The sequence below is a fragment of the Streptomyces sp. UF-297 genome (assembly GCF_058245575.1).
The window spans coordinates 1-56202 of the sequence record NZ_JBSIBZ010000012.1 but is presented as its reverse complement, the minus strand read 5'-3'; the positions used below and the strand labels follow the sequence as shown (position 1 = coordinate 56202).

Here is a 56202-nt window from a genome sequence, read left to right as displayed (position 1 = left end):
TGCCCGAATCCCTGTTCACCACATACAACATCGGTCCCGAGAAGGCGCAGGGGATGCGCGACGACTTGAAGAAAGCAGCCCCGGTCGTGGCCGCACGCCTCGACGAACTCCTCCCCAAAGCCCCCACAGCGAGCCAGAGTTCCCGCCCGAAGCCCAACCAAGGCGGCCGTGGCCTCCGCAACACAGTGAAGGACTTCCTCCGCAAATTGACCGGCCGCCGCACCTGACCCGGCTGCCATGCCGGATCGCCGGCCCGTGGAGCGGTCACCGCCCCCTGACACCCCACCCGGCACCCACCAGACAGCAAGACCCAGCGGCCAGACGTCGGCAGCCGGCTCGTAGCACCAGGTCGCCTCGAATCCGACGTCCGTCATGCGCCACTTGAGTCAGGCCTTGCCCCCGCGCTCTCTCGCGATCACTCTGCGCCGCGTGCGCCTGCGGTTGACTGATTCATGCGCCTCGTCCGCGTTCCGCGCGACGAACGAGGAGATACGTACTGGGCCAAAGGGTGTGGTCCGTCGGATGTCCGCAGAACGGGCGGCAGACCCCACAGTGGGCCTGCGGCGCTGTCTGCGCACGCGCGATGCCGGGATGAGCCGGACCCTGTTGATGCGTGCCCCGGCAGGTGCGGGGCACGCTGCGCAGCACGGATACGGTCAGCACCAGGCGGGGGCCGGGCCGATGTTGGCGATGGCGGAGGCGGGGGCCCAGCCGAACTGGAGGTTGTCCTCGGCCTCCTCGTCCAGGCCGACGAGGAGATACCAGCGGGCGTTGCCGTGGACCGGCTGAGACGAGGCCTTGCAGACGATGGCGAGCCGCTCGCCGTATGGCACGCGGTCGAGCACGGCTGCGCTGGTCGTGGGTTCCGTGCGGATGGTCAGGCCGCCCTTGGCCACCACCCGCCCGAGATAGATGGCGTCACCGCCGCCGTGGGGCTGCGCGACAGCGGAGGGCACTGCGCCGAAGGCGATGATGCCCGCAGCGGCGGACAGGGTGAGAGACATGCGTATGGAGCGCTTGCTCATGGAAGTCCTCTCGCGTGCGGTGGGCCCACAGCACACAACATCACTCTGGGTGGCGCATGCGGTGCATGGGGTAATGACGTTATGTGCCTCGCCGAGCGTGCGCAAAAGATCTCTCTGGCGGCGGAGGCGCGTCCGCCCGGGGAGCAGGCGCGCCCTTGGCGGTCCACCGCTGCGACCTGCATGACTCCACATTTCCGCCGAGCCGCCCGATACGATCGCACATCGTCCCGGCCAGGGCTCCACTATCCCGGTCAACTCGGTGCGCCACTCGGTCCCGCACGGGCTCGGCAAGGAGAGCGTCTGCGCCCGCTTCCATGGCGACAGCCTGCCGAACTGCCCACGCGCCCACGCAAGACCGACAAGCCAGTCCGCGGCTACCGCACGACCCACCCCCGGCCCCCCTGGCCCGAGCAGACGCTATCGCCATCGACTTGCCCTCAACTCCCCGCTGCGACCGACAGGACGTACCGGAGTTGAAGGTACTGGTCGACGGCGACCTCGCGGTGTCCTGGGGGATGGACCGGATGACCGCGCAGATGCCGGACGGCGAGGACGTCGAACTCTGGGGGCGGGGCACGCGAGTGTTCCAGCGGCGGGGCGGCGCGTGGCTGATGGTCCACCAGCACGCCTCGTGCCCGTACGACACGGAGACCGAGAAGCGCACCACGGCAACGAACAGTCGCAGGACGGTCTTTGGCTTCACGCTCGCTCTGGGCGAGAAGAGTTTGAAGACAGGCCCTCGTTCTGAGACAGGTTGGGCAGGGACTCGCGTAGGCGGTCGAGGAGTGCTCTGGATGCAGGGCTCGCGGGGCCGGTGGTGCGCCAGGCGAGTGCGACCCGGCCGCGCATCTGGGGGCGGACGATCTGCAGCGTGCGCAGTTGTCCGTCCGGGGCGGGGCCGTCGCCGGTCGGCAGTACGGCGATTCCCAGGCCCCGGGCGGCCAGTTGCGCGAGGACATGTGGGGCTGCCGCTTCGAAGGCGATCTGGGGGCGGAACCCGGCTTGTGCACAGGCGCGTTCGAGCACCGCGCGCACTCCTGTGCCGCGCGGCAGGCAGATCAGCGGCCGGTCGCGCAGTTCGGCCAGCGGAACGCTGGTGCGGTCGGCGTGGGTGAGGAGTGGGTGATCGGGGGCGACGGCGGCGGCCAGTGGAGCGTCGATCACCATCTGGAAGGAGATGCCGGGCGGGGGTGCTTCCTCGGTGGGTCCGAGGAGGGCGATGTCGAGTTCGCCGGCCACGAGTGCGGCCTGCATCCGCTCGGAGGTGTCCTCGGTGAGTGCGACCTCCACCGAGGGATAGCTGCTGTGGAAGTCTGCGAGGAACGCGGCCACGTCGAAGGCGTGGCCGGTGGCGCCGGAGACCAGGCCGAGCGTGACCCGGCCGCGCAGCAGCCCGGTGTACTCGTCCACCGTCTGTCGCACTGCGTCTGCGGCGGCCAGCGCGGCTCGCGCGTACGGCAGGACGGCCCGGCCCACTTCGGTCGGCGCCACCGAGCGGCCGGAGCGGTCGAGCAACGGTTGCCCCAGCTCCTTTTCGAGTTGACGGATCTGCGTACTCAGGCCCGGTTGGGCCAGGTGCAGCCGGGCCGCGGCGCGGGTGAAGCCGCCTTCCTCGACGACGGCGAGGAAGTAGCGGAGCTGGCGGAGTTCCATACGCAACGATTATAGATGCCAGCATTTCCATCTATTGGACGTATGGACTGGCCGACCACATGCTGGATCTCATGGAGAACGCGACAGCCCGTTCGGGAAAAGAGGCCGACGTCAGAGCCGCAATCGCAGCAGAGCGCCAGGAGTTGGCCGATCTGCTCGACGGCTTGCAGGCATTCCAGTGGAATGAGCCGAGTCTGTGCGCGGGATGGCGGGTGCGAGAAGTCGCGGCTCATATGTCGATGGGGTTTCGGCTCTCGCTGCCCGCGACGATCGGCGAGCTGGTGAAGGCGCGCGGCAGTCTGCACCGTATGACCGACATAGTCGCCCGCAGGGACGCGGCTGCCCACTCGACCACCGAACTGGCCGCGCTCCTGCGGGACAACGCTCATCATCCCTGGACGCCACCGGTCGGCGGGTACGCATCGGCTCTCGGCCACGACGTGGTGCACGGCTTGGACATCAGCGTCGCCCTCGGCCTCGACCGGCGCGTCCCCGAGGACCGGCTGCGCATCCTGCTCGACGAGATCCGCCCGCGCAGCTTGAAGTTCTTCGGTGCCGATGTCGAGGGAGTGCGACTGTGCGCCGACGATCTGGACTGGTCGTACGGCTCCGGCTCCCCGATGTACGGCACCGCCCAGGACCTCCTGCTGGTCGCGTTCGGCCGCAGGCTTCCGGCCGGCCGACTGCGGGGCGAGCCAAGTGGTCGCTTCACCAGGGCGTGAATCCAGGAACCATCACGAGCATCCCGGAGCCGCCAGCCCGTGGGCAGGGACCCGACGGGCTGGGGCGGCCGGTCAGGCCGTCGCTCGGTACGCCATCAGGCCCTCAGCCGGGCGCCCCGCGACGCAGTTCGCGCACACCAGGCATCGAGCCCGTACCGCCGCACCTCCGGTGTGAGCTGATCACGGCAAGCGAGCGGTGGGAACGAGGAGCCGCTGACACCGGTTGTGTGCGGATCCGTGCGGATCCGTGCGGATCTATGCGGATCGCCCGCTGCACGCCGAGCCAGGCGGCCGGGAGGCGTCCCAGGAGCGGGCCGATGTTCGCACCGAGGTTGTCCCGTCATCCGCTCGACATCGTCCCGCCCGCTGTACGGGAGGCCGGGACGGTGGCCGCATCTTTGTGGCTTCTGCCAGTACGGCGGTCTGCCGGGGCGCGGGGAGACTGCCCGCCAGAGGCCGTGGCGTGTCCCGGTGACGGGGCCGCGGCCAAGGACATGACGGCGTACAGGGGAGAACAGCACGGTGAGCGCGCAGCAGTACGACGAGATCGGTGAGGCGTTCGAGGGCTTCAAGAGCCTGCCGTTGGCGCAGTACGGGGAGGTGCCCAGCTTCCTGGCCATGGTCGGGGACGTACGCGGGAAGTCGGTCCTCGACCTGGCCTCCGGCACCGGCTTCTACAGCAGGGAGTTCAAGCGGCGCGGCGCCGCGGAGGTGTTCGGCGTCGACATCTCGGGGGAAATGGTCGCCGTGGCGCGGGCGTTCGAGGAGCGTGATCCGCTGGGTGTGCGCTACGAGATAGGCGATGTCTCCGAACTGCGGCCCCTTGGGCGACAGTTCGACGTTGCCACAGCGGTTCAGCTGCTCAACTACGCGGAGAACGTCGCCGCTATGGAGCGGATGTGCCGCAACGTGCACCGGAGCCTGAAGCCCGGTGCCGGGTTCTTCGTACTCGCCCAGAGGCCCGACTACCGCTTCGACGGACCGTCCTTGGCCAAGTACGGCTTTCTCTGCGAGCCGACCGGCGAGGAGATCGAGACCGGACCGCGAGTGCGGGTCACGGCGCTGCTCGACCCGCCGGTCTCGTTCGTCGGCGCTTGTCCGCGTCGCGAGGTCTACGAGAAGTGTCTGCAGGCGGCCGGATTCAGCGAGCTGACCTGGGTCCCGCTGGAGATCTCCGATGCCGGCGTGCGCGAGTTCGGTGCGGACTTCTGGACGGACTTCCACGCCAATCCCCCGCTGGAGATGCTGCGCTGCCGCGCCTGAGGGCCGGTCGGACATGACGGTGGTCCGGTCTCTGGAATGCGCCTGAGCGGGGACGGCCGCCGGCTGCCACTGCATCCCCTGCGTGCGGAAACTCAGGGCCGCCGGGCGCGTTACCAAGCAGCTCAGCAGCAGCAGCTCAGCGCCGGTTGATCGCTCCCGCTGCTGGTTGTTTCGATCCACCAGCGCCAGGGGCTGTGCGGCGCTCGTGCCCCTCTCTCGAGAGTCGTCAGTCGCCTCAAGGGGGGCGGGCGCGACCAGCCGTCCTCCGTCCTCTGCGGTGGCCGCAAGGGGGGGCGGAGGACGTGGTGAGTTAGGGCGCGTATTGAGTTGTGATCAAAGGGTGGTTCTCGTGAGGTCTCTGAGCCAGATCATCGAGGCGCGCAGGTGAAGGCCCGAGAGGTAGCTGTCCGGGATCTTGTCGTACCGGGTGGCGATGCCTCGCCAGGCTTTCAGCTTGTTGATCAGGCGCTCGACGGTGTGCCTCATCTTGTAGAGCTCGGCGTCGTGGCTGACCGGCCGGCCGCCTCTGCGGCCCTTCCTCTTCCGGTGCGCGGTCTGGTCTCTCTTCTTCGGGATGACGGCCTTAATCTGACGTTTGCGCAGGTAGGCGCGGTTGCCACGAGAGGAGTACGCCTTGTCACCGGCGACTGCGTCCGGCCTGGTGCGGGGACGGCCGACCGGACCAGGGACGCGAACCTTGCTCAGGACGGGGATGAACTGAGGGCTTGTCCGCGGCTTGACCCGCGGTCAGGACGATCGTCAGCGGGCGGCACTTACGGTCGGCGGCAAGGTGGATCTTGCTGGTCTGCCCGCCTCGCGAGCGCCCGGGCAGGGCGGCCTTCAGCCGGAACCTGTGTCGGCGCCGGATGCGCCTTCGCTCTTCTCACTCGGGGGCGTCCTCGGCGTATTGCCCGTTCCGTCCTTCCGAAGTGACCCTTTTGGGCGGACCTTCTCCTCCTCGGCGGCGACGTCTCCAAAGCGGCCAGGACATCGTCAGTGAGTTGCATTCCGGCGGCGTCACGGTGGGCCCGGACGGTGGTGGAGTCCACGCTGACCAGCGACAGGTCCACCTCGTCCCTTTTGGCGGCCTCGGCGATCAGGCCCTGCAGCAGGGCTTCGAAGACGCCGGCGTCCCGCCACTGGCTGAAGCGATTGTGGACGGTAGGCCAGGGGCCGGACTCCCGTGGCATCTCCCGCCGCTGTCCGCCGGTCTTGAACCGCCAGATCACGCCCTCGAACTGCTGCCGCAGCCGCTTGGGATACGGGCCGTACTCGCCAACCGGCAGGTACGGCCCGATGAACTTCCATTCCCCATCTGTCAGTTGCGCTTGCGTCACGCAAGAAGATCTAGCGGCACAGGGACCGCGGTGTGAACGATTCCCATAGATTGATCACGACTCGGTACGCGCTAGTCCTCGTCGCTGGGCGGCGTACCACAGGACGGGCCGCCCGGTCCGTCGAACTGTACCGAGCTGAAGAAGTCCCGATACGTCGGGGAGAAGTCGCCCTTACCCGTCGGACCGGCGGACGTGACAGACGTGCACCCGGTGTAGTTCGCATCGGACCACAGGTAGATGGTCGAAGAGGTTCGGTTCCAGTCGGATTTGGCCCGGTCGTTCATTCCGACTGCCTGCAGGTCCGGCGTGCTCGTCCGCAGCATGATCATGTCTCCGGTGCCATCGAGACCCGAGAACATGCAGTAGTAGCCGACAGGGCATCGGTCGTACCCGTCAGCCGCGTGGGCGGGAGAGACCGACGCCAGGCTCAGGACTGCCACTGTGCCGACCAGCCCGGCAAGGGCGCGCTTGAAGTGATTCATGCCCTGCCCAACGATCACTCGCTCTTCAGGTCATTGCCTGGACCGTCCATGGCGCGAACTTCCTCTTGATCACAACCGCATACGTTCCCTAGAGATCGGAGGAGCGGTGGACGAAGGCCAGGTCAGTGGTGCCGCGGGCGGCGATTGGGGGAAGGAGCGGGTCGTCGCGGCTGAGGCGATCGGCACGAGTTGATTCCAGCTGGCGGCCGTGCCGGTGAGGGATCAGCGGAGTGTCGAGTTTCCGCTGCGGACCTGCGCCGCTCGGCTCGGGCTTGTCCGTTCCCTACCGTGCGTACGCCGTGGTGAGTGGCTGTGCAGCGGCCCGCCTCCGCGAACGCCCAGCTCGCAGGCTTCGCCAGGGCGCGGCATGAGCGTACGTGAGCGAGGGCCTCCGAATTCGATCCAGGCTGTTGACTCTTATTCAAACGTGTCAGTAACTTCACCGGAGCGCCGCTGAAATACCCGACACAGCAACGCCGTTGATGCCCTCCACCTCACCCGGCACTGCTCTCACCCTGCGCACCTGCGATACGTACCGCCTTCCGGCGGGGTCCGAGCCGCACCCCGCCGGAGGTCGCGCGGCTCCTGTACGACCCAGCGCACCACGCCTGCGAAGGAGAACCGAATGCAGCACCGTGCCCGTACGCGCCGCCTGCCCGCCCTCGCCGCGGCGGCAGCCACCGCGGCCACCCTCGGTCTCGCGGCCCCCGCCCCGGCCACCGCCGCCTCGTCCCTGCCCTACGTCGCCCTCGGCGACAGCTACAGCGCGGCTTCCGGCAACCTCCCCCTCGACCCGACCGCACCCCTGCTGTGCGCCCGCTCGACAGTGAACTACCCCCACGTCATCGCCCGGCGCACCGGCGCCCAGCTCACCGACGTCACCTGCGGAGCAGCCCAGACCAAGGACCTCACCGCCACCCAATACCCCGGCGTCGCCCCGCAGTTGGACGCCGTCAAACACGGCACCAAGCTCGTCACGATGACCATCGGCGGGAACGACAGCAACACCTTCATCAGCGCGGTCATCGCCTGCGGCGCAGCCGGCGTGCTCAGCGGCGGCCAGGGCAGCCCGTGCAAGGACCTCTTCAAGAACGCCTTCGACGAAAGAATCGACACGAACACCCGCCCGGCCGTCACCGCCGCGCTGCGGGCGGTCAAGGCGAAGGCACCCGACGCCCGAATCGCCATCCTCGGCTATCCCTGGATCCTCCCGGCCAAGGCGGACCCCTCCTGCTTCGCGAAGATGCCCATCGCCTCCGGCGACGTCCCCTACCTGCGCAACCTGCAGGCCCACCTCAACCGCGTCATCCAGCGGGCCGCGGCCGAGACCGGCGCCACCTTCGTCGACATGGCCGCCGCCTCCGACGGGCACGACGCCTGCCGGCCCATCGGCACCCGCTGGATCGAACCTGTACTCCCCAGCGGCAGCCTCGCCCTTATCCACCCCAACTCCCTCGGCGAGTCCAAGATGGCCGAACGCACCATCGCTGCCCTGCGTCTCAGTTAGGGCGTGTTGAACGTCGGGGTAGCCGTTAGTCAGTGGTGGGTGACGGCGATGCGGTACGTGGGCGATGGGCTCGAACGTCCACAGGGCGTCCATCGGGATCGCGAGCTGTCATCGTCCACTGCGTGGGCAGTGTCTCGATCTGTCCGACCGGCCACCCGGCGCCCAGGATGTGTTCGCGAACCTCACACAGCTGCGCGTGTGTTCCCACGCGCAGCCCCCATCCCGCCCTGCTGAGGGGATCGAGATCAGTGGTGGGTGCCGTAGCGGTTTCGACGATCATCAGGTGGTCGTCGCCGCCGACATCGATGACTGCGATCCGAGGATCAGAAGGGGTTGCAGCGCGCTCGAACGCGAGCGCTGCTCCGAGCAACTCCGTGTAGTACGTCACGAGCCGGTCGAGGTCGGTCGTGGACAGAGTCAGATGGTTGATTCCGAAGAGATCGGGCATGGTGGGCCAACTGTAGTGCAGCCGCGGGAGGGCGCCCGGGGCGCGATGGAGATGCGGTCACACCGCCTGGCGTATCAAGACGAGTTGGATGGTGGCTTCATAGCGGACGGCGAGTTGCTCGTAGCGTGTCGCCACGCCTCGGGCCTGCCTGAGGAGGCTGATCCGGCGCTCGACTTTGTGTCGGGCCTAGTTGTACTGCCCTGTGAGGTCGTGTCCGTGGGGCGCGTGACTTCTGAGTGCCCTGAGAGCTCCGGTCACTGTGGGGCGGGGCGCCTGTGGCTGTGACCGGGGTCTGTCGGATGCTCCTGGTTCCGGCAAGCGGCTGCGTGTTCCCCGACCAGGCGGCTGCGGACTGGTTCTGCGGGTCCTCCTTGGCGTCCTTCCCCCTGATCACGCCCGTGTTAGCCGGATGTTAGTGGAGCGGCAGCCGTGCGATAGGGGTCCCGATCAGAGTAGGTGTCGTAGCGAAGAGCGACCGACACCGACCGTCCCGGGGGGACCCGAAATGAGCTCCAGCACCACTGTCCGCGCTGCCCGTCGCCGCACCCTGCGCGTCGCCGCCGCGGCCCTGACCGCAGCCGCCGCGTTGGCCATGACCGCCTGCTCCGGCTCGGACGCCGCCGGTGTGAAGCCCGCGGGACAGACGGACAGGAGCGCGGCCGCCGCCGAGCCCAACAGCGCGGGCCCCTCCTCCGAAGCGCAGGGCGCCGATGGTCAGGATGACCCCGGTGCCAAGGGCGACGCCAAGGCGGGCCCCGGCGCCAAGGGGGGCACCAAGCCGGGCGCCGTGGGCAAGCAGTCGGGCAGCTCGCCCGCGGCTCCGGGCAAGGCGGGATCGTCGGCGCGCACCCAGACCCTGGTGGACGGCAGCAAGGCCGAGATACAGAAGCTCGGTGAGCTGCACTACCGTGTCAAGATCGTCAATCGCGGTTCCGTCCTGGCCACGTTCGAGGCCAACCAGCGCGACGCCGGGCTCGACGCCAACGGCATGTACGTCGTGCTGACCACGGGCGGCCAGATCCATTCCTGGATGGGCGGCGAGCACCAGGGACCGGGCACCTTCAAGCTCGCGGGCGGCTGGACGGCAAAGGTGACGAAGGTCGGCGAACTCCGCTACCGCGCGCAGATCCTCGGCCACGACGGCGTGGCCGCCACGCTGGAGACCAACCAGCACGACGTCGGGCTCGACGCCAACGGCATCTACATCGTGCTCAGCGCCGGCGGCGTGATCAGCGCTCACGAGTAGGAGGATTCCCCAACTCCACGGTGAGTGACGCGAGTTCGGGACGATCCGAAGTCAGGCACATGGGCGCTGCGCGGCATCCTCATCGGCCAGGTGGGTTTCCCGTGCGGTGCCTGGCGCTCCGGACGGTGCGCGGAGCGCCAGGTGGGCACGCCGGAAGCGCCCGCTTCAGTACGGCAGGGCGGGCGGTTCGAAGCGTCAAGGCATGGAGTGTCAGCTGCCGAAGGGGATGTCCCGCGGGGTGGCCATGCGGCGGGTGTCCGGGTGGGCCTTTACGTAGTCCGTGATGTACGCGAGGGACTCCCGTACTGCGCTGTCGTCCGTGCCGCAGCCCTTCAGGCCGCTGACGCCGTCCGGGTAGCACGACATCCGATTGCCGTAGATCAGGCTGTCCACGGCGGCGCCCTTGCCGGAGGAGTCGAGCAGGGTGGCGGCGCGCTTCTTGTCGCCCTTGCCCACCGTCCAGCCGACGGTCTGCGCGAGCTCTCCGGCGTCCCGAGCCTTCCCCCCGGCCCTCAACCCCTCCCGGATGCCGCCGAACTTCAACGCCATGCTGAACAGGCCGTTGTCCATCACACGCTGGTTGCCGGGGATGTTCGGCCCGTGCTCGGCGAAGCCGTCCCGGACCTGCGTGTAGGAGCCGCTGAAGCTGACCGCTTCCTTGGAGTTGAGGTCGCTGAGGGCGTTCTTCCAGCCGCTGCCGCCCTCCTTGCCGTAGAAGCCGTAGAGCACCCGGATGCCCCTGCTCTCCAGCTTCTGGCGCGCCATGTCCCGCAGGGCGGCCACCGAGCAGTGGCGCCACTTGGGGTCGCTGCTGTCGCACCAGTCGGGGTTCTTCATGTCCAGCCAGACGAAGGAGACTTGACGCCCACCGTCATGGTCCTTTGCCACCTGGTCGAACATGTCCGACATGGTGTCGCCGGAGCTGGTGAGGGTGCCGTCGTGGTCCGCCCACCAGCCCTTGCGCCAGGCCGTGGCGTCGATCTCCAGCGCGTTGGCCCCGTTCTTGAGCGCCGTGGTCACCCCGCCCGTGGTCAGCACCCGGTGGGCGATGGCCCAGGTGGGGCGCTGCTTGGCGGTGTTCGGCGTGGCCTCGGAGGGCTTGTCCTCCGAGGCGGCCATAGCGGCTCCGGTGCCCAAGGTGGCTGTGGAGACGACCACAGCCAGCGGGAACAATATGGTGCGAAGCCGACGTGAGGCGACCATGTGGACGGGTCCTTTCCCTTGCCCGGGCCACGCGTACCGGCAGCCCGTCTGTCGTGCGGTGGCTGCCTGCCGTACAGCCGACGGTCCGGCTACCCGAGACTTCAACGCGCACACTAAGTTACTTTCCGGTAATGGTCAGCTGCGCTCTGTGTGCGTGCCGCAGAGGCTTCGCACCGGGCCGCGTTCTCGGTGCGTGTGCTGTGCGGTTCAGCGGTTGTCGAAGCGCTGGAGGCTGTCGGTTCGGTTCGAGGGCTGCGCCGCCGGCTGGGAAGGCAGTGCGCTGTGAGCGCCGGCTGGGAAGCCGGATTCGACACCGCCGCCCGTGACCACCGCGTGGCCCTGGTCGGCCCGCTCAAGGGCGGCGGGCCCTGGCAGCGCAAGGAGCGGACCGGCTTCGCCCGCGAGGAATTCCGCATCGACTTCGACCACCGCCAAGTCACCCGCCCCAACGGCAATACCAGCGGAAACTGGGCGGAGCCGCCCGCCATGGCGCCCTACACGGTCGTGACGTTCGATGCCCGGCACTGCACCCCGTGCCCCCAGCGCGCTTTGTGCACCCGGTCCAACGATCCCCGCAAGGGACGCACCATCAACTTCCTTCCCCGCCACCTGCACGAGATCCAGGCCCGCAACCGCGCTGACCAGCAGAACCTGCAGTGGAAGCGGTTGTATGCCTCCCGTTCCGGCGTCGAGGGAACGGTGAACGAACTCGCCAACGGACATCGGGCCCGCCGCTGCCGCTACCACGGCAGGGCCAAGACGCATGTCCAGCACGTCCTGACCGCGATCGCCATCAACATCGAGCGCCTCAGCGAGCAGGAACCCGAAGGCTCCGCCTACCGCCCGCGCCGGCCCACGGCCTTCCAGCAATACCTCGACGCCCGCGGGCTACCGCGACCCCTGTGGTGGCGCCAGGGCAAATGACCTTGGAACCTCAAGATCCCCGACGGAGTCACTCAGTGAGTTCTACAGGCCGACCGTAGAGAACGAGAGCGATGTCCCGGGCGTTGGCCGGACGCCATGACCACGCCGTTCGCGCCGAGCCCAGGGAGCGGACGAGGTCCTTGTGGCTCAGAGAGTGATAGGCCGGTATGCCCACCGACGGGTGTCGGTGTGGCGCGGCTGTTCCTCGAGGCATGTCGCTCCCCGTACTCAGCAGGGGCCCTTCCGACTCCTTCGAGGCTGAGCCGACGGTCTGCGTCTGAGGTGGTTGGTGCAGGCCAGGACCGCGAACAGGAAGGACAGGGCGAGGAGGGGCACGAAGGGGCCCCACCAGTCGGCCATGGCCCCGGATGCCATGACGAACAGCCAGTTCAGGCTGCGGGCACCCGTCATCATCGTCATGGACACACGTCCGGTCAGCGCCTCCGGGACGGTCTGGACCATGTGGTTCATGAAGGAGACGTTCACGGCGGGAGTGAGGAAGAGAGAGCTGCCATACGCAAGGCCGGTGAGCGGGGCGGAGGAGGTAGGGACGGTCATGGCGGCGGCTCCGAAAACCAGTACCCATGAAGCGAGCTTGAGAAGCTGATGATGAGTCAGGCGCGCGGTCAGCCAAGGCGATACCAAGGCCCCCAAGACCGCTCCGATGGAGCCGACCGCTTGGGCCATGCCCACTGCGGCGGGTGAAGCTCCACGGTCATGGCAGAGTACGACGAGGAGCAGGCCAAGGCCCGCGAAAGCTCCGTTGACCAGCGCAAACCACAGCAGCATATGGCTCATGAACGAACTGCGGCGGACGTAGCGCAATCCGTCGACGGCACCGGAAAGCAGAGGAGTTAGGGACGATCGGGGCTCACCCTCCGGGCCCAGTGAGGACCGCATCGTCAGCGCGGCCGCGGTCACACCGAGGAAGGAAAGCGCGGTGGCAAGGAATGGCGCCCAGGGGTGCCATGAGAAGAGCATGCCCCCCAACGGCGGGCCGGCCAACTGCGCTGCCGCTTTGCGCCCTTGCTCGCGGCCGAGCGCGGTGCGGCGCTGCGACGGGGGCACGATCCTGCGCAGCAGCGGTAACTCGGTGGCTGTGTGGAGGGCGTAGCCCGCGCCTTCCACGAGCGCAGCGGCCGCCAGGTGGGCGAGCCGAACGTTGTGCACGGCCACCGCAGCCAAGACCGAGGCAACGGCGGCCAGTTGCATGAAGGAGGAGAGGAGGAGTAGGCGGCGGCGGGAGTAGCGATCCGCCAGCGTGCCCGCGGGCACCGAGCAGACCAACTTGGCCACGGTCGCGGCACCGGCGACGAGGCCGGCCCCGGTGGCCGAACCGCTGTCCGTCAGGATGAGCATGGGCACGGCCACCGTCATCATGAAACTGCCGGTCTGGGACGCTGCCGCACCTGCCCACCACAGGTTGTAGTCACGGTTGCGCCGCAGCGGCACGACCGATATTGCGTGCCGGGTGTCGGACATCGGGGCACCTGCCCAGGTTCGGTCAACGACGGGGCGGAAGCGCTGCCGCGATACGGCGGGCGCGCTCCTTCGGGTCGAGTTCGGCGGAGTCGATGACGAGGTCGAAGGCTTCCGGGGCGCACACGTCGAGGTGGCCTCTGCTGAGTCCGCGAAACCTCTCGGGGAATCGCTCGGCTTCCCTTGCCTCCAGCACCGCCAGGGGGGCCGTGAGGTATACCCACATCACCTCACGGTCCCGGAGATCCCGCTGCCAGGCTGGAATGACCCCGGCGTCGATCGGCATCTCGTCGACGATGACGTTGTTGCCTTCCTGCAGGAGCCCGTCGACCGCCCGGCGCATGCCGGCCAGCAGGTTCGCGCCGACCGCGCCGTGGCCGATCCGCAGACGTGTGGCACCGTCCTGCGGATCGGTGTCCCGGAGGTAGGAGAACCCCTCGGCACTCGCCGTTCCTTCACTGGTCCACCGGAACGGCAACATGCCGAAGAAGGTGTCCAGGCCCAGGACGAGGAAGGGCTCGGGGAGGATTTCCTGGAGTACTGCGGCCGTTGAGCTCTTGCCCGCGCCCGATGTTCCCGCGAGTACGATCGCCCGCCCCGGTGCCCTCATGGTCGGCGCTTCCCTTCTTCCCCGTTTGCGTTCACTGCGCAGCCGGCAGAGGGTATCGCGGGCAGGTCAGGAGGCGAGGCCGAGCGAGGCGAGGATGCGGCGGCCGATGGGGTCGTCCCTGTTCGTGTACGAGGTCCTGTCCTCGGCTATTTGGGGCCGGTAGCGCAGGACGGGTGGCAGGCCTGCCAGCCGCTGCGCCCACAGTACCGATTCGTAGGTATCGGCCAGTGCTCGCATCTGTTCGGGATTCTCGTGCGGCTTGCGCTGGCGTTCCCGTTTCTCCAGATTGGCCAGGGCGGTGGCCGACGGCACGTCCACGTGGACGATCACATCGGGCAGAAGCACCGCATGCCGCCGGTAGAGAGCGAAGGTCTCTTCGGCGGGTATGCCGTCCAGAGCTTCCAGGTAGACGATGTCGCTGACCAACGAGCGGTCCCCGATGACCGGCACTTCCTGCAGGACCCGGGAGAGGATGTTCTCGCCCTGTGCTTTGCGGTCGTCCAGGTAGGCGAGTTGGATGCGCTCCGGTGGGTGAGCGCGGCGGCGTTCCTTGATGTCCAGGATGACGCGGGCGGCTCCCGGTGACTGCCAGGAATGCTGGCCGATGGTGTACACGTTCATGCCTAAGGCCCAGAAGGATTCTTCCAGGCTGTTCCTGAGGGTCGACTTTCCCGCACCGTTGAGGCCCTCCAGTGCAACGAAGGGAAATCGGGCGGGGTGCCTGCCGTGCTCGTCCCCCCTCTCCGGCTCGGTGAGTGTCCCTGTCGGAATCGCGGTGTGACTCATGCCCCCTGCCTTCCCTCGCAGCAATCTGCGGCCGTTGGACTGTCCTGGAGCGATCTGAGACCGTCGAAGGGAGAATCGAGGCAGAATCGCACCCGGTCCCACAAGGGGTAGGACAGGGACAGCAGTTCATTTATCGCAGAGCCCTGGACGCCACCGGGCAGGCTGTCCCTGAAGGTCCCGGGACCGGGTAGTGCGTCGCCGGCCTCCTGGAGGAGGGCTACGGCCTGCTGACGTTCCTCGGACGTGAACCCCGGTTCATCCCGTATCCGGCGGCAGAACTCGAAGCGTACGGACAGCGCAAATACGCCTTGCGCCCAGCGCAACGGTGGCAGGGAGGCGCCGTCCGTGGTGCCGCGCGCCTGATCGAAGGCGTCGTACCACTGGGCCAGCAGCTCGTGGGCACTCGACTCCAGGAGCCCTACGGCCCGGCCCATGGTGTCCCGCCCACGAGGGACTGCGGCGGTGAAGGGGGTGCGCTCGCGGGGATCCGGTCCTTGCGGCGGGACGCCGTGCAGCGAGGCACCGGGCTGGACGATGCCAATGGCCAGTTCGCACAGGTAGCCGCTGTGCGTGCGGCGTACGAGGTCGAAGGCTTCGTCGGCCGGATCGAGACCGATGGTGCTGGTGTGCCGGCTCATGAAGGGACCGGAAACCGAGACGAGGGAGTCAAGAGGCCGCATGGCGAGCGGGTCCAGGCGGCCTCCCGACAGAAGCGCCGCGCGTTCGCGGTTGACGTCGGGCGCATGGCGGTCACCTCCGTAGCGCCTTTCCAGCTCCGGGTCTACCCACAGGGAGTGCGCCCATACGATGCGGCCGGCCACACCTCGCGAGCGGCGGGCGTTGCGCTCGGCCACCGGGGCTGTCAGCCTGTCGCCACGCCGGTCCTGCGAGGGGTAATAGGGAAAGTCGGTTTTCACTGGTGTCCGTACCTCCGGGAAGTGGTGGTGAGGGGCGGCGCTTTTTGGGCGCGACACGGCATGCCAGGAATCGCGGTGCCGACGGCGTCGGGTGCGGCGGGCCAGGGCCTTATGAGCCGAGGAACCCGATGAATTTTCCTGCCCTTCCTGCGGTCACCGGCTCGGTGCCGTGCACAAGTTGGGTGCCCCAGCACACGGCATCACCAGGTCGGCCGGTGACGTGCCACCGGGTGCGTTGCATCGCGGTGAACCACGCATTGTGATCGTTGGCGCCTTCTTTGATTTCTCCCTGGTCGTCCCAGAGCGCATGGCCGCCGCCGGTCTCCACGAAGAATGCGCCGCCTGACTGGGGCTCATGCAGGACGATGCCCACGGCGGCGACCTTCGGCCGGTCCGGAGCGATTTCGTTGAACGGATAGTCGACGTGCGGTGTGACGTACTGGCCGGCTCCGTATTCCACGTAGAGCCAGTCCATGGACCGCCGGGCACTGGGGAAGACTCTGCGCAGCTCATCGAGGCGGCGCGCCACCGCGTCGTCCAGAACCTCGGTGACATCGGCCGGGAGCTCGTCGTACTCCACCCTGCCACGCGGCTCGTAGACCTCTTTGACCCGCGCCAGACTCTCGCCCGACAGCGAGTGCACCGAACGCTGCCGCGCGGACACGGTGAACTGGGAGCCGGCGCCCAGGCCGTCGGCGACACGGCCCGTCAGATAGGTGATCTCGTCGGGAGACAGCAGACCTTCGACGCTTCCGATCTTCAATGAATCGTGCAGCACAATCCATCCTTAGCGCTTCGGGAGATGGGTGACCGGCGTGCTGCCGGAAGTGAGTTCAGGATCAGCCCGGCCCCGGAACGTCGGCGCCGGGAGGAGCAGCGTCAGGCTTGGGTCTTGCGGAACTCTGCGAACGCGAGATCTCCTGCGCCAACAAGGACGCGTGCGCTCACGGGGGTGTCGGCGAAGAATTCGTCGCAGGCCTTTTTCACTCCGGGCAGCCCATCCCAGGCCCGTGGGCTCGCTTCCCGGTCGCAGTAATCGTCCACGAGCACGGAGCCGCCGACGGACAGCCGTGGCCAGACACAGGTCAGGCTCGTGAAAATGGAATCGTAGAAGTCCCCGTCGAGATAGGCGAATGACACGTGCTCGGGAAGCTCTCGCGGCAGCGTCGTATCGAACCAGCCCGGGTGAACCTTCGGCCGACGCAGATTCCAGCGCTCGAATGCGGCGTACACCTCGTCCGCCGTTGCCTTGCAGTCCCCTTCCCGCAAATATCGGTCGGATTCCGAGGGGGCGGGTAGACCGTCGAAGGAGTCGTACAGGTGGAGTGTGCGGCTCGGTGACTCCGCCTCCAGCACCATTTCCAGCATCACGCTGGTAAGCCCGGCATTGCAGCCCAGCTCTACCACATCGCCGGGTACCTCGGCACGCAGCACGGAGCTCAATGCCCAGTAAAGGTTCGTGAGCCGGTCCAGATCCGTCATGTTCGGGTTCTGTGATGCGAGTTCATACATAACCGAGTTCGACGTCGTCAATCGCGGCATGTTCTTTCGCTCCCTCGTGTGTGGGGATCGTCCGGACTCTGACGGCAATACAGGCTAAGGCTTCGACCAGGTGGCTGGGAAGAGGGCAAAGGAGATTGCTGCAAGGGTTCATTGGTGGCGTGTCGACGAATTCCGCGCACTCATCTTGCACGAGTGGATGCCCCCTACAGGAAGGTCTTAATCCTGTCAGAACAAGCCACCGAATCAAGGCTGCGACCTGCGCAAATACCCCTGCGCAGACATCACTTGTGGCTGAAACAGGTCCCTAGCGGCATACGCCAACGGTGCGTACAGTGATCTCCCAATACCGAAAGGCGGCGTCTCGCTCCCGCCATTTTCCGGCACGTTGGCCCTGGTACGCGAAAGGCCGGCAAGCGGCCGGCCCTCCCGTCGCCAGAACTGCCCACCAAACGGCAAGAAGTGCCATTCACGTCATCCGACCATGCCGCCTCCGATGTGTCTGCGAGCACGACTTTACAAGGCCTACGCAGGGAAGGAGTTCGATGCATCGCTCGGCCGCACACCATGCACAGACGGAACGAATCTATCGTGGCCTCGACGCCCAGGACACCGCCAATGCCGTATCTGTGATCATGAAATTGCGTGGCGAAACCTGCGACATCGATTGCCTCTACTGCTATGAGAAGCGGAAGGAAGCGCCGGGCGGGGCTCGAATAGAACCAGGGCAGGTGCGCCAACTCGCCGAGCTCTTCCGTGGCCGCCCACTTGCCGTGGAACTCCACGGTGGGGAACCGCTCACCGCCGGCAAGGACCAGCTCGCGTTAATTCTGGCCGAGCTGGCCCGACAGCCCTCGGTGATCCGGGTCAATCTGCAGACCAACGGTGTACTGCTGGACAACGAATGGCTCGACCTTTTTGACGAGCACTACCCGAATCTGCAGATCGGCATCTCCATGGACGGCGATGCTCGCGGCAACGCCTGGCGCGTGGGCTATGACGGGCAACCGGTCTACCCGCGCGTGGCCGCCGCACTACGGCTGCTGGCTGAGCGGGGCCGCTCCGCCGGAGTCATCGCCGCGGTCACACCGGCCGTACTTGGCCGGGCCGAAGCCGTCCTCGACCACATCGCCGGATTCGGCTCCGTGAACGCGGTCAGCTTTGTGCCCTGCTTCGACTCCTCGGTGCGCCGCAGCACCGCGGCCACCGGCCGCCGCACCACTGCCAGCCGCGCTCTGCAACAGCTTCACATCAACGGTGCCGGAGCTCCGGATTGGGCCATCCACCCCGCCGACTACGCCGATTTCGTCCTGGCGGCCACCGCGCACTGGATCGGCGAGGGCCACTTCTCCCGCCTCAAACTGGAACCGGCCGTCTCGGCCATTCGCCGGCTGCGTGGCCTGGAGACCGGGTTCTGCCACTTCACCGACCTCAAGTGCGACCACGTCTTCACGCTCTACCCGGACGGAAGGTTCGGCAGCTGCGACGAACTTCCCTGGCCCCAGGCACGATTGACGTCCTTGCCCAACGCCGGGGACGAGGACGCGGTACGCGAAGCGCAGTGTTCCTCCCGCCTTCTTGAGCAGGGCAAGTCCTTGATGCAGCGCTGCGTCAGCTGCGACTACCAGGCCACCTGCGGCGGAGGCTGCGTGGCCACCCGGTGGCGCTACGACCTGGCCGGGGATCAGGACGCCTACTGCGACTATCGGATGCGCATGATCGACGGCATCGCCGCACTGCTCGCCCAGCCCGCCGATCGTTCCGGAGCATGGTGCCACACCACGCGCTGGCACCCACGGAACCCCAACTCCATGGCGGATGTCGAGGGATTCCTGGCCCGCTGGGACGACCCCGCTGCACCGCGCCCCGCCGTGCGCCTGCGTACCAGCGCGCACGGCAATATCAACACTGTCGGTCTGCCCGGTATCCACGAAGCGGACGACCTCGACCCGGCGCACCCGCAGTGGCGACAGGCCATCGAACCCGGAGTCCGGTCCTTGGTCGACGTCTGCACCCAGAGCTGGCAATGCGTGACCTACGACAGCTGCCAGGGGCACGCCTACCGCGGCGCCGACGTGGAAGCCGCCCCCCGGCGCGTTGGGCTGCTGCCCCGTGACCGCGGCGAGTACGCGGCCGTCGCCGCCGCACTGTGCCGTGCAGTTGCCGCGGCCACCCCCCAACTGCCGGAGGCCGTCGAGGCGATGGTCGGCCGGGCCGACCTCAACTGCGAGAACAGCGGTCGGACCGTTCCCGTCCTCGACCTGGTCCTGCGGCCCGCCACAGGCCACACCTGGTCGGACTTCTTCGCTCACCTCGATGCCGCCGCCGCGACAACAGTCCGGGCGCTGGAGGCCGAACGCCCTGTGCCGGGCCTGGGCTGCGCTTGTCCGTGCCCCGCACCCGGCACCGAACCGGCCACTGCCGTCGACGGACCGGCACCGACGTGACGCCCCGCTGCCCTGCACGTCGTCGCGGTGGCACCCCGGGGGACGACGCACCACACCGCTCCCTTGCCCGCACCCGGATCCGCACCGGCCTCGGGCCCAGAGCTCCTCCCAGCCGCGGGTCGCGCACGAACAGTTCCCTGCACCATCCGACCGAAAGGACATGGACATGGACACCAACGACCGGATCACGGACTTCCTGACCGCCGTCGACGAACTGCGCGGCGACGACGAGTCCGTACGCAGCACTGCGCACACCTCGAGCGTCTCGGCCGAGGGCTGGCCGACCACCGAAGAGGCGTAGCCCGCCGCCTGACCGAGACTTGATGGACACCCCCGGGGCCGGGTCGCACGGCCCGGCCCCGGGCTCTCATGGAGGCCACGCCATGGACCTGCCCCAGCGCATCTTCGCCTTCGGCCCCGTACGCGACCTGCACCGGGACCGCAACCGCCGACTGCGTGAGGTCGTCAGCCCCGACGGGCCGCCGTCCCGGTTCGGCGTCGCCCAGCAGTACAGCCTGTCCCACCACGCTTTCGAAGGTGCCGAGGCCGCCGCGCGGACCAGAGACGCCGTGCTGTTCGACTGGTACCGCACCCACCCCGACGTAGGTGTGGAACCAACGGCTCCCGCCGCCCCCGGTCCGCCGCCCGCTGACGCCTGCGGTCCGCCGCCCGCCACTGCGCTCGGGCCGTGTGCAGTCCTGGCACCCGGCGTGGACCGGCTCGTCCGGTCACCGGCCTCCGAGACCCCCTACTACGTCCTGGGCCCCCGCACCCCCAAGGCCCCGTCCGCACTGCTGGACCTGACCGCCGAAGCGGCCGAATGCGCCCACGCGACTGGTTTCGGTGAACTCCTCGCCGACCATGCGGTGGTGCTCTGCCTTCTGAGGCACAAACGGCTCGGCGAAACCCTGGACAGCTGGTCCATCACCAGGCTCCCCGGCACCATCTTCTGCGACTACACCGATGAGCCCGCGGTTCTCGCCCGCGATCTCATCCACGAGGCAGGCCACAGCTGGCTCAACGACGCGCTCACTGCGGTCCACGCAAAGATCAGCGACGAGGTGGGCTTCTACTCGCCCTGGAAGGGGACCGTACGGCCCGCCTTCGGCTTCCTGCACGCCTGCTGGTCCTTTCCCCTGATGATGCTCCACACCGCCACCGTGCTGGACGGACCTGCCTGCTCCGGGAAACTGCGCCGGTTTCTGAGCACCTATCTCGACGAGCAACGCCGCTTGCTCGCACCTACCGCAGGCGATCATGCCAAGGCACTGAGTCTCGTACGTGACCCCGAACTGCGCCAGCGCCTGCACGCCGTCCATCAGGAGGCCCTCAAACTGTGAGCCCGTCCCGAACCCGTATTCGCCCCGGCGTCCGCCTCCAGCCGGCCGGAGGCGACAGCGCGTCCTTGGCCCGACCGGGTTGCACCGTCCTCGTGCGGCGTCCCGACGAAACCGAACTACGGTGGCACACCGGAGCGGCGAACCTGGAACTGTCCGTACCCATCGGCCCGGACACCACCTTCAACGCTGGCTCCATCGCCAAACAGATCACCGCCCACCTGGCGCTGCTCTCCGCCCGCCGCGGGCTGCTGGATCTCCACCGGCCGGTGGCCGCCTACCTGCCACGCTTCGCCCTGCTGGACGTCACCCTCGCAGACCTCGTCCGGCACCAGGGCGGCGTCCGTGATGCCGAGTCGCTGTTGTCCCTGGCAGGACTGCGCGATCTCGACCACTACACAGCCGAGGACTTGCTGGAACTGGCGTACCGGCAGACCCGCCGCTGCACGGCCCCCGGCACCTTCCTCTACAGCAACACCGGATACCTCCTCCTCTCGGCCGTCCTGCAGACCATCCATGGCACCGGCCTGGCCGAGCTCGCCGCCCATTGGGTGTTCGCCCCGCTGGGCATGACAGCTTCTCGCTTTATGACCGACCCCTGTGAAGTGCTGCCGGGCGCAGCCAGCAGCTATGCGCCCACGGCAACCGGCTGGACGCGCCGCCAGCGTCCGGTCACTCTGCCCGGACCCGGCTCACTGTGGTGCTCGGCCCCCGACCTGACACGCTGGCTGACCTACGTGAAGGACAACTGGGCAGCCACACAGACTCTCGTCTTCGACGCTGAACTCGCCTACCGGTCCAGCGATCACGCTCCGTATGTGTACGGTGCGGGGCTGTACGCCGATGTACGCCCGGCCGACGACGCGAGCGTCTTCCACTACGGGCACGAGCACGGCTTCTCCGCGGCCGCCCACCTCTCGCGCCGTGGACTGCGGGTGGTCTGTCAGAGCAACAGCGCGGACGTGCACGCCGATCACGTGGCCGCGGACGTGCTTGCCGCGCTGGGCGGCGACGCGTCCGCAGGAAGCAGCGGGGCAGAGGCATCCGTGGAGATGCTCGCCGATGTGGTGTCCCGGCACATGGCTGCCGCCGTGCCGGAGCCCACCGCAGAGCCCACGGACAGCCCGCCACCGGCCACGTCCGAGGCCCGGCACACGGAACTGGGCACGTACGTCTGTGACGACGTGCCCGGGGTGCTACGGCTCACCCGCGTCCGGGACACGCTCTTTCTGTGGCGCCGCGGCACGCGAGATCGGCTCCTGAAGGTCAGCTCCACGACGTTCTCCGGGACCGGACTGCGGCTCGTGCTCCCGGACCCAGCCAGGCGGAAGCCGCTTCTCGGTATGGACGCCGGTACTGCCGAAACGGTGGACGCGACTGGCATCGACCGGTTCATCCTTCATCTCGACCGTGCCCCCGACCTGCGCTACCGGCGTATCACCGGCGGGCGGTGAAGAGCCGATGAAGGCAACTGTGCTGCATGGCACCCGCGACGTCCGCCTCGAGGACGTGCCCGATCCGGTCATCGTCGAACCGACCGACGCCGTCGTACGGGTGGTGGCCGCCGCCGTGTGCGGTTCGGATCTGTGGACGTATCGCGGGACCGCGCCGCTGGCAGGCCCTACGCGGTTCGGGCACGAGTTCATCGGCGTGGTCGAGGACATCGGTCGGTCCGTACGCACACTGCGTGTGGGCGACTTCGTCGTCGCACCGTTCAACGCCAGTGACAACACCTGCCCGAACTGCCGCAACGGCCTGCACACGGCCTGCGACCGCATCGCCCACTGGGGCGTGCCCAGCGCCGACGGCCGCGCGATGGACGCCGGTCAAGGAGAAGCCGTCCGCGTCCCGTTGGCCGACGGAACTCTCGTCGCGACCCCCGGGCAACCGGCCGCGGAACAGATCCCCTCACTGCTCGCCCTGTGCGATGTGATGTCGACGGGACGACACGCGGTACGGATCGCCCGGGTCGCCCCGGGGGAGACCGTCGTGGTGGTAGGCGATGGAGCAGTGGGACTGTGCGCGACGCTGGCTGCCCTCCACGCGGGCGCCGAACGGATCGTGATGATGGGCGGGCACCCCGCGCGGCAGGCGCTGGCCAGGGAGTTCGGCGCCACCGACATCGTCACCTCCCGAGGGGAGGAGGGCATTGCGGATGTCCGAGATCTGCTGGGCGGACGCCTCGCCGATGCCTCGGTGGAGTGCGTGGGAACCGATCAGTCCCTGTGGCAGGCAACCGGCACGGTACGCCCCGGCGGACGCGTCGGCTGTGTCGGCCTGCCTCTGGGAGTGACGACATTCCCTTACCGCCGCACGTTCTCCGAAAGCCTCACCGTCACCGCGGGCAGCGCCCCCGCACGTGCCTACATCCCCGGGCTCCTCGCCGACGTATGGTCGGGAAGCCTCACTCCTGGCCGAGTGTTCGACCGGGTGTATCCGCTGGAGCGGGTGGCAGATGCCTATGCCGACATGGACGACCGGACGGCGATCAAGGCACTGCTGCGCTCTTGACCCGTTCCGCTGTTGGGCATCCACCATCCGCTTGGGGCACTGAACGGTGTCGGCGGTGGGGCCTTCGGGGCCCCTTGCGGCGTGCTGGTGGGCGCGGATCGAGGTGGAATCGGCGTTGATGTCCCAGCCGGTCCCGCGCGCAGCATCGGCTGCGGCTCGGACGCGCTGGAGGAGCCGATCCCATTCCACCTCGACCCCGCCTCGTCGGAAGTCGGCCGAGACGCGCACTGCGTTCGGAAGTCGGCCGGCCTTCGCGTACGCCCTGCTGACCAGCGAGGCGAGTTTCACGGCGAGACCCGGCGAGCGCGTCGGCGAACGAAGTTGCTCTCGCTCGATGAGTGCATCGCTGCCCCTCCCGCGTATTCGTTTCGGTGGCCGCTTGATGCGGGCCTGGGAAGCGGGGGATACCGAGGTCCCCCGCGAGGCGGCAGCCGATCCGTACATTCCGCTCATCACGACCGTGCCCAGCGAGTGGAACATCGAGGCGGCGCGCGCTCACATCGGGCGTCAGAACCAGCGGGCCGCCGGTCGTGCCGGTTACCAGCGTGCTGATCCAGCTGGTGAGAGGCCCTTGCCGACCACGGTGACGCCGCGGGTGCTGAGCGTGGACGACTTCTCTGTGTACGGAGACGTGTACGGCAACCTGGTTCTGTAGGCGGGAGTGAGCAACGTTTGTCGACGGTTTCGGGCAACACCTCGCGATCATTGGGCCCAGAAATGTTGATGAGAACTGGCAACGCTTCGCCAGGAGGGATCAGTCTGTGGCGGTGTCCTGCCGGTCGGCTCGGGCCCTGGTGCTGGCGAGGCGGTAGGACTCTGTGCCGGTCTGGATGATGTTCCCGCCGAAGGTGAGGCGGTCAGGTACGCAGGTACGGCGAGTACGATCAGCACCCACGTCGCGGCACTCGGACCGCGTAATGCTCCCTGCCTGAACGCCTGTTGAGCCCCCGCGCCCCGTCCGGATGGAGAAGGTGGATCAGCGGCCGGTCGAGCCGTCGAGCAGTTCGCGGAGGATGTCCGCGTGGCCGGCGTGGCGGCCGGTCTCCTCGATCATGTGGGTCAGGGCCCAGCGGACGCTGGGAGCGGGGCGCCCCGGCCGCGGTCGAGGGAGGGGTGCGCCGGGATCGGTGCACCCGTCGAGCACGTCGTTCGCGCGCTCGACCGTCTCGCGGTAGCGGGCCACGACATCGGCCACGCTGTCCCCTGGCGCGGCCTGGAACGTCGCCTGCCAGTCGGTGACGTCGTCCCCGAGAAACATTGAACGCTCGACGAAGGTCAGGTGGTTGAGCAGGCCGAGCAGGTTCGTACCCGACGGCACAGCGGCTGTCCGTACCTGCGGCTCGGGGGCACCGTCGGCCTTCGCGGCGATCGAGGTGCGGAGGTAGTCGAGAAATCCGCGCAGGACTTCGATCTCGCTGCTTGCGGTCCGGGGCGGCGGGGTGTCGCCGCGGCGGTGGTGGCGCGTGGTGCTGGGCAACGTGGTCGCCTTCCTTCGTCGGGGGGCGGCTCCGGCCGCCGCGTCAGGCGGTGCGGCGGATGAGGAGGACATGGTCGGTGACCTCGGCGGTGCGCCCGTCCGGTCCCGTCGCGATCCGGAGGGGCGCGTCGGCGCGCTCGACCGTCCACGTCTCCGGGGCCAGTTCGATACCGGCGGCGACCTCCTGCGGACTCGGGTACTGCGTATCGGGGTCCTGATTCCACGACCACGGCGCGGCCGAGCCGTGGTCGACGACCAGCAGTCGCCCGCCCGGGCGCAGTGCGTGCGCGGCCGAGCGCAGGACGGCTGCCCGGTCCAGGTCATGAGGGGTGTGCAGGTAGTGGGCGCTGATGAGGTCGAATGCGCCGGGCGGAAAGGACTCGTGCAAGTCGTGCCGTACGGCGGTGACCCGGTCGCCCACGCCGTGCGAGCGGGCGAGGGTGGCGAGCCGCTCGACGGCCACGGCCGAGATGTCGGTGGCGGTGACCTGCCACCCCTGGCCGGCGAGCCACAGCGCGTCGCCGCCGTCGCCGCATCCGAGGTCCAATACGTCACCGGTCGGCAGGCCCGTCACCGTCTCGGTGAGGCGAGCGTTCGGCCGCGGGTTGTCGGCTGCCGGCCGGGCCGCGTAGACGCCGTCCCAGAACGCGACCGCATCGTTGGTACTCATCAAGTCTCCTTGTATCGATGGGCGTTCAGTCTTGCCGGGCACACCGCGACCTGGCACGAAATCTTGCGGTAACGGCAAGATGGGCTCATGGACCCCACGACGGATGACGACGTGCTCGATGCGGTGGGGCCGCGGCTGCGTGCGCTGCGCCGTGACCGCGGCATCACCCTCGCCGGCCTCACGGCGATGACCGGGGTGTCGGAGAGCACCCTGTCCCGGCTGGAGAGCGGTCAGCGCCGGCCGAGCCTGGAGTTGCTGCTGCCGCTGGCGCGCATCTACGACGTTCCGCTGGACGACCTCGTCGGCGCTCCGCGCACCGGCGACCCCCGGATTCATCTCAAGCCGATCAGACGGCACGGAATGACCTTTGTGCCCCTGTCCCGGCGACCGGGCGGGGTACACGCCTTCAAGATGATCATCCCCGCCCGACCGGAACCGCTCGAACCGACCCCGCAGACCCACGAAGGCTTCGAATGGCTCTACGTGCTCAACGGTCACCTGCGGCTCATCACCGGCGAGCGCGATCTGACGTTGCCGCCCGGTGAGGCAGCCGAGTTCGACACGTCCCTGCCGCACTGGCTGGGCAGCGCCGACGGCGGCGCGGTCGAGTTGCTCATCCTGTTCGGCCTGCAGGGGCTGCAGGCGCACGTACGCACCGACCCCGATCGGTCGTCTCGGGTCACGTCCCGGTGATGAGCTCAGCGAGCGAATCTGGGGTCGCGTCAGCAGCGCGCCCTGCTGCGCCGAAGCCGCGGGGATGCCGGGGTGCTCAGTCGGCGGCGAGATGCGGGAGGCCCTCGCACCGCCGCCGGTAAACCGGCGCCCCAAGTCCACGGTCACGCGAGCGGCGTTGCCAGATATCTGGAACCCGTACGCAGTTGCCCGGCCGGAGACTGGCCGAGGCCAGGGGTGGCCACGGGAGCCACGCGATTTTCTGAACTCGCCTCCTCTGGGCGGACTTACCGGGTCTGGGTGCTGAAGTGACCTGCGTCCGCCTCACCGCGTGTACGGAAATCACCGCGGCGGCGACCTCAGACTCGCCCCCTGTCTCTTCCCGGTCGCATGCCTGAACGGACCATGCACGCCTACCCCCTCGCCATCCGCCTCCGCGAGATCGGGATCCCCGCGGGCCCGGCAAGCCCCTCCCCCGTTCTCGCCAACTTGCCCGCCAGCAGACCCAAAACCGCACTGCGCCATTCCGAACATGCCTGAACCGACGAGCCCCTTCAGGCCGCACGGGTCGAGAACTTGGCCCACATCGGCCGTTCCGCCGCTCGCTGCTGCTCACTCCGCTCAACCCGAAGGCCATCCTGTTCTTCCTCTCCTTCTTCGTGCGGTTCGTGGACCCGTCCTCTCCCCACCCGGCGCTGTCCTTCGGACTGTGCGCGCTCACCTACCAGGTGATCAGCGCGAGTTACGTGACCCTGCTCATCCTCGGAGGTGCGTACCTCGCGGCCCAGTTCCGCCATCGCCGACGGCTGTCGGCCGGACTGACACCTACAGCGACAGCCGTCCTCGCCCGCCGCAGCCGTCTGACGATCCACGGGCGCCTGCTGGTCAGAGCCTGTCGCAGGTGTGAAAAGCGTTGGCGGTCCCACGGCCGTGCCGACATCCTGTGCGCATGCTGATCAGGGAAGCCAACGCCGAGGACTGGCCCGCCATCTGGCCTTTCTTCCACAAGATCGTTGCTGCGGGTGAGACCTTCACGTATCCGACCGATCTCAGCGAGGTGCAGGGCCGCGACTGGTGGCTCCTCTCGCCCCCGAACCGCACGGTCGTCGCAGTAGACGAGGCCGGAACCGTCCTTGGTACGGCAAAGATGAACAACAATCACATGGGCAACGGCTCGCACATCGCGAGCGCCAGCTACATGGTCGACCCGACACACTCCGGGCAGGGCGTGGGCCGGGCGCTGTGCCAGTACACATTGGACTGGGCCCGCGCGGCCGGCTTCCGGGCCATGCAATTCAACGCGGTCGTCGAAACGAACGTCCACGCGGTGGAGCTCTATCGGTCCCTCGGATTCGAGGTCCTGGGCACACTGCCGGAGGGCTTCCGACACCCGGCGCAGGGCTACGTCGGACTGCATATCATGCATCGCAGGCTCTGAGCCGCACCAGAAACACAGACAGCGACAATCCAGGCGTCCCAAGTCCCGCGTCCCGAGTCCCGCGTGCCGGGGTCTGTCCAATCAACGGCTGATCTTGGTTGTTGAGGTTCAGTGGCTGGTGGTGGGGGTGAGGCGGCCCTCGAAGGCGATCTGGAAGGCGTTCAGCGGGGCCTTCCAGCGCATCGTCCAGCGGCGTCGGCCCTTGCCGGTCGGGTCCAGGCTCATCAGCGCCATGTAGACGCACTTCAACGCGGCGGCCTCCGACGGGAAGTGTCCACGGGCCCTCACGGCCTTGCGGATCCGGGCGTTCACGCTCTCAATCGCATTGGTCGAACAGATCACCTTGCGGATCTCGACGTCGAAGGAGAGGAAAGGCACCATCTCGGCCCAGGCGTCGGACCACAGCTTGACCACGGCCGGATACTTAGCGCCCCACTTCTCGGAGAACTCCAGGAACCGCTCGGTCGCAGCGGCTTCACTGGGGGCTGTGTAGACAGGCTTGAGGTCCTTGGCGACCTTGTCCCAGTCCTGCCGGGCGACGTAACGGATGCTGTTCCGGATCAGATGAACTATGCAGGTTTGCACGACAGTTCGAGGCCAGACCGTCTCCACCGCGTCGGGCAGACCCTTCAACCCGTCGCAGACCAGCATGAGGACATCCTCGACGCCGCGGTTGCGGAGCTCGGTGAACACGCTGAGCCAGTGCTTGGCGCCCTCGCCGCCGTCGCCGGCCCAGATGCCGAGAATTTCGCGGGTGCCCTCGACGGTCACGGCCATGGCCATATAGACCGGGCGGTTGGCGACCTGGCCGTCGCGGATCTTCACGTTGATGGCGTCCACGAAGACGACCGGGTAGACGCGGTCGAGCGGACGCGACTGCCATTCCGCCATCCCCTCCATCACCTTGTCCGTGATCGTGGTGATGGTCTGCCTGGACACCTCCGCGCCGTAGACCTAGTGCGTTGACCGCGAACGTTGGCCGGGTGAGGTGTGGTGATCTCGGTTTCCGGTGAGGCGCTGGTCTCTGCCTTATGCCTTGGGAGGGGCCTGCGATGGCCGAGCCGGTACGCGCCCGTCGGCTGACGGACGAGGAGGGACGCACGCTGCAGCACATCGTGCGAAGGGGGCGGCACAGCACGGTCAAGGTCCGCCGTGCGCTGATCATCATGGCGTCGGCGTCGGGGAACACCAACGAGGCGATCGCCGCGCTGGTCGCGGCCGATCCTGACACCGTCCGCGACGTGATCCACGCGTTCAACGAGCGCGGCCTTCAGTGCCTGGACCCGAGGTGGGCCGGGGGCCGTCCGCGCCGGATCACCGCGGACGACGAGGCCTACATCGTCGACGTTGCCCACAAGCGGCCCAAGGCATTGGGCAGGCCCTTCACCCACTGGAGCCTGCGCAAGCTCGCCGACTACCTCAGCCATCCGCCGGCCGGGGTGCGCCAGGTGGCCATCGGCCGCGAGCGGCTGCGGGTGCTGCTGCACCGCCACCGCATCTCCTTCCAGCGCACCCGCACCTGGAAGGAGACGAAAGATCTGGACGCCGACACGAAGCTGGACCGCATCCAGGAGGTGACCCGCCGCTTCGCCGACCGGTGCTTTCGCCTTCGACCAGTTCGGACCGCTCTCGGTCAGGCCCTGCCACGGCACCTGCTGGGCCAGGCGCAAGCACCCCGACCGGCTGCCCGCCACCTACCACCGCACCCACGGCATCCGCTACTTCCACGGCTGCTACAGCCTCGGTGACGACCGCTTGTGGGGTGTGGTGCGCACCCGCAAGGCGCTGACCACACCCTGGCCGCGCTGAAGAGCATCCGTGCCGCCCGCCCCGACGGCGCCCCCATCTACGTCATCCTCGACAACTGGTCCGGCAACAAGACGGCGACGATCCGATCCTGGGCCGCCCGGCACAAGACCGAGCTGTGCCTCACCCCGACCCAGGCATCCTGGGCCAACCCCATCGAGCCGCACTTCGGGCCGCTGCGCGGCTTCGTCCTCGGCAACAGCGACCCACCCAACCACCCCGCCCTCGCCCGCGACCTGCACGCCTACCTGCGCTGGCGCAACCAGCACCGCCGACACCCCCGCGTGCTGGAAGCCCAGCACCGCGAACGCACCCGCATCCGATCCGAACGCCACCACCGATGGGGCCGACCCCACCGCACCACCACCTGATCAACCCACCCGGCACACGTTCGCGGTCAACGCACTAGCGCGACCGCCCGCACGGACCGCAGTCGGAAGAACCGGCGTTCCAAATCCGCTGGGTCCGTGTCCGGGCCGAGCTGCGCGAACAGCCACGACCGCTGAAACTCATCCACCAGACGTTCCCTGCACAAAAACAGGGCGCGGCCCGAAGCCACACGGGGGAATGACTTCGGGCCGCACGCATGACCGTATGGCGAGCCGGCAGACCGGGTCTACGGCGGCGCCGGAGACGACACCCTCAACGTAGGAGCCGGGGACGACACCGCCGACGGAGGCAACAGCAACGACATCTGCCCCGGCACCGAACACCCCACCAGCTGCACCGCATAGACCCACCCGCACCACAGCAACATCACCACTGCAGCCGACCGGCCACCCCGGCTACCGGTAGTCGGCTGCAGCCACGCAATACGCAGACCCTATCCCGTCGTAACCGACGCATAAGCGCGGTCAGCGCCCTGAACTTCCCCACTCCACCAAGGATTTGATCATGTGAGGCGAAGAGCAACCATGGTCGTCTTCAGGAGTTCCCATCAGCGCACGCATGGCGGTTCTTCGGCAACCACTGACAGCGTGTCGGTCAGATCAACGCCCCCGGCGGTCAGGTCCGAGGGCACCCGCTACGCCGTACGACGAGGGCGGGCATCAGCCCACGCCGCGCATCAGACGATCGGCAGGGGGCGCTCACGCCAGAACGCAACCGTTCGATCTGCGTTCGGGCGCCTTGACCTATAGATACGCCGCACAGGCAGCACGACGCTGGTAGGCGTCCAGTTACAGCGACGGTGGTAGGTGTGATGGCTCCAGTCACGACGACAGCGGGTTCGGCACTGGCGGCAGCGACGGCCACCGCGCATGGCAACAGGTCCGCCCCAAGCAGGTCAGTGAAATCTTCGAAAACCGCCGCAACCAGAAATCCAGCACCGAGCGGCGCCGGAGACACATCAAGCTCACCCATCGCCTCGAACTCGACGAGGCCCCCTCGCCGTCCGCGACGGTGACTGTTCGGACGGAAGGCCGGATACCGGGAACAACATGGCATCTTGACAGCGGCCCGGGCCGCAGGGCAGGGGGCATAGGTGGGAGCGTTCGAAGCACTGGAGCCAGAAGACCCCCGGCGTGTTGGCCGCTACCGGATCGTGGCACGACTCGGCTCCGGCGGCATGGGCCAGGTGTACTTGGCGCGCTCCCCCGGCGGGCGCCTGGTCGCGGTAAAGGTCGTACGCCCGGACCTGGCCAGGGACAGCGCATTCCGGCGCCGCTTCGCGCGTGAGGTAGCTGCGGCCCGGCGGGTCAACGGAGCGTTCACCGCGGGCGTGGTCGACGCCGACCCCGACGGAGCCCCGGCGTGGCTGGCCATCGTCTACGTACCCGGCGTCTCCCTGGGCGAGGCGATCGCCAGCCACGGCCCCTGGCCGGCACAGTCAGTCCTCGACCTGGGCGCAGGTCTGACCGAGGCGCTGGAGGCGATCCATGCAGCCGGGGTCGTCCACCGGGACCTCAAACCGTCCAACGTGCTCCTCGCCGCCGATGGCCCAAGAGTGATCGACTTCGGTATCTCGGTAGCCGGGGAGGCCAGCATGCTGACCCACACCGGCATGTCGATCGGCACTCCCGGCTTCATGTCCCCCGAGCAGCTCACCGGCCAGCCGGTCGGACCGGCCAGCGATGTCTTCGCCCTCGGCGCGCTGCTGACCTACACCGCCACCGGAGTCGGCCCGTTCGGCACCGGCACCCCGCACGCCCTGCACTTCCGCGCCGTGTACGAACCGCCCAGCCTGGTCTCGCTCCCATCAGAACTGCGCCCCGTGGTGACCGCCTGCCTGGCCAAACAGCCCGACCAGCGCCCCACCGTGGCCACTCTGCTGGACCAGCTGACCACCGCAGGCGGCAAAGACCACGAGGAGGGGGCACCCGCCATCACGCTGCCGCTCACCGAGCCCGGCTGGATGCCCGACCAGATCGTCCAACTCGTGCGAGAGCGCACCTCCGCCTCCCTCCCCCAAACTCCACCCCCCACTCCGCCGGACAAGCCCCCCGCACCACACGAAGCACCCCTTCCGCCGCCAGCCGAACCACCCCACCCCGCGCCCGCTCCCCCTCCTGCGCCCGAGCTGCATCACGCCCCCACCCAGACCGGAGACCAGCCCGCCCCGGCCCCGGCCCCGCCTGCTCCTGCTCCTGCTCCTGCTCCTGCTCCTGCTCCTGCTCCTGCTCCCAGCGAAAACGACCCGGTGGAGCAGTCGGCGGAAGCGGCCAACCAGGCGCAAAGCCCTACACCGGCCGATCCACTCGATACGTCGGAGCCGAAATCGGAACCTGAGCCCGCACCACGCCGTCGCCAAAAGACGTCACTGGGAGCCGCACTGTCGGTTGCCCTGGCAGCCACAGCAATCGTGGTGCTCGCGATCGTCCTGGACAGACCTGATTCCGACGCTATTGACCCTCCCTCCCCCGACACCGAGCAGACAACACCGTCTCTCGTCTCACCGCCGAGCGAGACAGAGACCGCACAGCTCGAAACCGCAGAGTTCGCCACGCTGCCCCATCCATGCAAAACGCTCTCCGAACAAACGCTTGAACAGCGGGTGCCCAGCATGACGGATGACGGCACAGCCGACGAGGAAACCAATACGACCAGCTACGGCAGTTGCCGGTGGAGCGTTTTGGACAGCGGCCAATTCCGCTTCCTCTCCGTTTCCCTCTGGCGCTATGGCTCCGACACCACCAGCGGCGAGAAGCGCGCTGAGGACGCCTACACGGAGACAATCGCCGATGTCCGGGCAACCGAAAACGCCTGGAACTTCAAGACCGAGCCCGTGTCCGGCATCGGTGATCAGGTAACCGCTATCAGTAGCGACTCGAGGACGACAGGCGAGAGTCACTTCAAAGACGCGACGCTCGTGGTACGTACCGCCAACGTCGTGGTCATGGTCTACGACAGCGGTAGGGGAGCCGAGGGCGAACGCCCTCCAGACTCCGCGGGCGTACTGAGAGACGCCACGACGGCGGCGCAGGAGGTTGTCGAGTCGGTCGCTGATGCGAACCGATAGCCCTCACGAGAGGGGACCGCTGGCAGGAGAGCAGCGATCTGCCGAGCGCGGTCTTCTCGCGGGCACCGTAACGCTGTTGGGAGAGCGCGGTCTGGCCCGGAGAAAGTTGGGGCCGGCGCCCGCCGGCCCGGCCGCGGGCCCGCGCGGCGGCGCTTTCAGGCCTGAGGGCGAGGACTTCATGGTCTTCGACGGCTCCCCGGACTCCGGTCCCTTCGCCTGCCGCCACGGAGACTGACAGCGCGAATGTCCCCGGGCGGCGCGCGCCCCCCGGCCAGCGCCATCGGCCTGCCTGAACGGGCCACGCCAGGCCGCCGATTGCTCCAAGGCGCCAGCCCGTACACAAGGGCGCCATCCATGCCCGGCTTTCCCGGCCGCGCCGCGGCGGGAGGGCCAGGCCGCCTCTGTACCCCATGCGACCGCATCCATGCGAGGCTGCCCATGGATCCGCGCATGCCGTGACCGGCTTCCAGCCCTGGCTCATCCCCCGGGGCCGCGCCCCGTTCCGCCCGGGCGTGCGGCGTCGTTCACCCGGCGCTACGAGCGTGGCGCATGCGTTGCCCAGGTACGCGCTCGGGCCGTGCCCCAGTCGCCGCTGCGATCAACTCCAGCTGCCGTTTCGTCTCCTTGAGCTGCTGGCGCAGCAGGTGCACATCCTGCTCGGCCGCCGCCAACCGCTTTCGCATCAGCCCATCGCGTGCTTCCCAGGACAGCTGCCGATGGTGGATGTCGACCAGGAAGCGCACCTTGGCCCGAAGCGCCCAGGGGTCAACTGGCTTGACCAGATAGTCGACGATCCCCAGCCCATAGCCGCGTGCGGCCCAGTCGATGTTATGGCCCGCGCCACTGATCAAGATGACGGGTACGCGCCGGGTCTGCTCCAGGTGCCTGAGGTAGCGGACCACCTCCAGCCCGTCCATGACCGGCATCACCATGTCCAGGAGTATCGCGGCCACGTCCCCGCGGAGGGCCTCCTTCAGTGCCGCTTCACCGCTGCGGACCAGGACGAGACGCTGCCCCAGGGGCGTCAGGGCCCCCTCCAGGGCCTGCAGAGAGGTTTCCCGGTCGTCCACCAGGATGATCCTTGCCGGGTCCGTCATGACTGTCCCTCACATCGCATTGCGGACCGAACGACCAGCTTAGAGGCAGCCATCGCGCCCAGGCAGCCAAGCGGTCCATCCGCAAAGCACAGAACCGATTCCTCTCCGGATCACCCCTCGGGCCGGCACTCCAGTGCGTCGGGGAAAACCACACGGCCCGGGGCGGATCCGGTGGCGGCCCGCCCCGCATCGGCCAGTACGCCGGCTGGGGACCGGATCGACGCGCAGGCGCTCCCGGCAGCGGGGCCGGTCATCACGAAGGCTCCGGCGGCTGGCGCCGCCCTGATGACGGCGGTTGACGGGATGCGCAGCTAAAGGTGAGGCCGTGTGCCGACCGGCCACGAATTGGCCTTCCTATGCATGGAATTGAAGTTATTCACTTGCCCCGGGAGCATGATTGCGCGATATCGACCACCTTTGGATTTGATATTCCTTTATGAACAATACGGGAATATCCTCGGGCGCGAGCTGATGCCCCGGCCGTGGGGCGGACTGCGGGTGAGGGGGCTGGCGTGAGAGCACGGTTTACCTACGGGGGCGCGGTAGCAGTTCTGTCGGCGGTCCTTGTCGCCGGCTGCGGGGGAAGCGCCCCGCCCGACCCGCCCGAGCCGGATGACTCGCCGAGCGCCTCGGCCAGCACCGAAGACGACTTCTCGCTCCCCCCTGATCCACCGACCGTCCCACCGACCAGCGAACTGCCGCCCCCGCCGGAGCCCTCGCCGCCTGCCCCCTCCGAGCCCGCGCCGCCGGATCCGCCAGCGCCTGCCCCCGGGAGGGTCCCGGAGGAACTGGTCGGGGAATGGGACGGCGACGGAGAGGGCTCAGCACGGGCCACGAAGATCATATTTCTGGCTGAGGGATACGTGGAACTGCACTACAACAACGGAAGGGTTCTGCGCGGGCCGGCAGAGGTGGAAGGTTCAACCATGACGCTCCACATTCCCGGCGGCCCGATGCCCGTCAACAACTGGTCGATCGAACCGTTCGATGCGGGCTATGGATACACATTCGAGAACTTGATGCTCGATGGAGTGAGCTACGTCCGGCAGATCAGCGGGGGATGACGGCCGGATGCTCGCTCCCAGCCCAGCTGAGTGCGAACACCGGCAGGCAGGGGGATGCAGGATGCTCCGGACGCCGTGGACGGTTCTCCGCAGGCTCCTGATAGCCGTACTCGCGTTGGGGGCCGTCGGCGCTGTGGCGGCATGCTCCGCACCGGAGCGTCGGCCCAACACCACGCCCAGTCCCGTCACCAGCACACCCCCCACCCCCACCGCTGACTCCGGGCCGACCGGCACAGGAGCGGTTCCCGGTGAGCTCGTAGGGGCCTGGGAGAGTGCCCAGCCGAATTCGAACACCACACTGGCCTACCGCTTCACCGGCGACGGCCGGTACAAGTACGCGGGGCTGCTGTCCTATCCCTCACCGGAGGGCATCTACAAACTGACGCACATCGCCGAGGGGCACGTGCAGTTCGACGGGCACGAACTCACTCTCCGACCCCGCTCCTCGACCACGACACGAGAAGACCCTGCCTTTCCGGGGGACAACTACACCAACCGGCCGGAGTCACTTGCGCCGCAGACCTACACCTGGAACGTGACGAACGCGGTCCTCACCCTCACCGACACCCGCGGCGGCCGGTTCGTCTTCCAGCGGGCCATGCCGTGACCGGCCCGGTACCGTCCCCTGCCCCTGACTCCGGTCCGGCCCCGGCTCCTCGTCTGCGGTTCAGCGTGCGCCTCCGGGTCCAGATCACTCTGCTAGCCGTCGTCACCCTGGCGACGCTGGCAGCCACGGTGCAGTTCACCCAGGCCGGTGGCGCCTACCAGGAGGCGGTCAGCGAAGACGTCAAACGCCAGGCGGCCGTGCAGGAGGACGTCCGCCATGTCTACGCCGACGAAGCCCCGTCGGCCTTCCGGGTGGCTGCTGCTCAAGCGCGGGCCGACGCCCTGCGGTCCTTGCGGCACGACGGACGGCTGGCCGCCTCCGAGTACGCACTGGCATCCCAGACCGCGTTCGGGCTACGCAGCGCGGCCCGGCCGGACTCCCTCACCGGCAACCATGCCTACTTCACCGCGAACTTGGGGTACGACGTGCCCCGTGCACTGGCAGACCGGCCCACGCGGGCGCCCGAGGCGTACGGGCTTGATCCCGACGCAGGCATGCGGGACGGCGACGCCTGGGTGAACTGGGGGCTGGCCTCGTCCGCCCTCGCAGGCCTGGCTGTTCTGGTGGCCGTCGGTGCCGCGAACGTACTCAGACCGCCCTCGTGGAGACGCCCCGCACCGGCTGGCTACCGCATCGTGCGACAGCCGCAGATCATGCCGCAGCCAGTCTCGGTCCCCGACGATACGCGGCGCCTAGCACGGTTCCACCTCGCAGTGGCAACACTCCTGTTACTGCTTCCGCTCGGGCAGCTGGTTCTTGCCGGCAGCGAGCAGCGGGCCCAGGCAGAAGCAGCCCGCCGGGCGGTGCAGCTCACCACGAGCATCGTGGCCAGCGGCCAGCGGACGGCCTTTCTCGCCAGCAGTCTCCAGGACGCCGAGATCGCCGGCCTCCAGGCGGCTGCACGACTGCGGGCAGCGATCGACTCCACGGGCCCGCGAGATAACATCGGGAGCGAATTCAAGCTGGCCGCCGTCGAAAAGGCGATTGCCGCGCAACTACAGCGTATGGCGCAGTACATGGGCCGCGCCCCGACGTCCGCCGATCGTGTGGATGCGGACACCATAACCGCACTGCGTGCACAGCCGCAGGACTGGCCGGCCATGCGCGATGAGCAGAATCGTCAGGCGGACCGCGCCGAAGACGCAGGGGATAGCGCGCTGTGGCTCGCCACCGCCACCGCGGTCGCCGTCATCGCCGAGTTCCTGATGGCAGCCGTCATCGAGGCAGGCCATCTGGCCTGGCTGCGCTGGCCCTTGGGGATAGCCGCCCTCTCGGTCATCCTGACCGTCATCGCCCTACTCTGATCACTTCAACGGGCCGCCGCGTCCACGTCTGGCTCAGCCGCGCACGCCTCAGCCGAGCCACTCGAGAGTCCGCGGCTCATCGCCGAGACGGCCGCCACAGCAAAGCTGCCCCGCCCCACACCGTCGGCACACTAGGCACAACGCCGCGTGCTGATGACATGGGCTCTCCCTCCTTCGACGCCGCCAAAGCCACGCTCGTCTCCGCCGACGTGAACAACACCGGCGACGCGAAGATCACCATCGCGTGGGGACATCACGTGTTCCCCTCGTGAACTCAAAAGAAGCGGCCCGGCGTTGCCCTACGCCGGGCCGCGGGGCCATCGATGGCGCACAAGCCGCTGCCCGAGTAAAGGCAGTGCTCCCTGGACGGCGGCCCGTAAGCCAGGAGAACCTGCTCGCAGCTGCCTAAAACCTACTTGGCCTGGACGGCATTGAGAAAGGCCTGCCACTGGGCCGATGGGAAAACGAAAGAACCCAGGGCTCGGCCCTTTCCGTCTCCGTCGCCAACGGCTACGCGACCGTTCGCAGTCATCTGCATTTCGACGCACTGCCCCCGTTGTCACTGCTGCAGGAGGACTTACGCCATTCGCCCTCAGGGAGGTCGTACCGCAACATTCGCCGATACCTACCTCTGACGTTACTTCAGATCCCGCGCCGATTGCGAGATCAGCGCCATGGATTGCCGTGCCGGTAGGGCGAATGCGGGGCTGGTAAAACGCTAGCCGGTACCGCTCAACAGCACCACGGCGTCGTCGGCGGACGCTTCCGACCGTATCGAAGTGGAGGGGATGCGGCAGACTGCGGCCGGTCGGCCGGAGCGTACACGCTTCAGGAGTGGGAGCCGCAGGAGGGTACCGCCGGGCGAGCACGCACCCCCACCGCCCGGGAATTCACCAGCAAGTTATAGTCGTCCGCGCCCGCTGGAGCGGGCGATTCCAATCATGGGGGACGACACATTATGCGTACGAAATTCACCGCTCGGGCTGCCGCCTCGGTCGCCGTCCTGGCGCTTGCGCTCACCGCCTGCAACGACCCTGCCACCGAAGTCTCGCCCGTGCCGACGGCACCGCCGTCGGCGCCCAACGGTGAACAGGGCACGGGTGGTTCTCCGGGTGCAAGTGGTGGCGGCGTCGACTCCGGCGACACGGACAAGGCCCCGGCAGCCAAGGGCTTCGACAAGGCCCTCGCCATGAACGAGCCCGCCAGCGCGACCTACAAGGGCAGCGACGGCGCCACCCAGCTGGAGATCAAGCCCACGAAGGTCGAGAAGGGCTCCTGGGACGACTTCAAGGGCTTCGACCTGAAGAGCACCGACACCAAGGGCAAGGTGCCCTACTACGTCGTCATGTCGTACACCTCGAAGGGCGGCGCCGAGCCCTGGATCACCGTCTGGGACGGCAAGCGCGACGCGCTGATCTCCCCGGACCAGGAGGTCGGGCGGCTGACGCTGCTCGACGACTTCGCGAAGTGCCCGAGCGTCGACCCGAACAAGAAGCCCGGTCAGTTCAAGAAGGGCATGACCGAGCACGCCTGCAAGGTGTTCATGGTGCCCGAGAACAAGCCGCTGTACATGCGCTGGGGCATTGGCGGAACCGGCGAGGACGTGAAGCCGATCGTGTGGAAGGTCCTCGACTGACGCGGTCGGTGACACTCAGCTGACGCAGCAACAGGTGCAGCTCTGCGGCAGGTGCGAGACCTCTCGCAGAGCTGCACCTGGTTCGGGTCCTGGGTCGGGTTGCGGCAGTACGTTGTGCCGATGACCGAAGCCCTGCCGCCCGGCGGCGTTGTACTCGAGGCGGACGAACTGGAAGCCCGGTGGACGAGCGCCTGGCGTCCGGAACAGGTCGCGGAGCGGCTGGGCGGGGTCGGCGCGCCCTGGTGCATCGCGGCGGGCTGGGCGCTGGACCTGTTCCGTGGGCGACAGTCCCGGCTGCACGGCGATCTGGAGATCGCGGTGCCCGCGGCGGGGTTCCCGGAGATCCGGGACGCCTTCCCCGAGTTCGTATTCGACGCGGTGGGTTCGGGCCGGGTCTGGCCCGCGGCGGGGGCTGAGGTCCTGGCGGCCACGCACCAGACCTGGCTGCGGGACCCGGCCGGCGGTCAGTTCCTGTTCGACGTCTTCCGCGAGCCGCACGAGGGCGGGACGTGGATCTGCCGGCGGGACGAGGGGCTGCGACTGCCGTACGACGCGATCATCGAACGGACGGCGGACGGGATCCTGTACCTGATACCGGAGTTGGTGCTGCTGTTCAAAGCCAAAGCGGCACGGCCCAAGGACCAGGCGGACTTCGAGGAAGTGCTACCGCTGCTGGGCCGCGCACGGCGCGATGCCCTTGGCGGGTGGCTGGAGCGCATGCACCCGGGGCATCCGTGGCTGGCGGAGCTGGCGAAGTGAGTGGCACAGGCAGCTGTCGGCCCCGGACCAGCACGGACGATCCCGTCGGGCAGGGCCAGGCGACCGAGCACGTCCTGATCATGCGGCGGGGCCGTCCGATCGGCGTAGACCCCCTGCCACCAGTCCAGCCGCTGCGTGCGGGCCAGACGGATAGGGCCTCATCGCTTGATCGCGTTGGTCACTCCAGAACAGCCGCCCCGGTCAGAGATTGCCCGTGCCGCAGGGCCGGGGGGCTGCGCACCAAGGCGGTCGGGTGCTCGCCATGGGCGAGCGAAGGCGAACCCCATGCGCTCTCCCGCCACTACCCGCCTGCCCTGAACCGCCAGATCCGCCCTCGAACTGCTGCCGGAGCCGCTCGGGATGCGGGCCGTTCCTGCCGGTGGGCAGGCACGGCCCGATGAACTCCCCCTCCTCATCCGTCAATTGCACCCGCGTCACGCAAGACGCTGAACCGGATTCGCGCCATAAAACAGAGCGAATCCGCCAGATTGATCACGACTCGATGCCCGCTCTAGGCACATTCACGCACACCGTCGGCTGCTTACCGGCGGGCCGGCCACGGCCCTTCAGCGGCGGCACAGTCCACGGTCACGCTATCCACAACCCGGGTACACCACCGCAGCGCCCCAACCTCGCACACCGGGGTAGCCCTCCGCCTCACGGTGCCGACGCTAGCGGCTGGAGCGTTGCCGGCAAACTCATATCTGTGGAGGGCGACTTCTGGGTGTGGGGGTTATGCGGGAAATCGCGATGTCCGGGGTACCGATGTTCGTGAATGTCATGTCGAAGAGCTCGAATTCACGCACCCTGCGTGTTGCATACAGCGTGTCAACCCGGACTGTGCCTGTCACCGATGTGCCGCTCGTGCGACGGCGCTCTGAGAATCCGCTGCCATGCCGCCCAGCGATGGTCTCGATATGGCGTTCAAAAGAACCCACTGTGTTCATACTCTGATCCAGACGAGCCCTCGCAACGGCGTCGTCAGCGATGTACTTGGCCTGGTTTGCGAGGTCGGCTGTGACACGCCTCTGGCTGGTGACGCGCGCGCATCTCGGTCCTGAAGCCTGCCAAAACTTCACAGCCGACTTCCTGACCTGGAAGGTGTAGCAGACTTCCGTCCGCACTTCGCCACCAACAGGAAAGGATGAAAGGCCCGCCGATCCTGAGATCAGAGCCGTCAAGGAAAGCGCATCATCCCGTGCCGCGTTAGTGAGCCCAACAATTCGATGGTGCGGCAGAAGTGCCTGCACCACCTGAGCCTCTGCTGACCATGGGCCAAGTGAAGACTTCTTGATACTCGCGGCGACATGCCGCGCATTCCGTGCAGCATCATCACGCGCTTCCTCCCCCGCCCGATCGTCGGCCGTGGTCAAGCTGTACCAGTAGTAGCCCACCAGACACAGTGCGAGGGTGAGGACCACGAGGCATCCCGAGGAGAGGCAGTTGGCAACGCCACCTCTCCTCGGGGCTGCCTGGGCAGGCACGCCCTGCTGTGCAGAGTGCAACTGCTCAGGCGCTGTCATGGTGAAGTGCTACCTCGTGGCCAGGTTGCGTGGAGACCTGGACCGCAGTCCCATGCCCATGGCCATCAGGCACTCGTGCAGGACGTCTGAGTATCCGGAAGGCGGCAACAGCTTCCGTCTGCTTGGCAGTCAGGTAGTCAGCGAGATTGTTGAGCATTTCGCATCTACCCCCCGTTCTCAGACACGGACCGTTCACATCAGAGCGATAGACACCCTCCGGCCCCCGCCCGCCCACGCCACGCACTCCTCGCCCCCCAGGTCTCCCACACCGCGTCGATCAACTGGGCGACGAGAACGGCTGTGTTGGAGCACGCGCCGGGCACGCTGCGCCGCTCGGCCGACCCAACCGGAAGCTCTCCGGTGCACGTTGCCGCCCCGACTCTGCCTGGAAGATGCAGATGCTGTCCTGCCCGTTCCACTCGTGGGAAAGAAGGCCGTCTGGTGCAGACGGTTCGGCGGAAGAACCCTTGCGGGGACGTCAGTGGCAAGTCGTGAGGGGTCTGGTCAGACCGGCAGCCTGGACCACGCGGCCCAGTTGCCGCCCCGGTCGCGTGAGCGGCCCCACCACTTTCCGTCCGTTCCCTTGACGGCGATCTCGAACTCCCATCCGTCCATGCTGCTCCTCGGGATGTCGACCCGGCTCCGGGCCACCCCGCCCATCGACTCCCACTTGCTCCACGAGCCGTCGGGGTGGGACCAGCGCGTCCACACCGCGCCGTCGAGGCCGATGACAAAGACCTGCTGCGTGCCGTTGTTGAACGCCTGGGTGGTCCTGCTGTACTCGCACTTGTACTGGATGCCGCCGTGCTTGCAGGTACTCGCCTGAGCCGGCGCAGCACCGACTCCGATGCCCGCAACCACAGCTGCCGCGAGGACCGCGGCCTTGAACCTCTTCATAACTCTCCTTCGATCCGCGGCCCTCGCCGCGCGGGCCCCGGCCACCAACTGCCGGACCACTCCCGCCACATGCTGCTGACCTGCGCTCACGCCCCGCATGCGTTTCACTCACGCCCCAAGCGCGCACACACGTCGAATGCCCGCCCACAACGTGATCGGATTGCGGACCGGATCGGACCTATCCGCAACGTTTCCTACCGTGGTCACACGAAAGTGAGTGCCGAAGGGGACATGTCTCCTCTGCGGGGAAGATTGGCATCAGGCTGTGCGGGCGCATCGGGTCTGTCTCGGTCAGGAGGAGAGCCGCAAGTCGATCCAGAGAATGATGCCTCCTGTCAGCAGGTATGGCTCGGCCTCGATGAACCCGTGCTTCAGCGCGAAGCGCAGTCCGTCCTTGTTCGAGGCCAGGACGACGGTTTCGATTGCCTTGGCCCTCAACTCCCGCGCCCGGTTGAGCCCGCGCAGAGAGTTCCCCGCCGGCCTACGCCTGCGGTGAACAGCGAGCACGCAGGCGATGACGATGGCCGTCCGTGCTGCGTCCGTCGGCGGACACGCCGTGCTGCAGCCCACGAGAACGTCACCGAGATACCCGATCTCCAAGTGGTTGCGCCGAGCCCGTACTCGAACCTCGTCCAAGGAGAGCGTGGGTAGGGTTGGTGGCGAAGGTCGTCGTGATGGCGATCTATACCATCGACGCCGGAGCGCCTGCCGGACAGGCCTAGGATGGATACGTCAGGGGCCGCCGTCTCTCAGGTCGAGTCAGGCGAGCCGCACCCGAGCCCCGCGGTCGGCCAGGAGTGCGCGCCGAGAGCTGCGCTGAGCTCGCGTACTCCGTCAACACGGGGATGCCGGGTGCGCAGTTCGGTGGCGACCTCGCGCATGGCAGGCCGGTCGCGGACCTCACTGATCGAAACGCGGGCTGCGGCAAGGAGCGCGTGTGTGGTCTGCTCGGCTTTGCCCCACCGCCACCATGCCCGCGCGAGGTCGGTATGCATGCGGGCGCGCCGCTCTCGTGTCGTGAACTGGTTCTCATGAAGGCGCCGTCCGACCTCCAGCGCGGCTCCCGCATCTCCGAGTGCCCAGTGCGCGCCGACCGCGTACAGATCGACCGAGGCAGAGGTGAGCGGGAACAGTCGCCCGGCCGGCGGGCGGTCAGGCAGGTTCCGTGCGGCGTTCGTCGCGTCATGGAGCATGGTCAGGGCAGCGTCGCGGTCGCCCGCGCGGGCCGCCGAGTACGCCGTGGTGCACAGCATCTGGGCGTAGGCCGAACGCTGGGCTTCGGTCTTCAGCCCGGTGTGCTCCACCTGGGTGAGGGCACGGCCGACGAGGCGCTGCGCGGCGTCGGGCTGGTCCTGGTGGCGCAGCACGATGCTCATTTCGCGGGCGGCAGCTGCGGCGACGAGGGGCGAGCTGGACAGTCCGGCGTAGGTGGTGGCGCGGTCGGCGGTGATGCGGGCTCGGGCGTAGCGGCCGAGCTTGATGAGGGCTTCGGTGGCGAGGCTGTAGCAGGACGACAGGCGTGCATGCGCGTATTCGTTGCCGCTGGTGCGGACATCGTGATGCAGGTCTGCGATGAGGCCGGGCAGGTCACATAGGAGCGCGGCGTGCTGGCCGTTGTTGAAGCGGCTGCGGGCCTTGGTCAGCCGGGCGTCCAGCGGTACGGCCGACCCAGTCGGATCGGGTGTGACCGCGAGGGCATCGTCGAGGGCGCCGAGGAGTACGGCCGGTCCGGCAAGACCTGTGGCGGCGATGAGGGTGCGGCGGCGCATGGGATCGTCCTCCCCGGCACAAGGTGGCATGTTCTGCGTCACCTTAGTGTCTGGAAGGGCGGTAAGCCCGAGTGCCGCCGCGAGCACATGCGCCGGTACCCCCACTACCCGGGCGGCGTGGGACAACAGGCTGAGGTCACCCGGCTGACCGCGTGTCTCCAGACGGGACACGGTCGCGGCTGAGCAGCCGATCCACTTGCCCAGCTCCGCTTGCCGCCAGCCGCGGGCCTCACGCCCGGCCCGGATCAGTCCCCCAGGGCGGCGCTGAGCGACAAGAGCACGTATCTGTCTGCTGCTCCACAGGGCATCGGCACTCACAGGGCGCCTCCCCGCGCACGCACGTCGGGCTGCCCACGGTAAGGGCACCCGGGCTCGGCGTACATGCCGCATGCAGAATCTGCAAATCGCTTGCACGACCTGCGAGTTGATGGCCGCACGCCACCTCATGACGGTGTGCTGTTGCCAGCGCCCCTACTCCAAGGGGCCCGGCAGAAGGAGGCAACGACATGACAATCGCGCTGGAGACCCTCGAAGCGCCGGCCAGGCCGGAGTCGTCCCCGTTCGTGCATCCGCGTGCGTTCGTGTCATCGGATGTATGGGACAAGCAGGTAGGCCTGCTGATGCGGGACTACCCCTTCGACGCTGTCATGGCCACCCGTGTGCTCGGCCAGGCTTACGCCTACTTGATCACCGCAATGCGGTCCCACGGCAAGGGCCTGGGGCTCATGCCCGGCCACATCGTGGACATCGGTGTCCACACGGTCATCCTCGACACCGTTGCCTACGACAAGCTGTGCGACCGCTACAACGAGGGCCGCTTCCTGCATCACGTTCCACTGGTCGAGATGAAAAGGGACGGGTCCGTGATGCGCACCGCCCATGAGATCGCCACACACGGCTTCGAAGTCGATCTTCCTCTGTGGGAGGCGGACGCCGCCGAGTGCGGCCCTTGCCACCCGGGCAACGACAGTCACTGACCGCAGGCCATCAACGGCCCGGCCCCGGGCCTGCTCGCGGCGCCGGGGTCGAGCCCTCACCCACGTACCAACCAGGCGCGAAATTCGGCAAGTTCATCACAGCGATCACGGACGACCCGCGACGATGGGCGCGTGACCGCCTCCACACCAGCCACCGACACCACCAGCATCGTCAATCGCTTCCACTGGGACTGGTACCAGCAGTCCGAGCCGGGCGCCGAGCTGCTGGGCGACCTCACCGGCCGTACCATCGCCGAGGCCGGCGCCGGAAGCGGACGCCAGGCCGCCTACCTCGCCACCGCATGCCGCCCCGTACGCGTCGTCGCCATCGACAGCGATCCGGCTCGGCACCAGCAAGGCCGCGACCGGTACGGGCATCTTCCAGGGCTGGAGTTGGTCCACGCGGACGTGGTGACCTATATGAAGCGGCATGGCGGAACGTTCGACGTCGTCTACAGCGTGTTCGGAGCCCTGGACTTCACCGATCCGCACATGCTGCTGCCGTCGATCGCCGCTGGTCTACGCCCGGGCGGCAGGCTCGTCTTCTCCACCCTCGCCCACTACAGGGGCGGCAAAGCCCCGGAAACTGAGGTACGCCCGGCCCGCATCCCGGTCCGTCGGTCGGACGGCACGTCGTTCACGATGCTGCGCTGGGTCCTGGAAATCCCGGTATGGCACAAGCTGCTCGACGCATACGGATTCGACTCGGTCACCACCGAGACCGTCCGCGACTCAGGGCACGAACAAGGACCACCGATGACCACGAATGTCTTCACCACTGCGCGCCGGTGACACAGGCGCACCCACACCCCGTCGCAGAACTCACCCGGCCCCAGCGTGGCGTCCGGCCACAACGCGGTCTTGGGCCGGCCGAGCCCCTCGTCGGTCTCGCAATCCTCCCGAAGCGGAATCAAGCTTCTCCAGGCCGGACTCCGGCTGATGTCGGCATGAGCCCGAACACCGATACTGTGCAGTCGTGATCGGTTCTCCGCTGCCCCTTCTCTTTCTCGATGTCGATGGTCCGCTCATTCCCTTTGGGGCTACGCGGCAACAGCTTCCCCATGGATATCCGACGTATCAGAGCGGGCGCCAGGCACAGGGAGCTGACGCCAATCCGCTGATCACCAGGATTGATCCAGCGCATGGCCCCCGGCTGATGGCGCTGCCGTGCGAGCTGGTGTGGGCCACGACGTGGATGTCCGACGCGAATGAATGCATCGCACCATGGCTCGGCCTGCCGGAGCTGCCCGTAGTGAACTGGCCCGAGCCGACCGACGAAGACCAGAAGGGTGGGCTCCACTGGAAAACCCGTGCCCTTGTCGACTGGGCAGCCGGGCGGCCGTTCGCCTGGGTCGATGACGAGATCACGAACGCCGACCGGGTCTGGGTAGAGGCACACCATCCAGCACGCGCCCTGCTGCAATGCGTCGACCCTCGGCAAGGCATCACGAGTGAGGAATTCGCCGCTCTCGACCGCTGGTTGCGGCTGCACGCGGGATAGCAGGTTCAGTTTGGGGTTTTTTTGTTCTGATTCGGATGAACTCCAACTGGACTGCGGGGTAGGCGTGGTGAATGTCCAGGCTGCTGTGCCGCAGGTGACGCCCTGGAGGAATCTGGTTCCAGTACTCGGCGCGGGCGTATCGCTGCACGGTGTGACGACCCCATCCCAGGTGGCAGGTGATGCCCCCGAGCCCCGTGCCCTGCTCCAGCAAGTCGTGGACGAGGGCGTGATGGGTCTGAATGCGGGCGGCGGATCGGCCGTTGCCATGCGACGTCGAGGGGCGCGGTGCCTGTCGTATCGAGGGCCTGCCGTATCGATGGTGGGTCTGGAATCGAAGCCGTGAGAGCAAGCAGACGCAGTGCGCAGCGAATCAGCCGACGGTATCGATCGCGCACCCGGGATGACCGGTGCCCGCAGCTGAAGCAACAGGCTCCGTCCTCACGACGACGAGCCCGGTCGTTCGTCGCCGTCATAGTGCACACCGTGGTGTCGCCGCGTACCGGGATGATATGTACCCGGCCCGAGCGGCGTGCGTCGGCGCTCAGCAGAGATTCCAGCCCCGATGGCGACCGCGACGGCTCCCCGTGATCGCTGCCAGAGCCCGATACGGACCGTCCAGTCCACAGGCGCCCATGCATGGGCTGGTGCCGCAGGTTTCGTCGCGCGCCGGTACACGAGCCCACGCCGACCGGTGCGGCGGCCTGCGGACATACCCAATGTTGCGCGGATTCCGTCATGACCGCACCCTCAGAAGGAGCAAATAGACTTCTTTGCGAGTGGATACGCCTATTCGCCGCGCTGTCATGGGCGGCAAGCCGACATCAGGAATAGGCATCCCGCCTGCACAACGGCGAGGAGCGTCATAGTGAACGAGCAACACACTTCCACGGACCCCCAGCCTCCGCTCCAGGGTGCGCTGCGGCGGCTGGCGGACACCGCCTGGCAGAACGTGCTACTCGCCGGTATAGCCTCCGCCATTCTCGGTGTGATGGTCCTGGCGTGGCCCGGGGCGACGCTGCTCGCGGCAGCGATCCTCTTCGGCATCTATCTGCTGGCCAGCGGCATCTTCCAACTCACCAGCGCGCTGGGAACCCACACCTCGACATCCCTGCGCGTGATGGCGTTCATCAGCGGCGCCCTGTCCATCGTTCTCGGCCTGCTGTGCTTCCGCAGTGCCGAGGACTCCGTCCTGCTGCTGGCCCTGTGGATCGGCATCGGCTGGCTGTTCCGCGGCATCACCCTGACCCTCGCCGCCGCCAGCGACCCCTACATGCCCGCCCGCGGCTGGCTGCTCTTCGCCGGCATCGTCGGCATCCTCGGCGGCGTCGTGATGATCGCCTCCCCGTTCAAGTCGGTGACCGTCCTGGCGGTTCTCGCCGGATGCTGGCTCCTCGCCCTCGGTATCACCGAGATCATCACCGCCTTCCGGATCCGCAGGTACGTCAAGTAGGTCCTGGAGACGTGAGGACCGACGCGGCCCGCCTTCCCCAGCTCCGCCGGTACCGAGCCTTGTATGCGGACCATGGCCGGAGAGGTGGCCGACGCTCGTATCCGAGGTGTTGCTTCCTGCTGGGGTGGCCTAGCATGTGAGGTATCGAGGGAGTAGGCATCGGCCGTGCTGGTGCACCGGCCGGTACGGGCCTCTTCCGTCTGCTGCGGCTCCTGGACCCCGGGCCACATCGCCACAACGTGTTGGGCGGCCGGAGCCGCACATGCGCCGACACACGGCGGTTCCGGCCTTTCGTCCTCTCGGCCTTGTTCGAGCCGGGGTGTACTCCCGCGCACTCCGGAGCGCCGGTGAGGACGGTTGGGTGCGAGAACATTGCGGGTGGCAAGCCGCGTCGTTCCCGCGCTTGCTGCCGCCGCCGGCGTTGGCCGTTCCTCCTCCGGCGGCGGCCGTTGTGCCCAACGGGCCGACTCGATGGAGGAGTTCGCCTGCCCATTGTTGCCTCGGACACCGTCCCCGCTCGCGTCCCGCGCCGCGGGTGGGGCTGTTGGCCGCCGGGGTGCCGTGCCCGGCGGGCGGCTCCTCCCCGCTACGGCGCGTCTGCCGGACGATTGCCTCAACCGGCGGGACGGGCCGCGGAAGGTGCCCGGCAGGCATGCGGGAGGCAGTACGTCGACCGGGTCCGGGGCCGCCCCTTCACGGTAGTGCGCGGCCGGTCCGGCCGACAGAGGTACGACCTCACGGGTCGGGGGTATTGTCAGCTTCCAGGTGGAGGCGGTAGGCGAGCACCTGACGGGCGGTGTCCAGCAGGGGCTGGCCGTGGTGGAAAGCGTGACCGCGCAGCCGGGCCAGGGCCTGGGCGCAGTCGATGCCGAGCTGGTTGGCGAGCATGCCGGTGGCTTGGTGGACCTCGGCGAAGTGCAGGCCGGTGCTGTCCAGGAGCCGGCCGGGGCCGCCCGGAGGAGCGGCACGGGTGATCACGTACTGGGTGAGGACATCGGCCAGGACAAGGGCGGTGGTGAGCTGGGCGGCCTGCATCGGGCCGGACGTGGCGCGGTGGCCGGTGAGGACCCCGACCGTGATGATCCCGACGCGCAACGGCAAGGCGAACACGGCGTGCACTCCCAGCTCCAGGATCGGCGCGGGCAGGCCGGGCCAGCGGGCCGGATCGTGGACCGCCACGTCAGGGACCAGGACGACCACGCCGTCTTTGGCCGCATCCCGGCTGGGGCCGTGGCCCTGAGTCAGCTGCAGATCCTCCAGGGCAGCGGTCCGTTGGCCGAAGACCTGCACGAGTTCGCCGGGCATGCCGCCAGGGGTAAGGAGGAAGGCCAGACCGTCCAGCTCCAGCTCCTGACAGACGCCCTTCAGTGGAAGCGGGGGCAGGCCGGGGCCGTCGTGCCCGTCCAGGGCGCGCAGCAGCGAGGCCATGGCTGGATGCGTCATCGGCATCACTCGCCCCTTTCTTCCCGTCCCGGCCGGGTGGCCGGACAGGATTCAGGGATCGAGCAGGGTGCCCGCTGCGGTGCCGTCCAGCACGTGTCGGGCCACATTGGTGAGTTTCTCCCCGTGGGTGCGGGCGTGGGCGCGCATGCGGGTGAACGCCGCATCGACGCTGGTGCGGTGGTGATTGGCGAGGAAGCCCTTGGCCTGCTCGATGACGATCCGGGAGTCCAGCGCGTACTGGAGTTGTCCGATCACGGTCATCTGCTCGTGCACCGTCCGCTGTTGGAGGATGCCGATGGTGGCGGTGTCCGCCAGCGCCTGGGCCAGCCGCAGCTGGACGCCGTCCAGCGGACCGGGCCGGTCGCGGAAGAGATTGAGCGCGCCGATCACCTGGTTCTGCCAGCGCAGCGGGGCCGCCACCACCGAGATGAAGCCCAACTGGACGGCGCGGGGCGCAAATCGGGGCCAGCGGGTGCGGGCGGCATCGGTGTCCAGCCGTACGTCGGATACCGGCGCCCGGGAGCGATAGCAGTCCCGGCACGGCCCCTCATCCCACTCGACGCCGGCCAGCTCCAGCTTCCGGGTGCGCTCGTCGGAGGCCGCGGCCTCCACGACCTGGCCCTGCGGGATGCCCAGCAGCACTCCGGCCGCCGTCACGTCCAGCAGATCCACACAGTGCTCGGTGAGCGTGTGCAGGAATCCGATCACGTCGAAGTCTCGTACCAGGGTGTCCGCGAGTTCAACGAACGCGGACGCCAGCCGTTCCTCACGGGAGGTGCCGGACATGGCGGTGACCACCGCCCTTTCCCTGTCTGCACACCACACGGCACACCCACGGCCGTCTGCCCCTCGCATCAGACATTCACGGATCCGCCCAACGGTGTGAGAGCTACCGGCCACACGGGACCGCGAACGTCCGCTGGCGACAGTTACGGCCCCTCCCCTCGACAATGGGCCGCCGAATACCGACATCAAAGCCTGCGTACACGCTGGTGGAGGCATCCACGGAATCGGCCACCACACTACCGCGATGGGCCGCCGCGCAGCAGGCTGACCACCGGTTTCCGCCCACAGGCGACATGCGAGAGAGAGCGTGACCAAGCCGTCGTGCGCCACACTGCCCGTCGCATACGGCAACCCGACCTCAACAGCGCCAGGACCCTTGTCGGGGAGAGGTGTCGGGGCCCACGGCCGTCAGTCGACCGGGCCTGGGCCGACACGTGATGTCGGCCCGGGCCCGGCGAGGCGGGCGGGCGGGCGGGCGGGCGGCTCACGCTCCGCGCAGCACCTCCGGTTTCGGTGCCGTGCCGGCTGCTGACGCTGTGCAGCTCATTGGCGGCCACCACGGCCAACGGAGTTATGGTCAAAGTCTTGTGGTGACAGGTGGTGCGTGATCAGGCTGCTGTGGTCTCGTCGCGCTCGACGAGGGCACTGTCGTCGAACCTAGTCCCCCTGCGGCCCATAGGTCCGCAGCCGGTCAGTTGGCGATATCCCGTTCGTTGAACTGGATTTTGTGACCGTCCGGGCCGTCGATGGTCGCGTACGTGCCCCAGGGCTCTGTGACGGGATCTGAGACGGTAGCTCCCCGATCACGCAGTTCTGCCACCGTGGCGGCGACATCAACACTGGCGAATGTCAGATACGCGCCCTCGCCTGGAGATCTGCCGAACGCCGCAGCGGATGAGAGAACAATGCCTGACTGCGCTTGACCGGGACGGACCTCGATCCAGCGTCCGCCTTCGCCCATGTCCGCATCCATGATGACCTCGAATCCCAGGATGTCCCGGTAGAAAGCGAGGCTTTCGTCTTGGTTCGAGACGTAGAGCACCGCAGAGGCAATGTGCGTGATCATGCCTGGATGCTACTGGGGTGAAGCGCGGCGCGTGATGAGGCTGCGGCGGCAACTTTCCGCTCCACCGCCGGCCTCACCGTACGCCCAGTGTCCACCATGGCGATCCGCGTCGAGCCTTCCCGGACCGAAGTCGATTGCCACCTCAAGGGCACGCAGCCCGACCCGGCCGATCGGTCCAATACTCCCACGCGGCCAATCGGGCAGCATCGCGTTGCATTGCGTCCTCTTGCGGCCTCATGACCGATCCGGTAAGCCGCCATTCCCCCGCCCACACGCGGCCGAAATCCGGTGAACGGCCGGGGAGTTCGGAGACATCGAATGTCACATCGCCGGGTATCACCGTGCACAAGGTCAGGGTCCGGACTTCCCGGAGGCGGTGGCGGAGTTGACTCCGCAAAGCCGCGGAGTCGCCAGTGGGGGCGACAACGGACGTGCCGTCCTGAACGGAGACAGCGACCCATGTCGAGAAAGGGGCCTGTAGTGGGGCTCTTCGAGAAGCTTCGTGAACGCCTGCTGAACGAACAGCGAACCCTCGGTGAAAGGGCAAGCCTCGCTCCTGTGTTCGCCCCGCCCCATACGTACGGCGAAACCGTCACTGATGCTGACGTTCCGAAGGTGGAGCACAGCGGAAAAGCCGTCCTGAGGAGCGTAGTTGTAGAGCCGGTCGGAGAATTCCAATGCTGCCGAAGGTGGCTCCAGCCGGACGCGCTGCCGTACGCACCGTAGAACCGGGGCGAGCATCGCAGGGGCCAGCCGGCCGCCCCGGGGGCGGCTCCCGCACATCGGCGCGCGTCGTTCCCCCTCTTGTCAGCAGGCTCGGCCCCCTGGCCGAGCCTGTGCCTGAATGGCGCAGGCAGCACCTTCGCAGTCGTGCTTGCCGTCGCTGGGACGCCCTTCCGCGAGCCGTCCTGCGGCATTCCGAGGGCAGGGCCGTGCGAGCCAGGTGCCGCCCCGCCGCCTCCAGGCATGGCGGGGCGGCTGAGGGTCAGGGGGTCAGGGGGGCAGGGGGTCAGGCCAGGAGCTTGGCCTTGGCCCGGTCGAACTCTTCCTGGCTGAGGTCGCCGCGGTTCTTCAGGTCCGCGAGGGTAGCGAGCTGGTCCACGCTGCTGTCCGCGCTCCCCGCCGCGTCCCGCACGTACTGCTTGAAGGCCGTCTGTGCGTCCTCGGCCTGTTTCGCCTCGCGTCGGCTCATCGCGTCGCCACGCACGATCATGTAGATCAGGACGCCGAGGTAGGGCAGCAGAACCAGCAGTACGATCCAGCCCGCCTTCGCCCAGCCGCCCATCTCGTGGTCGCGGAACAGATCGCCCAGGACGCGGAAGAGCAGGAAGAACCACAGCACCCACACAAAGATGAGGAGCATGGTCCAGAACAGGTTGAGAAGCGGGTAGTCGTCCATGGGCTCAGTGGATACCGCGCCGTCCCTCTTCGCCTCGGGCACGGGACCGAACGGGTGAGTTGTGGCGGCGGGTACCGGATCCGGTAGCCCGGGGCAGGGGTCCTGCTCGTGAGGGAGTGGTACGCATCGCGCCGCGCTACCGCCGCCGCCTGCGGGCCCGGTCATCCTGCGCTTACGTGCGCGCCCCGTCCCTGATCACTCGCGTCCAGCGTCACGATCGGGCGTTGCGGCCGGGCTTTCTGGCCGACCCACGGGCCCGCACCCGCACCAGCCCCTGACGGCACTTCGGCACGCCGCATAGCGGCAGGGCGAAGCAACCGGAACCGGATGGGCCAACAGCATCCTCAACGAGCGGCCGAACGCCGGTCGTTCACCCCGCGTCCGGCCGGGGCCGCAGGCCGAGCAGGACGTCCTGGACGAGATCGGCGCTGCGCCTGACCGCGTCGTCGCCGAAGCCCAGGAAGTGCCGGTAGTGGATCGGCGCGTAGAAGAGGTCGACCATCACGTCGGTGGGCACGTCGGAGCGGAGCTGCCCGGCGGCGACGGCGGAATCCAGGCGGGCCCGGCACTCCGCGATGCTGGGCTCGAGGATCGTTTCGCGGAACGCCTTCATCAGCGCGGGGTCGTTCTGGGCCTCGCCCATGACGCCCTTGAACGCCTCGCTGATCCTGCCGGTGATCAGCCGCTGGCTCACCGCGGTGATCTGGGTCGTGAGGTCGGCGGCGATGTCACCGGTGTCAGGGAAGGCGAAGTCGTCGCCGAGCTCCTCGTTCATCGCCTCCAGCACCACCGCGCCCTTGGAGCGCCACCAACGGTAGATCGTGGGCTTGCCCACGCCGGCCTGGGCGGCGATGGCCTCGATGGTCACCTTCGCGAAGCCTTTGCGGCTCACCAGGTCGAACGCCGCGTCGAGGATCGCCCGGCGGGCGCGCTCGCTGCGCCGTTCACTGTTCGGGTCGGGGGTCATGGGCCTCATCCTACCGCTCACGTGACGTTACGTTTCGTTTTGACAAGGCACTCGGGATGATCTAGCTTCCGGTGACGTTACGGAACGTTTCGTAACGTGGTGGTGCGGGGGCCGGTGCCGGTCCCCGCCGAGACAGGGGAGAAGCATGTCCAGCAACGAGAGCGCGGCCACCGCGGGGCGCGTGGAGAAGATCGCGACCACACCGGACTGGTACGCGCCGTACCGGATTTCGCAGGCCGTCCGGGCCGGGGGCTTCGTGTACGTGTCAGGGCAGGCGGGCTTCGAGGAGGACGGGACGACCGTCGAGGGCGGGTTCCTGGCGCAGGGGCGGCAGGCGTTCAGGAACGTCGGACGGGTGCTGGAGGCGGCCGGCCTGGCCTTCACTGACGTGATCAAGGTCGGCATCTTCGTACGGGACATGGCGACGAACCTCCCGCACGTGATCACGCTGCGCGGCGAGTTCCTGGCCGAGCCCTACCCCGCCGACACCCTCGTCGAGGTCGTCTCGCTGGCCCAGCCCGACTGGCAGATCGAGGTCGAGGTCATCGCGCTGGACCGGAGCGCCGCATGAGCGCCGGGGTCGTGACGGGACAGGCGCGGGACGCGGAAATTCCGGAAGAGGGCGCGGGAATGCGGGAGTTGCTGGAGCCCTACCGGGCGGGACGGCTGGAGCTGGCGAACCGGGTGGCGATGGCCCCTATGACGCGGGGCCGGGCCGACGACGTGACGGGGGTGCCGAGCCCGCACGCGGCGACGTACTACCGGCAGCGCGCCGGAGCCGGGCTGCTGATCACGGAGGGCGTGTACGTCAACGCGCTCGCCAAGGGCGGCCCCGGCATCCCGGGGCTGGTGACCGACGCGCAGGTACGTGGCTGGCGCGAGGTGACGGACGCGGTGCACGCCGCGGGCGGCACGGTCTTCGCCCAGCTGTGGCACGTGGGCCGGATGACCCACCCGCTGACGCTGCCGGACGGCGAGCTGCCGGTGGCCCCGTCGGCCGTCGCCATCGAGGGGAAGCAGATCTTCACCCGGGGCGGGCTGCTCGACCACGTGACCCCGCGTGAGCTGACGGTCAGTGAAATCGCCCAGACAGTACGGGACTTCGCGTCCGCAGCCCGGCGCGCGATCGAGGCGGGCTTCGACGGCGTGGAGATCCACGGCGCGAACGGCTACCTCATCCAGCAGTTCATCGCCGACAACACCAACCTGCGCACGGACAAGTACGGCGGCTCGATCACCGGCCGTCTGCGGTTCGCGACGGAGGTCGTCGAGGCGGTCGTCACCGAGGTCGGCGCGGACCGCGTGGGGCTGCGCATCTCGCCGGACAACGCCGAGAACCAACTCGCCGAGGCCGACGCACGCACCACGTACCGCGCGCTGGTCGACGCACTGGACCCGCTGGGCCTGGCCTATCTGCACGTGCTGGAGAACGGCGCGTACGGAGCCATCGCGGACCTGCGGACGCGCTGGTCGGGAACGCTCGTCGCCAACACGAACGGCCCGGCGCCGAGCAGCCCCGGCGCGGGGGCGCGGCTGGTGCGGGACGGGCACGCGGACGTGATCGCCCTCGGCCGCCTGTTCATCACGAACCCGGACCTGCCCGACCGCCTCGCCAACGGCACCCCGCTCGCGGGGCCGCCGACGCAGAACTTGTACGGGGGAGGGCCGGAGGGGTACATCGATTACCCGGCCGCGACGGACACCCCCAAGGTCCCGGCAGTCGCATAAGTCGCCCAGTGCACGGCCCGCCCCCAAGGGATGCTGTTGGCCGATCCGGGTCTGGTTGCTTCGCCCCGCCGCTGTGTGGCGGGGCGAAGTGCTGTCCGGGGCTGGGGCGGGTGCGGACCCGGGGAGGGCGCCGTCGGGCGGGGTGTTGTCAGTGGCCGTGTCTAGGGTTGTGGCATGAGTTCCTCGCTGAGTGTGTACCTGCTCGATGTGACGGCGACGCGCGCCCTGGTCGGTTCCCACGACGACGAGTTGCTCACCGTCATACGCGAGAGGTTCGGGGACGATCTGGCCCATGCCGACGACTACTTCGCGGACGAGATCGAAGGGGGCGCTCCCACCGCGTTCGAGTCGCTGAAGGCCGTCGTACACGGCGGGCCCTTCAGCGACGACAAGGACCATGCCTTCCAGTACGGCTACGCCTACAAGCGGCTCTGCGCCCTCACCGGCTCCTCCCTCGACAGCACCTCCTTCTCCCCGCACCGCGACGCCTGGCTCTCGACCGTCGACGAGGGGCTCAGGGCCCTGGGCATCACGGCGGTGTCCGTCGAAGCCTTCGCGCGAAGCAATCTGTCCGAGCCCCTGCCATGGACGTACACACCAGGCTCCGATGCATGGACATCGCAGCAGTGCGCACAGGCGCTGGAGGAATTCGAGATCGCCAAGCAGGCCATCGATGCAACGGGGCACGCCCCGCCCCTGGAGCCCGAAACCGCAGAGGCCATCCTGCAGTGCCTCGGCTGGATGAGACACGCGGCCGCACAGCCGGGCTTCGGCATCATCGGCTTCCGCACCTGAACCGCAAGGCGAGAAGGACTCGCACACCGGTGCACCGCATCAGTCAAGCCACGAGATCCACCCGACGGTCGAGCAGGCCCAGAAGTCAATGTGAATCGCCCCGGGTTTGATGGAGATCATCAAGACCCGGAAGGATGCCGATCATGGCTGCTCCCCGTAAGTACCCCGACGAACTGCGCGAACGCGCGATACGTCTGGCCGTCGAGGCCCGCAAGGACCCGGTCGGCCGGGCTGGTGCGATCAAGCGGATCGCCGACCAGCTCGACGTGCACCCCGAGGCCCTGCGCGGGTGGGTGAAGCGGGCCGAGATCGACGACGGCACCGTGCCCGGGACGACCAGTACGGAGGCCGCCCGGATCGCGGAGCTGGAGCGGGAGGTGAAGGAACTGCGGCGGGCGAACGCGATATTGAAGTCCGCGTCGGCTTTCTTCGCCGCGGAGCTGTGCGCCACGAGGCGCGATGTAGATCGAGAGGTGGTGAAAGACCACTTCCGTCGGGCCGTCGTAGCGGCCTGATC

Annotated in this window: 53 protein-coding genes and 6 pseudogenes (1 of these 59 only partly in view); 32 read left to right on the top strand and 27 right to left on the bottom strand. The window is 68.1% G+C overall.

Features of this window, described 5'->3' with window-relative positions; genetic code table 11:
• Positions 1–227: the end of a nucleotidyl transferase AbiEii/AbiGii toxin family protein gene (locus AC4IJH_RS10010; RefSeq protein ID WP_490851228.1), read on the top strand. The gene continues 823 nt to the left of window position 1, outside the view; the window shows 227 of its 1050 coding nt (coding positions 824–1050); the start codon falls outside the window, past its left edge; it ends in the stop codon at positions 225–227.
• Between the two features lie 429 nt (positions 228–656).
• Here AC4IJH_RS10010 and AC4IJH_RS10005 read toward each other — a convergent pair whose 3' ends face one another.
• Complete coding sequence (locus AC4IJH_RS10005; RefSeq protein ID WP_490851227.1) at positions 657–1025, bottom strand: SH3 domain-containing protein; 369 nt, start codon at positions 1023–1025, stop codon at positions 657–659.
• Positions 1026–1339: 314 nt separating this feature from the next.
• Between AC4IJH_RS10005 and AC4IJH_RS10000 the strand changes: the two are divergent.
• Positions 1340–1606 (top strand): annotated as a pseudogene (locus tag AC4IJH_RS10000) (hypothetical protein); the annotation flags it as partial.
• 118 nt (positions 1607–1724) lie between these two features.
• Here AC4IJH_RS10000 and AC4IJH_RS09995 read toward each other — a convergent pair.
• Positions 1725–2678 carry a LysR family transcriptional regulator gene (locus tag AC4IJH_RS09995; protein ID WP_490851226.1) on the bottom strand — a complete coding sequence of 318 codons (954 nt, stop codon included), beginning with the start codon at positions 2676–2678 and terminating at the stop codon, positions 1725–1727.
• Between the two features lie 71 nt (positions 2679–2749).
• On the opposite strand from AC4IJH_RS09995, the gene AC4IJH_RS09990 reads away from it, so the two are divergent.
• The gene (locus AC4IJH_RS09990) at positions 2750–3400 is read left to right on the top strand and encodes a maleylpyruvate isomerase family mycothiol-dependent enzyme (protein WP_490851225.1); all 651 of its coding nucleotides are present in this window, start codon (positions 2750–2752) and stop codon (positions 3398–3400) included.
• A gap of 522 nt (positions 3401–3922) precedes the next feature.
• Positions 3923–4663: a class I SAM-dependent methyltransferase gene (locus AC4IJH_RS09985; RefSeq protein ID WP_490851224.1), complete on the top strand. Its 741-nt coding sequence runs from the start codon at positions 3923–3925 to the stop codon at positions 4661–4663.
• A 333-nt stretch (positions 4664–4996) separates the two neighbouring features.
• Here AC4IJH_RS09985 and AC4IJH_RS09980 read toward each other — a convergent pair.
• Positions 4997–6000 (bottom strand): annotated as a pseudogene (locus AC4IJH_RS09980) (IS5 family transposase).
• A gap of 71 nt (positions 6001–6071) precedes the next feature.
• Positions 6072–6482, bottom strand: coding sequence for a peptidase inhibitor family I36 protein (locus AC4IJH_RS09975; protein ID WP_490851223.1), 411 nt, complete (start codon positions 6480–6482; stop codon positions 6072–6074).
• 625 nt (positions 6483–7107) lie between these two features.
• On the opposite strand from AC4IJH_RS09975, the gene AC4IJH_RS09970 reads away from it, so the two are divergent.
• The gene (locus tag AC4IJH_RS09970; RefSeq protein WP_490851222.1) at positions 7108–7989 is read left to right on the top strand and encodes an SGNH/GDSL hydrolase family protein; all 882 of its coding nucleotides are present in this window, start codon (positions 7108–7110) and stop codon (positions 7987–7989) included.
• Between the two features lie 25 nt (positions 7990–8014).
• Here AC4IJH_RS09970 and AC4IJH_RS09965 read toward each other — a convergent pair whose 3' ends face one another.
• Positions 8015–8437 (bottom strand): VOC family protein, encoded by a 423-nt coding sequence (locus tag AC4IJH_RS09965; RefSeq protein ID WP_490851221.1) that lies wholly within the window; start codon positions 8435–8437, stop codon positions 8015–8017.
• A gap of 505 nt (positions 8438–8942) precedes the next feature.
• Between AC4IJH_RS09965 and AC4IJH_RS09960 the strand changes: the two genes are divergently transcribed.
• Complete coding sequence (locus AC4IJH_RS09960; protein ID WP_490851220.1) at positions 8943–9683, top strand: hypothetical protein; 741 nt, start codon at positions 8943–8945, stop codon at positions 9681–9683.
• A gap of 210 nt (positions 9684–9893) precedes the next feature.
• On the opposite strand, the gene AC4IJH_RS09955 is transcribed toward AC4IJH_RS09960, so the two are convergent.
• Entirely contained in the window at positions 9894–10802 is a 909-nt protein-coding gene (locus AC4IJH_RS09955) for a PI-PLC domain-containing protein (protein ID WP_490851219.1), read from the bottom strand.
• A gap of 366 nt (positions 10803–11168) precedes the next feature.
• Here AC4IJH_RS09955 and AC4IJH_RS09950 point away from each other — a divergent pair, with 366 nt between their 5' ends.
• Complete coding sequence (locus AC4IJH_RS09950) at positions 11169–11810, top strand: transposase (protein ID WP_490851218.1); 642 nt, start codon at positions 11169–11171, stop codon at positions 11808–11810.
• 228 nt (positions 11811–12038) lie between these two features.
• Here AC4IJH_RS09950 and AC4IJH_RS09945 read toward each other — a convergent pair whose 3' ends face one another.
• The 6 genes from AC4IJH_RS09945 to AC4IJH_RS09920 form a co-directional block, all read right to left on the bottom strand.
• On the bottom strand, positions 12039–13292 hold the full coding sequence (locus tag AC4IJH_RS09945; RefSeq protein ID WP_490851217.1) for an MFS transporter: 1254 nt from the start codon (positions 13290–13292) through the stop codon (positions 12039–12041).
• Positions 13293–13314: 22 nt separating this feature from the next.
• The gene (locus tag AC4IJH_RS09940; protein WP_490851216.1) at positions 13315–13899 is read right to left on the bottom strand and encodes a phosphotransferase-like protein; all 585 of its coding nucleotides are present in this window, start codon (positions 13897–13899) and stop codon (positions 13315–13317) included.
• Positions 13900–13965: 66 nt separating this feature from the next.
• Positions 13966–14685, bottom strand: coding sequence for a deoxynucleoside kinase (locus AC4IJH_RS09935; protein ID WP_490851215.1), 720 nt, complete (start codon positions 14683–14685; stop codon positions 13966–13968).
• Positions 14682–15323 (bottom strand): hypothetical protein, encoded by a 642-nt coding sequence (locus AC4IJH_RS09930; RefSeq protein WP_490851214.1) that lies wholly within the window; start codon positions 15321–15323, stop codon positions 14682–14684. Before AC4IJH_RS09930 ends, AC4IJH_RS09935 begins: the two co-directional genes overlap by 4 nt.
• 388 nt (positions 15324–15711) lie before the next feature.
• Complete coding sequence (locus tag AC4IJH_RS09925) at positions 15712–16380, bottom strand: phytanoyl-CoA dioxygenase family protein (RefSeq protein ID WP_490851213.1); 669 nt, start codon at positions 16378–16380, stop codon at positions 15712–15714.
• A gap of 101 nt (positions 16381–16481) precedes the next feature.
• Positions 16482–17084, bottom strand: a complete 603-nt coding sequence (locus AC4IJH_RS09920; RefSeq protein ID WP_490851212.1) for a TylF/MycF/NovP-related O-methyltransferase — start codon at positions 17082–17084, stop codon at positions 16482–16484.
• A 563-nt stretch (positions 17085–17647) separates the two neighbouring features.
• Between AC4IJH_RS09920 and AC4IJH_RS09915 the strand changes: the two genes are divergently transcribed.
• The 6 genes from AC4IJH_RS09915 (at position 17648) to AC4IJH_RS09890 (ending at position 24052) form a co-directional block, all read left to right on the top strand.
• The gene (locus tag AC4IJH_RS09915; protein ID WP_490851211.1) at positions 17648–19549 is read left to right on the top strand and encodes a radical SAM protein; all 1902 of its coding nucleotides are present in this window, start codon (positions 17648–17650) and stop codon (positions 19547–19549) included.
• A gap of 166 nt (positions 19550–19715) precedes the next feature.
• Positions 19716–19850: a hypothetical protein gene (locus AC4IJH_RS09910; RefSeq protein ID WP_490851210.1), complete on the top strand. Its 135-nt coding sequence runs from the start codon at positions 19716–19718 to the stop codon at positions 19848–19850.
• Positions 19851–19932: 82 nt separating this feature from the next.
• Positions 19933–20889 carry an aKG-HExxH-type peptide beta-hydroxylase gene (locus tag AC4IJH_RS09905; protein WP_490851209.1) on the top strand — a complete coding sequence of 319 codons (957 nt, stop codon included), beginning with the start codon at positions 19933–19935 and terminating at the stop codon, positions 20887–20889.
• A complete protein-coding gene (locus AC4IJH_RS09900) occupies positions 20886–22340 on the top strand; it encodes a serine hydrolase domain-containing protein (protein WP_490851208.1) in 1455 nt (484 codons plus the stop codon). Before AC4IJH_RS09905 ends, AC4IJH_RS09900 begins: the two co-directional genes overlap by 4 nt.
• Positions 22341–22347: 7 nt before the next feature.
• Positions 22348–23397: a zinc-binding dehydrogenase gene (locus AC4IJH_RS09895; RefSeq protein WP_490851207.1), complete on the top strand. Its 1050-nt coding sequence runs from the start codon at positions 22348–22350 to the stop codon at positions 23395–23397.
• A gap of 334 nt (positions 23398–23731) precedes the next feature.
• Positions 23732–24052 carry a hypothetical protein gene (locus tag AC4IJH_RS09890; RefSeq protein WP_490851206.1) on the top strand — a complete coding sequence of 107 codons (321 nt, stop codon included), beginning with the start codon at positions 23732–23734 and terminating at the stop codon, positions 24050–24052.
• 99 nt (positions 24053–24151) lie between these two features.
• On the opposite strand, the pseudogene AC4IJH_RS09885 reads toward AC4IJH_RS09890, so the two are convergent.
• The 3 genes and pseudogenes from AC4IJH_RS09885 to AC4IJH_RS09875 form a co-directional block, all read right to left on the bottom strand.
• Positions 24152–24262 (bottom strand): annotated as a pseudogene (locus tag AC4IJH_RS09885) (IS21-like element helper ATPase IstB); the annotation flags it as partial.
• Between the two features lie 111 nt (positions 24263–24373).
• Positions 24374–24874 (bottom strand): DinB family protein, encoded by a 501-nt coding sequence (locus tag AC4IJH_RS09880; RefSeq protein ID WP_490851205.1) that lies wholly within the window; start codon positions 24872–24874, stop codon positions 24374–24376.
• Between the two features lie 43 nt (positions 24875–24917).
• Positions 24918–25544 carry a class I SAM-dependent methyltransferase gene (locus AC4IJH_RS09875; protein WP_490851204.1) on the bottom strand — a complete coding sequence of 209 codons (627 nt, stop codon included), beginning with the start codon at positions 25542–25544 and terminating at the stop codon, positions 24918–24920.
• 87 nt (positions 25545–25631) lie between these two features.
• Between AC4IJH_RS09875 and AC4IJH_RS09870 the strand changes: the two genes are divergently transcribed.
• The 3 genes from AC4IJH_RS09870 (at position 25632) to AC4IJH_RS09860 (ending at position 27654) form a co-directional block, all read left to right on the top strand.
• Complete coding sequence (locus AC4IJH_RS09870; protein WP_490851203.1) at positions 25632–26237, top strand: helix-turn-helix domain-containing protein; 606 nt, start codon at positions 25632–25634, stop codon at positions 26235–26237.
• Between the two features lie 515 nt (positions 26238–26752).
• Positions 26753–27172: a LysE family transporter gene (locus AC4IJH_RS09865; protein WP_490851296.1), complete on the top strand. Its 420-nt coding sequence runs from the start codon at positions 26753–26755 to the stop codon at positions 27170–27172.
• On the top strand, positions 27166–27654 hold the full coding sequence (locus AC4IJH_RS09860) for a GNAT family N-acetyltransferase (RefSeq protein WP_490851202.1): 489 nt from the start codon (positions 27166–27168) through the stop codon (positions 27652–27654). Before AC4IJH_RS09865 ends, AC4IJH_RS09860 begins: the two co-directional genes overlap by 7 nt.
• A gap of 108 nt (positions 27655–27762) precedes the next feature.
• On the opposite strand, the pseudogene AC4IJH_RS09855 reads toward AC4IJH_RS09860, so the two are convergent.
• A pseudogene (locus AC4IJH_RS09855) lies at positions 27763–28608 on the bottom strand (IS256 family transposase); the annotation flags it as partial.
• Between the two features lie 98 nt (positions 28609–28706).
• Here AC4IJH_RS09855 and AC4IJH_RS09850 point away from each other — a divergent pair.
• The 3 genes and pseudogenes from AC4IJH_RS09850 (at position 28707) to AC4IJH_RS09840 (ending at position 32917) form a co-directional block, all read left to right on the top strand.
• Positions 28707–29831 (top strand): annotated as a pseudogene (locus AC4IJH_RS09850) (IS630 family transposase).
• Between the two features lie 246 nt (positions 29832–30077).
• A pseudogene (locus AC4IJH_RS09845) lies at positions 30078–30194 on the top strand (calcium-binding protein); the annotation flags it as partial.
• Between the two features lie 749 nt (positions 30195–30943).
• On the top strand, positions 30944–32917 hold the full coding sequence (locus AC4IJH_RS09840) for a serine/threonine-protein kinase (RefSeq protein ID WP_490851201.1): 1974 nt from the start codon (positions 30944–30946) through the stop codon (positions 32915–32917).
• Between the two features lie 524 nt (positions 32918–33441).
• Here the strand turns inward: AC4IJH_RS09840 and AC4IJH_RS09835 are convergent.
• The gene (locus tag AC4IJH_RS09835) at positions 33442–34014 is read right to left on the bottom strand and encodes a response regulator (protein ID WP_490851200.1); all 573 of its coding nucleotides are present in this window, start codon (positions 34012–34014) and stop codon (positions 33442–33444) included.
• An 863-nt stretch (positions 34015–34877) separates the two neighbouring features.
• Between AC4IJH_RS09835 and AC4IJH_RS09830 the strand changes: the two genes are divergently transcribed.
• The 3 genes from AC4IJH_RS09830 to AC4IJH_RS09820 all read left to right on the top strand — a co-directional run bounded on the left by AC4IJH_RS09830 (position 34878) and on the right by AC4IJH_RS09820 (position 36989).
• Positions 34878–35078 (top strand): hypothetical protein, encoded by a 201-nt coding sequence (locus AC4IJH_RS09830; protein ID WP_490851199.1) that lies wholly within the window; start codon positions 34878–34880, stop codon positions 35076–35078.
• A 61-nt stretch (positions 35079–35139) separates the two neighbouring features.
• Positions 35140–35685, top strand: a complete 546-nt coding sequence (locus tag AC4IJH_RS09825) for a hypothetical protein (protein ID WP_490851198.1) — start codon at positions 35140–35142, stop codon at positions 35683–35685.
• Positions 35686–35750: 65 nt separating this feature from the next.
• The gene (locus tag AC4IJH_RS09820; protein WP_490851197.1) at positions 35751–36989 is read left to right on the top strand and encodes a hypothetical protein; all 1239 of its coding nucleotides are present in this window, start codon (positions 35751–35753) and stop codon (positions 36987–36989) included.
• A gap of 412 nt (positions 36990–37401) precedes the next feature.
• On the opposite strand, the gene AC4IJH_RS09815 is transcribed toward AC4IJH_RS09820, so the two are convergent.
• Positions 37402–37521 (bottom strand): hypothetical protein, encoded by a 120-nt coding sequence (locus AC4IJH_RS09815; protein WP_490851196.1) that lies wholly within the window; start codon positions 37519–37521, stop codon positions 37402–37404.
• Positions 37522–37947: 426 nt separating this feature from the next.
• Here AC4IJH_RS09815 and AC4IJH_RS09810 point away from each other — a divergent pair, with 426 nt between their 5' ends.
• Together AC4IJH_RS09810 and AC4IJH_RS09805 are read left to right on the top strand one after the other, a co-directional pair.
• Entirely contained in the window at positions 37948–38625 is a 678-nt protein-coding gene (locus tag AC4IJH_RS09810; RefSeq protein ID WP_490851195.1) for a hypothetical protein, read from the top strand.
• Positions 38626–38745: 120 nt separating this feature from the next.
• The gene (locus AC4IJH_RS09805; RefSeq protein WP_490851194.1) at positions 38746–39384 is read left to right on the top strand and encodes a nucleotidyltransferase domain-containing protein; all 639 of its coding nucleotides are present in this window, start codon (positions 38746–38748) and stop codon (positions 39382–39384) included.
• A 698-nt stretch (positions 39385–40082) separates the two neighbouring features.
• Here the strand turns inward: AC4IJH_RS09805 and AC4IJH_RS09800 are convergent.
• The 4 genes from AC4IJH_RS09800 to AC4IJH_RS09785 form a co-directional block, all read right to left on the bottom strand.
• A complete protein-coding gene (locus tag AC4IJH_RS09800) occupies positions 40083–40805 on the bottom strand; it encodes a hypothetical protein (RefSeq protein ID WP_490851193.1) in 723 nt (240 codons plus the stop codon).
• Positions 40806–41411: 606 nt separating this feature from the next.
• On the bottom strand, positions 41412–41804 hold the full coding sequence (locus tag AC4IJH_RS09795; protein WP_490851192.1) for a DUF8189 domain-containing protein: 393 nt from the start codon (positions 41802–41804) through the stop codon (positions 41412–41414).
• Between the two features lie 291 nt (positions 41805–42095).
• On the bottom strand, positions 42096–42242 hold the full coding sequence (locus AC4IJH_RS09790) for a hypothetical protein (RefSeq protein WP_490851191.1): 147 nt from the start codon (positions 42240–42242) through the stop codon (positions 42096–42098).
• 311 nt (positions 42243–42553) lie between these two features.
• On the bottom strand, positions 42554–43963 hold the full coding sequence (locus tag AC4IJH_RS09785) for a helix-turn-helix domain-containing protein (RefSeq protein WP_490851190.1): 1410 nt from the start codon (positions 43961–43963) through the stop codon (positions 42554–42556).
• A gap of 116 nt (positions 43964–44079) precedes the next feature.
• On the opposite strand from AC4IJH_RS09785, the gene AC4IJH_RS09780 reads away from it, so the two are divergent.
• The 4 genes from AC4IJH_RS09780 (at position 44080) to AC4IJH_RS09765 (ending at position 47501) form a co-directional block, all read left to right on the top strand.
• Positions 44080–44550: a glycine-rich domain-containing protein gene (locus AC4IJH_RS09780; RefSeq protein ID WP_490851189.1), complete on the top strand. Its 471-nt coding sequence runs from the start codon at positions 44080–44082 to the stop codon at positions 44548–44550.
• 132 nt (positions 44551–44682) lie between these two features.
• Positions 44683–45342 (top strand): class I SAM-dependent methyltransferase, encoded by a 660-nt coding sequence (locus AC4IJH_RS09775; RefSeq protein ID WP_490851188.1) that lies wholly within the window; start codon positions 44683–44685, stop codon positions 45340–45342.
• Positions 45343–45526: 184 nt separating this feature from the next.
• On the top strand, positions 45527–46051 hold the full coding sequence (locus AC4IJH_RS09770; RefSeq protein WP_490851187.1) for an HAD domain-containing protein: 525 nt from the start codon (positions 45527–45529) through the stop codon (positions 46049–46051).
• 865 nt (positions 46052–46916) lie between these two features.
• Positions 46917–47501, top strand: a complete 585-nt coding sequence (locus AC4IJH_RS09765) for an HdeD family acid-resistance protein (RefSeq protein ID WP_490851186.1) — start codon at positions 46917–46919, stop codon at positions 47499–47501.
• Between the two features lie 735 nt (positions 47502–48236).
• On the opposite strand, the gene AC4IJH_RS09760 is transcribed toward AC4IJH_RS09765, so the two are convergent.
• The 5 genes from AC4IJH_RS09760 to AC4IJH_RS09740 all read right to left on the bottom strand — a co-directional run bounded on the left by AC4IJH_RS09760 (position 48237) and on the right by AC4IJH_RS09740 (position 53162).
• On the bottom strand, positions 48237–48944 hold the full coding sequence (locus AC4IJH_RS09760; RefSeq protein WP_490851185.1) for an ANTAR domain-containing protein: 708 nt from the start codon (positions 48942–48944) through the stop codon (positions 48237–48239).
• Positions 48945–48995: 51 nt separating this feature from the next.
• Entirely contained in the window at positions 48996–49742 is a 747-nt protein-coding gene (locus AC4IJH_RS09755; RefSeq protein ID WP_490851184.1) for a GAF and ANTAR domain-containing protein, read from the bottom strand.
• A gap of 679 nt (positions 49743–50421) precedes the next feature.
• Positions 50422–50796: a VOC family protein gene (locus tag AC4IJH_RS09750; protein ID WP_490851183.1), complete on the bottom strand. Its 375-nt coding sequence runs from the start codon at positions 50794–50796 to the stop codon at positions 50422–50424.
• 1009 nt (positions 50797–51805) lie between these two features.
• On the bottom strand, positions 51806–52195 hold the full coding sequence (locus AC4IJH_RS09745; RefSeq protein WP_490851182.1) for an SHOCT domain-containing protein: 390 nt from the start codon (positions 52193–52195) through the stop codon (positions 51806–51808).
• Positions 52196–52565: 370 nt separating this feature from the next.
• On the bottom strand, positions 52566–53162 hold the full coding sequence (locus AC4IJH_RS09740; protein WP_490851181.1) for a TetR/AcrR family transcriptional regulator: 597 nt from the start codon (positions 53160–53162) through the stop codon (positions 52566–52568).
• Between the two features lie 145 nt (positions 53163–53307).
• Here AC4IJH_RS09740 and AC4IJH_RS09735 point away from each other — a divergent pair, with 145 nt between their 5' ends.
• The 4 genes from AC4IJH_RS09735 to AC4IJH_RS09720 all read left to right on the top strand — a co-directional run bounded on the left by AC4IJH_RS09735 (position 53308) and on the right by AC4IJH_RS09720 (position 56200).
• Positions 53308–53733: a RidA family protein gene (locus tag AC4IJH_RS09735; RefSeq protein ID WP_490851180.1), complete on the top strand. Its 426-nt coding sequence runs from the start codon at positions 53308–53310 to the stop codon at positions 53731–53733.
• Entirely contained in the window at positions 53730–54890 is a 1161-nt protein-coding gene (locus AC4IJH_RS09730) for an alkene reductase (RefSeq protein ID WP_490851179.1), read from the top strand. The genes AC4IJH_RS09735 and AC4IJH_RS09730 overlap by 4 nt, the downstream gene beginning before the upstream one ends.
• A gap of 174 nt (positions 54891–55064) precedes the next feature.
• Entirely contained in the window at positions 55065–55685 is a 621-nt protein-coding gene (locus tag AC4IJH_RS09725) for a DUF7691 family protein (protein WP_490851178.1), read from the top strand.
• Between the two features lie 143 nt (positions 55686–55828).
• Entirely contained in the window at positions 55829–56200 is a 372-nt protein-coding gene (locus tag AC4IJH_RS09720; protein ID WP_490851177.1) for a transposase, read from the top strand.
• The last annotated feature ends 2 nt before the right edge of the window (positions 56201–56202 follow it).

What these genes read in the sequence shown, in the direction of transcription:
- AC4IJH_RS09965 (WP_490851221.1), bottom strand. Translation starts at nt 8,437, where the DNA reads ATGCCCGATCTCTTCGGAATCAACCATCTGACTCTGTCCACGACCGAC.
- AC4IJH_RS09910 (WP_490851210.1), top strand. Translation starts at nt 19,716, where the DNA reads ATGGACACCAACGACCGGATCACGGACTTCCTGACCGCCGTCGACGAA.
- AC4IJH_RS09935 (WP_490851215.1), bottom strand. Translation starts at nt 14,685, where the DNA reads ATGAGTCACACCGCGATTCCGACAGGGACACTCACCGAGCCGGAGAGG.
- AC4IJH_RS09835 (WP_490851200.1), bottom strand. Translation starts at nt 34,014, where the DNA reads ATGACGGACCCGGCAAGGATCATCCTGGTGGACGACCGGGAAACCTCT.
- AC4IJH_RS09825 (WP_490851198.1), top strand. Translation starts at nt 35,140, where the DNA reads ATGCTCCGGACGCCGTGGACGGTTCTCCGCAGGCTCCTGATAGCCGTA.
- AC4IJH_RS09875 (WP_490851204.1), bottom strand. Translation starts at nt 25,544, where the DNA reads ATGAGTACCAACGATGCGGTCGCGTTCTGGGACGGCGTCTACGCGGCC.
- AC4IJH_RS09795 (WP_490851192.1), bottom strand. Translation starts at nt 41,804, where the DNA reads ATGAAGAGGTTCAAGGCCGCGGTCCTCGCGGCAGCTGTGGTTGCGGGC.
- AC4IJH_RS09785 (WP_490851190.1), bottom strand. Translation starts at nt 43,963, where the DNA reads ATGCGGCATGTACGCCGAGCCCGGGTGCCCTTACCGTGGGCAGCCCGA.
- AC4IJH_RS09945 (WP_490851217.1), bottom strand. Translation starts at nt 13,292, where the DNA reads ATGTCCGACACCCGGCACGCAATATCGGTCGTGCCGCTGCGGCGCAAC.
- AC4IJH_RS09890 (WP_490851206.1), top strand. Translation starts at nt 23,732, where the DNA reads ATGAGTGCATCGCTGCCCCTCCCGCGTATTCGTTTCGGTGGCCGCTTG.
- AC4IJH_RS09940 (WP_490851216.1), bottom strand. Translation starts at nt 13,899, where the DNA reads ATGAGGGCACCGGGGCGGGCGATCGTACTCGCGGGAACATCGGGCGCG.
- AC4IJH_RS09975 (WP_490851223.1), bottom strand. Translation starts at nt 6,482, where the DNA reads ATGAATCACTTCAAGCGCGCCCTTGCCGGGCTGGTCGGCACAGTGGCA.
- AC4IJH_RS09955 (WP_490851219.1), bottom strand. Translation starts at nt 10,802, where the DNA reads ATGGCCGCCTCGGAGGACAAGCCCTCCGAGGCCACGCCGAACACCGCC.
- AC4IJH_RS10005 (WP_490851227.1), bottom strand. Translation starts at nt 1,025, where the DNA reads ATGAGCAAGCGCTCCATACGCATGTCTCTCACCCTGTCCGCCGCTGCG.
- AC4IJH_RS09725 (WP_490851178.1), top strand. Translation starts at nt 55,065, where the DNA reads ATGAGTTCCTCGCTGAGTGTGTACCTGCTCGATGTGACGGCGACGCGC.
- AC4IJH_RS09780 (WP_490851189.1), top strand. Translation starts at nt 44,080, where the DNA reads ATGACAATCGCGCTGGAGACCCTCGAAGCGCCGGCCAGGCCGGAGTCG.
- AC4IJH_RS09970 (WP_490851222.1), top strand. Translation starts at nt 7,108, where the DNA reads ATGCAGCACCGTGCCCGTACGCGCCGCCTGCCCGCCCTCGCCGCGGCG.
- AC4IJH_RS09960 (WP_490851220.1), top strand. Translation starts at nt 8,943, where the DNA reads ATGAGCTCCAGCACCACTGTCCGCGCTGCCCGTCGCCGCACCCTGCGC.
- AC4IJH_RS09730 (WP_490851179.1), top strand. Translation starts at nt 53,730, where the DNA reads ATGAGCGCCGGGGTCGTGACGGGACAGGCGCGGGACGCGGAAATTCCG.
- AC4IJH_RS09870 (WP_490851203.1), top strand. Translation starts at nt 25,632, where the DNA reads ATGGACCCCACGACGGATGACGACGTGCTCGATGCGGTGGGGCCGCGG.
- AC4IJH_RS09720 (WP_490851177.1), top strand. Translation starts at nt 55,829, where the DNA reads ATGGCTGCTCCCCGTAAGTACCCCGACGAACTGCGCGAACGCGCGATA.
- AC4IJH_RS09920 (WP_490851212.1), bottom strand. Translation starts at nt 17,084, where the DNA reads ATGACGGATCTGGACCGGCTCACGAACCTTTACTGGGCATTGAGCTCC.
- AC4IJH_RS09930 (WP_490851214.1), bottom strand. Translation starts at nt 15,323, where the DNA reads ATGAGCCGGCACACCAGCACCATCGGTCTCGATCCGGCCGACGAAGCC.
- AC4IJH_RS09905 (WP_490851209.1), top strand. Translation starts at nt 19,933, where the DNA reads ATGGACCTGCCCCAGCGCATCTTCGCCTTCGGCCCCGTACGCGACCTG.
- AC4IJH_RS09815 (WP_490851196.1), bottom strand. Translation starts at nt 37,521, where the DNA reads ATGACTGCGAACGGTCGCGTAGCCGTTGGCGACGGAGACGGAAAGGGC.
- AC4IJH_RS09860 (WP_490851202.1), top strand. Translation starts at nt 27,166, where the DNA reads ATGCTGATCAGGGAAGCCAACGCCGAGGACTGGCCCGCCATCTGGCCT.
- AC4IJH_RS09915 (WP_490851211.1), top strand. Translation starts at nt 17,648, where the DNA reads ATGCATCGCTCGGCCGCACACCATGCACAGACGGAACGAATCTATCGT.
- AC4IJH_RS09810 (WP_490851195.1), top strand. Translation starts at nt 37,948, where the DNA reads ATGCGTACGAAATTCACCGCTCGGGCTGCCGCCTCGGTCGCCGTCCTG.
- AC4IJH_RS09995 (WP_490851226.1), bottom strand. Translation starts at nt 2,678, where the DNA reads ATGGAACTCCGCCAGCTCCGCTACTTCCTCGCCGTCGTCGAGGAAGGC.
- AC4IJH_RS09990 (WP_490851225.1), top strand. Translation starts at nt 2,750, where the DNA reads ATGGAGAACGCGACAGCCCGTTCGGGAAAAGAGGCCGACGTCAGAGCC.
- AC4IJH_RS09895 (WP_490851207.1), top strand. Translation starts at nt 22,348, where the DNA reads ATGAAGGCAACTGTGCTGCATGGCACCCGCGACGTCCGCCTCGAGGAC.
- AC4IJH_RS09745 (WP_490851182.1), bottom strand. Translation starts at nt 52,195, where the DNA reads ATGGACGACTACCCGCTTCTCAACCTGTTCTGGACCATGCTCCTCATC.
- AC4IJH_RS09805 (WP_490851194.1), top strand. Translation starts at nt 38,746, where the DNA reads ATGACCGAAGCCCTGCCGCCCGGCGGCGTTGTACTCGAGGCGGACGAA.
- AC4IJH_RS09735 (WP_490851180.1), top strand. Translation starts at nt 53,308, where the DNA reads ATGTCCAGCAACGAGAGCGCGGCCACCGCGGGGCGCGTGGAGAAGATC.
- AC4IJH_RS09740 (WP_490851181.1), bottom strand. Translation starts at nt 53,162, where the DNA reads ATGACCCCCGACCCGAACAGTGAACGGCGCAGCGAGCGCGCCCGCCGG.
- AC4IJH_RS09760 (WP_490851185.1), bottom strand. Translation starts at nt 48,944, where the DNA reads ATGACGCATCCAGCCATGGCCTCGCTGCTGCGCGCCCTGGACGGGCAC.
- AC4IJH_RS09750 (WP_490851183.1), bottom strand. Translation starts at nt 50,796, where the DNA reads ATGATCACGCACATTGCCTCTGCGGTGCTCTACGTCTCGAACCAAGAC.